Source organism: Cellulophaga baltica (assembly GCF_018861125.1).
Taxonomy (GTDB): Bacteria; Bacteroidota; Bacteroidia; order Flavobacteriales; family Flavobacteriaceae; genus Cellulophaga; species Cellulophaga baltica_A.
Genome location: NZ_JAHKQN010000015.1, coordinates 317,023 through 374,693, shown reverse-complemented (window position 1 = coordinate 374,693; position 57,671 = coordinate 317,023). Strand labels below are relative to the sequence as shown.

At 30.6% G+C, this 57,671-nt stretch carries 43 protein-coding genes and 1 riboswitch (1 of these 44 running past the window's edge); of the genes, 17 read left to right on the top strand and 26 right to left on the bottom strand.

The genetic code is table 11. From position 1 onward, the window contains the following. The 3 genes from KO500_RS07835 to KO500_RS07825 all read left to right on the top strand — a co-directional run. On the top strand, positions 1-791 hold the 3' portion of the coding sequence (locus KO500_RS07835) for a FecR family protein (RefSeq protein WP_215955967.1). The gene continues 133 nt to the left of window position 1, outside the view; the window shows 791 of its 924 coding nt (coding positions 134-924); its start codon lies off the left edge, out of view; it ends in the stop codon at positions 789-791. A gap of 3 nt (positions 792-794) precedes the next feature. Continuing rightward, positions 795-3,254, top strand: coding sequence for a TonB-dependent receptor plug domain-containing protein (locus KO500_RS07830; protein ID WP_215955966.1), 2,460 nt, complete (start codon positions 795-797; stop codon positions 3,252-3,254). A 221-nt stretch (positions 3,255-3,475) separates the two neighbouring features. Then, positions 3,476-4,909 (top strand): vanadium-dependent haloperoxidase, encoded by a 1,434-nt coding sequence (locus KO500_RS07825; RefSeq protein WP_215955965.1) that lies wholly within the window; start codon positions 3,476-3,478, stop codon positions 4,907-4,909. Between the two features lie 31 nt (positions 4,910-4,940). On the opposite strand, the gene KO500_RS07820 is transcribed toward KO500_RS07825, so the two are convergent. The 7 genes from KO500_RS07820 to nfsB all read right to left on the bottom strand — a co-directional run bounded on the left by KO500_RS07820 (position 4,941) and on the right by nfsB (position 11,469). Further along, positions 4,941-5,747 carry an SDR family NAD(P)-dependent oxidoreductase gene (locus KO500_RS07820; RefSeq protein WP_215955964.1) on the bottom strand — a complete coding sequence of 269 codons (807 nt, stop codon included), beginning with the start codon at positions 5,745-5,747 and terminating at the stop codon, positions 4,941-4,943. Positions 5,748-5,815: 68 nt separating this feature from the next. Beyond that, positions 5,816-6,775: a 2OG-Fe(II) oxygenase gene (locus KO500_RS07815; RefSeq protein ID WP_215955963.1), complete on the bottom strand. Its 960-nt coding sequence runs from the start codon at positions 6,773-6,775 to the stop codon at positions 5,816-5,818. A 205-nt stretch (positions 6,776-6,980) separates the two neighbouring features. Beyond that, positions 6,981-7,964, bottom strand: coding sequence for a zinc-dependent alcohol dehydrogenase family protein (locus tag KO500_RS07810; protein ID WP_215955962.1), 984 nt, complete (start codon positions 7,962-7,964; stop codon positions 6,981-6,983). A gap of 39 nt (positions 7,965-8,003) precedes the next feature. Further along, positions 8,004-8,849, bottom strand: coding sequence for an enoyl-CoA hydratase/isomerase family protein (locus KO500_RS07805; RefSeq protein ID WP_215955961.1), 846 nt, complete (start codon positions 8,847-8,849; stop codon positions 8,004-8,006). Positions 8,850-8,975: 126 nt separating this feature from the next. After that, on the bottom strand, positions 8,976-9,839 hold the full coding sequence (locus KO500_RS07800) for an AraC family transcriptional regulator (RefSeq protein ID WP_215955960.1): 864 nt from the start codon (positions 9,837-9,839) through the stop codon (positions 8,976-8,978). A gap of 104 nt (positions 9,840-9,943) precedes the next feature. Then, positions 9,944-10,783 (bottom strand): DUF4437 domain-containing protein, encoded by an 840-nt coding sequence (locus KO500_RS07795; protein ID WP_215955959.1) that lies wholly within the window; start codon positions 10,781-10,783, stop codon positions 9,944-9,946. 26 nt (positions 10,784-10,809) lie between these two features. Beyond that, positions 10,810-11,469, bottom strand: coding sequence for an oxygen-insensitive NAD(P)H nitroreductase (nfsB, locus tag KO500_RS07790; RefSeq protein ID WP_215955958.1), 660 nt, complete (start codon positions 11,467-11,469; stop codon positions 10,810-10,812). Between the two features lie 236 nt (positions 11,470-11,705). Here nfsB and KO500_RS07785 point away from each other — a divergent pair, with 236 nt between their 5' ends. From KO500_RS07785 to KO500_RS07760, 6 genes are all read left to right on the top strand, one after another. After that, on the top strand, positions 11,706-12,053 hold the full coding sequence (locus tag KO500_RS07785; RefSeq protein ID WP_215955957.1) for a winged helix-turn-helix transcriptional regulator: 348 nt from the start codon (positions 11,706-11,708) through the stop codon (positions 12,051-12,053). A gap of 377 nt (positions 12,054-12,430) precedes the next feature. Beyond that, on the top strand, positions 12,431-12,697 hold the full coding sequence (locus tag KO500_RS07780; RefSeq protein WP_215955956.1) for a hypothetical protein: 267 nt from the start codon (positions 12,431-12,433) through the stop codon (positions 12,695-12,697). Between the two features lie 210 nt (positions 12,698-12,907). Further along, positions 12,908-13,597 (top strand): ABC transporter ATP-binding protein, encoded by a 690-nt coding sequence (locus tag KO500_RS07775; protein ID WP_215955955.1) that lies wholly within the window; start codon positions 12,908-12,910, stop codon positions 13,595-13,597. 2 nt (positions 13,598-13,599) lie between these two features. Further along, the gene (locus tag KO500_RS07770; protein ID WP_215955954.1) at positions 13,600-16,086 is read left to right on the top strand and encodes a TonB-dependent receptor domain-containing protein; all 2,487 of its coding nucleotides are present in this window, start codon (positions 13,600-13,602) and stop codon (positions 16,084-16,086) included. 2 nt (positions 16,087-16,088) lie between these two features. Then, complete coding sequence (locus KO500_RS07765) at positions 16,089-17,528, top strand: ABC transporter permease (protein WP_215955953.1); 1,440 nt, start codon at positions 16,089-16,091, stop codon at positions 17,526-17,528. Further along, entirely contained in the window at positions 17,529-18,869 is a 1,341-nt protein-coding gene (locus tag KO500_RS07760; RefSeq protein WP_215955952.1) for a DUF3526 domain-containing protein, read from the top strand. A gap of 53 nt (positions 18,870-18,922) precedes the next feature. Here the strand turns inward: KO500_RS07760 and KO500_RS07755 are convergent, their stop codons facing one another. The 6 genes from KO500_RS07755 to KO500_RS07730 form a co-directional block, all read right to left on the bottom strand. Next, positions 18,923-19,894: a DUF4625 domain-containing protein gene (locus KO500_RS07755; RefSeq protein ID WP_215955951.1), complete on the bottom strand. Its 972-nt coding sequence runs from the start codon at positions 19,892-19,894 to the stop codon at positions 18,923-18,925. A gap of 44 nt (positions 19,895-19,938) precedes the next feature. Then, the gene (locus KO500_RS07750) at positions 19,939-20,412 is read right to left on the bottom strand and encodes a DUF4625 domain-containing protein (RefSeq protein ID WP_215955950.1); all 474 of its coding nucleotides are present in this window, start codon (positions 20,410-20,412) and stop codon (positions 19,939-19,941) included. Positions 20,413-20,470: 58 nt separating this feature from the next. Further along, positions 20,471-21,262, bottom strand: coding sequence for a DUF4625 domain-containing protein (locus KO500_RS07745; RefSeq protein WP_215955949.1), 792 nt, complete (start codon positions 21,260-21,262; stop codon positions 20,471-20,473). Positions 21,263-21,288: 26 nt separating this feature from the next. Beyond that, a complete protein-coding gene (locus KO500_RS07740) occupies positions 21,289-23,664 on the bottom strand; it encodes a TonB-dependent receptor (protein WP_215955948.1) in 2,376 nt (791 codons plus the stop codon). A gap of 154 nt (positions 23,665-23,818) precedes the next feature. Continuing rightward, positions 23,819-24,064, bottom strand: coding sequence for a hypothetical protein (locus tag KO500_RS07735; RefSeq protein ID WP_215955947.1), 246 nt, complete (start codon positions 24,062-24,064; stop codon positions 23,819-23,821). Between the two features lie 214 nt (positions 24,065-24,278). Next, the gene (locus tag KO500_RS07730) at positions 24,279-26,048 is read right to left on the bottom strand and encodes a leucine-rich repeat domain-containing protein (RefSeq protein ID WP_215955946.1); all 1,770 of its coding nucleotides are present in this window, start codon (positions 26,046-26,048) and stop codon (positions 24,279-24,281) included. A 271-nt stretch (positions 26,049-26,319) separates the two neighbouring features. Between KO500_RS07730 and KO500_RS07725 the strand changes: the two genes are divergently transcribed. Further along, positions 26,320-28,065, top strand: coding sequence for a thiamine pyrophosphate-dependent enzyme (locus KO500_RS07725; protein ID WP_215955945.1), 1,746 nt, complete (start codon positions 26,320-26,322; stop codon positions 28,063-28,065). A gap of 65 nt (positions 28,066-28,130) precedes the next feature. Here KO500_RS07725 and KO500_RS07720 read toward each other — a convergent pair whose 3' ends face one another. Next, a complete protein-coding gene (locus KO500_RS07720) occupies positions 28,131-30,179 on the bottom strand; it encodes a tetratricopeptide repeat-containing sensor histidine kinase (RefSeq protein WP_215955944.1) in 2,049 nt (682 codons plus the stop codon). Between the two features lie 257 nt (positions 30,180-30,436). Then, positions 30,437-30,535, top strand: a riboswitch (SAM-I-IV-variant riboswitch). Positions 30,536-30,587: 52 nt separating this feature from the next. Between KO500_RS07720 and KO500_RS07715 the strand changes: the two genes are divergently transcribed. Then, entirely contained in the window at positions 30,588-31,889 is a 1,302-nt protein-coding gene (locus tag KO500_RS07715; RefSeq protein WP_215955943.1) for a Na+/H+ antiporter NhaC family protein, read from the top strand. Between the two features lie 7 nt (positions 31,890-31,896). On the opposite strand, the gene KO500_RS07710 is transcribed toward KO500_RS07715, so the two are convergent. Then, positions 31,897-33,183 (bottom strand): GAF domain-containing sensor histidine kinase, encoded by a 1,287-nt coding sequence (locus tag KO500_RS07710; protein WP_215955942.1) that lies wholly within the window; start codon positions 33,181-33,183, stop codon positions 31,897-31,899. A 420-nt stretch (positions 33,184-33,603) separates the two neighbouring features. Here KO500_RS07710 and KO500_RS07705 point away from each other — a divergent pair, with 420 nt between their 5' ends. The 3 genes from KO500_RS07705 (at position 33,604) to KO500_RS07695 (ending at position 38,856) form a co-directional block, all read left to right on the top strand. Continuing rightward, positions 33,604-34,476, top strand: a complete 873-nt coding sequence (locus KO500_RS07705; protein ID WP_215955941.1) for a hypothetical protein — start codon at positions 33,604-33,606, stop codon at positions 34,474-34,476. Between the two features lie 230 nt (positions 34,477-34,706). Then, the gene (locus KO500_RS07700) at positions 34,707-36,749 is read left to right on the top strand and encodes a tetratricopeptide repeat-containing sensor histidine kinase (RefSeq protein WP_215955940.1); all 2,043 of its coding nucleotides are present in this window, start codon (positions 34,707-34,709) and stop codon (positions 36,747-36,749) included. Between the two features lie 166 nt (positions 36,750-36,915). Beyond that, positions 36,916-38,856 carry a cellulase family glycosylhydrolase gene (locus KO500_RS07695; RefSeq protein WP_215955939.1) on the top strand — a complete coding sequence of 647 codons (1,941 nt, stop codon included), beginning with the start codon at positions 36,916-36,918 and terminating at the stop codon, positions 38,854-38,856. Between the two features lie 83 nt (positions 38,857-38,939). Here KO500_RS07695 and KO500_RS07690 read toward each other — a convergent pair whose 3' ends face one another. From KO500_RS07690 to KO500_RS07675, 4 genes are all read right to left on the bottom strand, one after another. Further along, on the bottom strand, positions 38,940-40,313 hold the full coding sequence (locus KO500_RS07690; RefSeq protein ID WP_252732447.1) for a RagB/SusD family nutrient uptake outer membrane protein: 1,374 nt from the start codon (positions 40,311-40,313) through the stop codon (positions 38,940-38,942). A 10-nt stretch (positions 40,314-40,323) separates the two neighbouring features. Beyond that, positions 40,324-43,356 (bottom strand): SusC/RagA family TonB-linked outer membrane protein, encoded by a 3,033-nt coding sequence (locus KO500_RS07685; protein WP_252732446.1) that lies wholly within the window; start codon positions 43,354-43,356, stop codon positions 40,324-40,326. A gap of 315 nt (positions 43,357-43,671) precedes the next feature. Beyond that, on the bottom strand, positions 43,672-44,469 hold the full coding sequence (locus tag KO500_RS07680; protein WP_215955938.1) for a 5'-methylthioadenosine/adenosylhomocysteine nucleosidase: 798 nt from the start codon (positions 44,467-44,469) through the stop codon (positions 43,672-43,674). After that, positions 44,466-45,794 carry an NCS2 family permease gene (locus tag KO500_RS07675; protein ID WP_215955937.1) on the bottom strand — a complete coding sequence of 443 codons (1,329 nt, stop codon included), beginning with the start codon at positions 45,792-45,794 and terminating at the stop codon, positions 44,466-44,468. The genes KO500_RS07680 and KO500_RS07675 overlap by 4 nt, the downstream gene beginning before the upstream one ends. A 267-nt stretch (positions 45,795-46,061) precedes the next feature. On the opposite strand from KO500_RS07675, the gene KO500_RS07670 reads away from it, so the two are divergent. Then, positions 46,062-47,300 carry a mechanosensitive ion channel family protein gene (locus KO500_RS07670; protein WP_215955936.1) on the top strand — a complete coding sequence of 413 codons (1,239 nt, stop codon included), beginning with the start codon at positions 46,062-46,064 and terminating at the stop codon, positions 47,298-47,300. A gap of 11 nt (positions 47,301-47,311) precedes the next feature. On the opposite strand, the gene KO500_RS07665 is transcribed toward KO500_RS07670, so the two are convergent. From KO500_RS07665 to KO500_RS07645, 5 genes are all read right to left on the bottom strand, one after another. After that, entirely contained in the window at positions 47,312-48,115 is an 804-nt protein-coding gene (locus tag KO500_RS07665) for a hypothetical protein (protein ID WP_215955935.1), read from the bottom strand. Positions 48,116-48,296: 181 nt separating this feature from the next. Further along, a complete protein-coding gene (locus KO500_RS07660) occupies positions 48,297-49,511 on the bottom strand; it encodes a sensor histidine kinase (protein WP_215955934.1) in 1,215 nt (404 codons plus the stop codon). 128 nt (positions 49,512-49,639) lie between these two features. Next, complete coding sequence (locus KO500_RS07655; RefSeq protein WP_215955933.1) at positions 49,640-50,404, bottom strand: phosphoribosyltransferase family protein; 765 nt, start codon at positions 50,402-50,404, stop codon at positions 49,640-49,642. A 10-nt stretch (positions 50,405-50,414) separates the two neighbouring features. Next, positions 50,415-51,869, bottom strand: coding sequence for a nicotinate phosphoribosyltransferase (locus KO500_RS07650; protein WP_215955932.1), 1,455 nt, complete (start codon positions 51,867-51,869; stop codon positions 50,415-50,417). A gap of 225 nt (positions 51,870-52,094) precedes the next feature. Beyond that, positions 52,095-52,769, bottom strand: a complete 675-nt coding sequence (locus tag KO500_RS07645) for an NUDIX hydrolase (protein WP_215955931.1) — start codon at positions 52,767-52,769, stop codon at positions 52,095-52,097. A gap of 131 nt (positions 52,770-52,900) precedes the next feature. On the opposite strand from KO500_RS07645, the gene KO500_RS07640 reads away from it, so the two are divergent. After that, positions 52,901-53,791 carry a carboxylesterase family protein gene (locus KO500_RS07640; RefSeq protein WP_215955930.1) on the top strand — a complete coding sequence of 297 codons (891 nt, stop codon included), beginning with the start codon at positions 52,901-52,903 and terminating at the stop codon, positions 53,789-53,791. Between the two features lie 19 nt (positions 53,792-53,810). On the opposite strand, the gene KO500_RS07635 is transcribed toward KO500_RS07640, so the two are convergent. After that, positions 53,811-55,124 (bottom strand): DEAD/DEAH box helicase, encoded by a 1,314-nt coding sequence (locus KO500_RS07635; RefSeq protein WP_215955929.1) that lies wholly within the window; start codon positions 55,122-55,124, stop codon positions 53,811-53,813. 3 nt (positions 55,125-55,127) lie between these two features. After that, positions 55,128-56,459 carry a DEAD/DEAH box helicase gene (locus KO500_RS07630; RefSeq protein WP_215955928.1) on the bottom strand — a complete coding sequence of 444 codons (1,332 nt, stop codon included), beginning with the start codon at positions 56,457-56,459 and terminating at the stop codon, positions 55,128-55,130. 246 nt (positions 56,460-56,705) lie between these two features. On the opposite strand from KO500_RS07630, the gene KO500_RS07625 reads away from it, so the two are divergent. Next, the gene (locus tag KO500_RS07625) at positions 56,706-57,500 is read left to right on the top strand and encodes a polysaccharide lyase family 7 protein (RefSeq protein WP_215955927.1); all 795 of its coding nucleotides are present in this window, start codon (positions 56,706-56,708) and stop codon (positions 57,498-57,500) included. Positions 57,501-57,671 lie beyond the last annotated feature (171 nt).

Sequence of the window (57,671 nt, the reverse complement as noted above, 5' to 3'; positions counted from 1 at the left end):
CTTGGCAAGTTGAACAGTTTGATGTAGAAAAAGGTTTAGAGAATCTTAAAGAACGAAAAAAAAGGGTAATCTCCCCTACTACACCCAAACCCAAGTTGGTAACCAATTGGCTAAGTATTGCTGCTGGTATTGTTATTTTTATTTCCGTTGCATTTTTTGCAGTAAATTACTTTTTAAATACTGATACAGTTATTGAAACTACGATTGCTGAAAATAAAAATGTAACACTGCCTGATGGATCAATAATTAAGTTAGATGCCTTATCTAGTATATCATATCAAGAAAAAGATTGGAATGCTAATAGAAATATAGCTTTAACCGGGCAAGCTTTTTTTGTGGTTACTAAAGGTAATACGTTTAAAGTGACTACTGCTACAGGTTCTATTGAAGTTTTAGGTACACAGTTTAATGTAAATGCGACCAATAATACATTTGAAGTTAAATGTTTTGAAGGCAAAGTTAAAGTAAGTTATAGTAAAGATTCTGAAATTCTATCAAAAGGACAAGCGGCTGTTGCTACACAAAATACACTACTTAAAAGTATTATTAATACCAATAAACCAAATTGGATGAATGGTTTTAGTAAATACAACAAGAGTAAACTTATGGTTGTAATTAATGATTTACAAAAATATTACAACACCACTATTACATTACCTAAAAAGTACCATAATTTAGAGTTTACAGGTACTATAACACATAAAAATTTAAATAAAGCATTACAAACACTATCAACTTCTATGGAAATTGAATATATAGTAGATGATACTAGTAATGTAACTTTTCAGTAAAATATGAAGTTAAAGTTGTATTTGTTCAAATTTATAGTGTTTAGTATTTATTGTACTAGCCTAAACTTTGCTATTGCTCAAAATAAAACGACGATTAAGCTTTCTGATAAGTTAGATGAATTAGAACAAAAATTTAGCATAAGCTTTTCATATAACCACACTTTTTTTGATGACATTTATCTAGAAAACGATTTTAATTGTGACGAGATTTCAGATTGCTTAGCAAAAATAAAACAAATGCTACCTGTTAATTTTAATGCAGATGGTCCAGATTATTACATGCTTACTCCACAACGAGAAACTCTCAAGTTTTCAGTTATTAATCATGATAATAATGAGCTTATAACAGCCCTAGAATTTCAAATAAATAAAGGCAATAAACAAAATATTCAAGCGCAAAATGGCGTGTTTACTTTACAAAAAATATTTCCATTAGATTCTATTTACTTTTTTTCAGAGGTTTATAATGATGTTCAAATAAGTGCGTATGACTTACTAAATACCAAACATTTAGACTTTTTTAAAAAGCAGGTTCACTTAGATGAAATTGTATTAAATGGCTATTTAACCCAAGGTGTAGATGCCAAAGTAAGCGATTTTAGTTTACAGATTAATACACAAACGCTTGGCTTGTTGGCTGGTGAAACTGCTGGCGATGTTTTTAATGTTCTAAACAATATACCTGGTATACACTCCCCTAGCGGAAAATCTGGAAATTTAAATTTTAGAGGGAACACATACGACCAAAACTTGGTGCAAATAGACGATATTCCTATTTATCATTCAGGTCATTTTTTAGGAGCTATTTCTCCATACAATGCTTCTGTTATTTCAAATATTGAAGTGCAAAGAACTATGCTTCCTGCAAAATGGGGCGGTCGCGTTGGTGGTTTAATTGATATGACTACTAGTGATAAAATTCCGGATAGTACCAATTATGAAGTTGCTGTAAATACATTATTTGCGGGAGCAACTGTAAAAGCTAAGCTTATTGAAAATAAACTATCATTTTTAGCCGCATTTAGGTCTAGCTATCCAGGTTTTAATTTACCCAAATTAGTAGCTATTTCTGAGCTTATTTTTCAAGGTAGTAAACTAGAGTCTGTTGCTGATGATATTAATACATCCGATGATTTTGATTTTGGTTTTACTGATATGAATGCGAAACTTAATTATAAAATTAACGATAAGCACTTAGCTACATTAAGCTTTATTAATATTCAAAACAACTTATCAGCTGAAGTAAATGATAACGAGAATAGTGATGAAACAGATTTTAGAGACCTTGAGCTTAACAATTGGGGAATTACCGCAAAGTGGGAAGCTAAATTTTCTAAAAAATGGGAAACAGAGTTTAGAATTAGCCGTTCTAGAATGAACCTTAAAAGTGTTAGTCAGGGGTTTACTCTAGAAGAACAATCTAGCCTACAAAAGTACGATAACACTATTTTAGACACACGGTTAATAACGGAAGTTGTTTACACGTATAATACAGAATTAACTTTTGAAACTGGTTACACATTAACCGAACACGCTATAATTAGTAATGAGCTAGAAGAAGAAAACGATCTTGACCAAAAAAGGGACGAACGTGCCGTGGTACATTCATCATACCTCGTATTACAAAAAAATTGGAATGACAAATTGTTGCTTAACCTTGGCGTTCATAATAACTACTATGCACCTTCAAAAACATTTTATGTAAACCCAAGGATTACTGCAAGTTTTACACTAAATAATAATTGGTATTTAAAGTCGTCTTACGGAACTTCCAATCAATTTATTCAAAAAAAATTCACGAACGATTTTGACGATTTTAATATTACAAATCAGCTTTGGTATTTACCAAATGATCAAATTTCAGCATTAAAAGGGTCTCAATTTATGGTTGGTTCTGTAACTGAGTTTAAGAATTGGTTAATTGATCTTGAGTTTTATCGTAAAACTACAAACGACATTACCAATAAAACAGATAATGTACCTGGGAGTATTTATAGTAAAGGTGCTAACCTTTTTGTAAAGAAAAAATGGCATGCTTTTGAGGCTTGGTTAAGCTATGCTTTAAGTGAAACTACTACAGATTTTAACGGTACAACTGCAACCGCTTTTTTTGATCAAACACACTTATTAGATATTACCACTTTAATTAATTTAAATAGGTGGAAATTTGCTTTAACATGGAGCCATTTTACTGGAATGCCTATTATTTTTTCTGATGAAACTGATAGCGACACTAGTAACCTTAATTTATCTGACCGTTTTGATGCTTTGCATCAGCTCGATTTTTCAGCTAGCTATACTTTTTTCAATTCTTCAAAAAGCTTTAAATCTATAATTGGCTTATCTATCCTCAATGTATATAATGCCGACAATACCATAAATATTTTTCAAAATACTTCTGATAGTACTTTTAGAAACGCTACTAAGTTTTCACCAAATCTTCAGGTTAACTTATTTTTCTAGTAAAAAAACAAGTTTATAAAAACCTAGTAATAAGCTAATTAAAATTTATTTTAACTAATTACTGTTTTTTTTCATAATTAAGGGTTGGGTAAAACAATCTCCTCTTCGTAATACATTAAAAAAAGAATACTACATCGAGTTTTTTTACTCAAGTAGGACTTACTTAATGGTTTAACTCCAAGATTATTTAAAACAATCTTATCTCTTAACAAAACAGAATTATGAAAAACACAACATTAAAAAGTATATTTTATTTAGCAATTATTTCTCTACTATTAAACGCTTGTAGCGTTGATGATTTAATTGAAGAATTAGATAATGATACTACAACTATAGCTGATAGTATTGCTGAAGATGAAGTTTCAGATGAAACTACAAGTCTAATTTTGGCTTGGAGTAGTTTATGGGTTTACTTAGACCAATACACTGTAAATATGAGGCCAAATACCATTACTAGATCTTTAGCTTATATACACTTAACAGGTTACGAAACAGCTATACCTTTTATGGATAATTATACATCAAACACAAACAGATTTAATAATTTTAATATTAATGACAATGTTTATGAAAACAATGTAAATTTAGAATTAGCATTAAATACGGCTTATGCATTAGTTGTAGACCATTTTATGATTAATTTAGAAGCTGGTTACCGACAAACTATTTCTGAACTACAAGATGAACTTGAAGAAGAATTATCAGAAGGACTATCTGATGATGTTATAGAAAACTCTGAGCGTTGGGGGCGCCATGTAGCACAACGTGTTATTGATTATAGTGAAACAGATAATGATGGTGAAGAACAAATTGTAAACCAAACACCTAACGATTATGATGCTCCAGTAGGAACAGGACTTTGGGCAGCTGGTGATAACGAAAATGCATGGTTTCCTTACTGGAGAGAAGTTAGGACTTTTGCTATTTCTCCAGAACAATCTAGTAGTATAGATTTTGAATCTGTTTTAGAATACAGTACGAATCAAAATAGTGATTATTACAGTCAAATGAATGATGTGTACGAAGCAACTGTAAACGCAGCGAATACTAATGATGAAGATTTATGGATTGCGGAATTTTGGGCTGATGATGTTGAAGGCTTAATGATTAGTCCTCCAGGGAGACATTTTTCTATAGCTAACCAATTAATTGCACAAAACGATTTGGAATATGAAGGAGCCCTAGAACTGTTATTAAAATTAGGTTTTGCCGTTAACGATGCAGCAGTATCCGCTTGGGATGATAAGTATACGTACAACATACAACGACCAAGTACTTATATTCGACAAGTGATTGATGCTGATTTTACCACCAACTTATCTAGATTTATTGATGGTGTAAACCCTGCTTTTCCAAGTTACCCATCTGGACATGCAACTTTTGCAGGAGCAGCCGCTGGAGTATTTATAGATTTTTTTGAAACTGACAACATATCTTTTACTGATGATACGTATACTAATGCTACAGGTTTAACCTTTAACGGAACTGCAAGAAGTTTTAATTCTTTTTCTGAAATGGCTACAGAAAATGCCTATTCTCGTGTTCCACTTGGTGTACATATTGAGCAAGATGCTATTGAAGGTTTACGTTTGGGGTACGAAGTTGCAGATGCTATAAATAGCTTAAACTTACAAGGCAATAATAATTTTAATTAAAAAAAAGCCCCATTAATATGGGGCCTTTAAATTATTGAATAGTTAAGCATATCTCTTTTGTTATGCTTGCTAAAAAATCTATTTTACTGGTATTATATGCATCAGGGTGTGCATTGGTATAACCACCTTTATCATTATCAAAATAAGAACCAGACTCATTATCATGCGCTGTATCTAATGCTAAAGAATATAGAATATCAACACCCTTTTCAGCTGGTGACCAATGTTGCCCATAAGCCTCTTTTGCCATTTTAGTATTTAATAAAGAACCAGGATTAACAGCAATAGTTGTAATATTTGGATGTTGCTTTGCAAAATTGAAACTCCACATGGTTAACGCTAATTTACTTTGTGCATAACTTTCACTCTCACTCACAGTAACTTTACCTTTTAAAACCTCTTTTTGAACTGTAGATTGTGCAGCCGAACTTAAATTTATAATTCGCGGATTAAAACCTTTTTCTAAAACAGATACAATGCTTTCAGTTAAAATATAAGATGAAAAATAGTTAACAGCCATCCTAACATCTAAACCAGATATAGTCTTGCTATTAGGCGATTTAAATATTCCTGCATTATTAATAAGAATATCTAATTTTGGTACTTTATTTTTAATTTGCTCTGAAAGATGTTTTACAGCATTTAATTCTGAAAAATCTGCAACAAATCCATGTATATTTTTATTTTGTGAAGCATCTTTAATTTCGGCAATACAACTTTTCACCTTAGCTTCACTTCTACCATGTATGTAAATGATATGCCCTTTTTTTGCAAGTTGTAAGGCTGTTAATTTTCCAATACCATCTGTACTACCTGTTATTAATATTGCTTTTTGCATTTCCTTTTAATTTTTATGTAAATTTAATATTACAATTTTTAGTATTTTGATTTAAACTTTCGTCTGTATTAAAACGGAGCAAAAGTATCTTTTGGCTCATTAGGAACACTCCAACGCTGACGAGCAGTTATTTCTAATGTTACAACATTAGATGCAGAGTTACTAACACTACCATAACTACTTGTACTACCTCGAGGAATTTGCATGCGATCTCCATATAACCAAACTACTAAATTACTACGTTGACCACTGGTAATTGGATGTGTAGCATGTGGCACATTTCCTCTGTGAATTATTGCCTTACCTGGCTCAAAAATAGTCTGTACAACTTTTCCTGTAGTTCTATCATGAAAATCAACTTCTGAACCTGTAAATTCTTCATTTGGTAAATTAATATTTATATTCAAAGTAGCCGCGGAAGCATCTGTATGAGCATGCAAATCTTTATCTTTATCTGGATTATACTGAATAGAAAAACCAAAGGTTTGGTTATCATAGCCATAAGTACCAAGTAATAAACGTGCAATCGGACGCATATAGCGATCCATCATGTCGTTATAAAAGGCTTGGAAACTTGGTGTAGCTAAATGACCTTCAGAGCGTTCATCTAACATCAGTCCATAACGATTTAATTGTATGCCATAAGGTGCACGTTTTGGTATTTCGGAATTTACAACATCTTCTAAATACTTACGGAATTCTGCTAAGCGTTCCACATCAAAAAACTGTGCAACATAAACGCCAGGAATAATTTCTTCCCATAAATCGGCAACAGCATTTTCTTTTTCTGGGTTTTCCCATGCCTCGTTTATAGCTTTTCGTAATTTTGGATCAAGAAGTGTTTCATCAGGAATTAGTAAATTATCTTTGTTTTCCATTTCCCATGTTGCCCACGCTTCTTCAAGTAATTTTCTGTTGCTATTCCAAAACTGTGATACAGAAGGTTCTCTATTTAATGAAGCTTCGCGAGTTGGTTGCGTAAGTGCACGTGCTTGCTCTAGTGCATTTGTATTTGTTATTGTTTTCATGATTTATATATTTTAATTAATAACTACTGTTATTGTAATTGTTTTAAGCAAAATTAAGGGTAAACGATAGGTGGTGTTTGGTAGTAAAAATGGTAGTTTTAGTAAAAAACAAGGTTTGCTGTATTTAAATGAAAAATACCCCTAAAAGAAGAGGCATTTTAACTACTAATCAACTTAAAAGGATTTATAAAAAATCCTTTTATTTTTAATGCTCTACCACTATTTTCCCAATAGCTTTTCCGCTTGCTAAATGTGCATATGCATCACCAACTTGCTCCAGAGAGAATTTATTTTCATCTACAATTGGTGTTAAATGTCCTTCATTTGAAATTTTAGCTAATGTTTCCAAAATGTTTCCGTGTTTATTTCTATTAAAATTATGCAACATTGGGATTAACATAAATACTACGTGTAATGATGCCCCTTTAAAATGTAATGGCGTTAAGTCTAACTCACATAATGAAACCGTAGTAGAAATATGTCCATTTAAAGCAACTGCTTCAATAGAATTGGTAAGGTTTGCCCCACCAACCGTATCAAAAACTACATCAAAACCACCATTGGTATATTTTGCGGTATAATCTGCTACTTTTTCCGTTTTAAAATCGATAAAGGTTGCTCCTAATTTTTCCACAATAGCTTTCTGGTTATCGCCCGTTCCTGTAGCAAAAACTTCAGCACCAAAATATTTAGCCAATTGTACAGCTAAGTGTCCAACACCTCCAGAACCGCCATGTACCAATATTTTTTGTCCTGCTTTTACGCCTGCTCTAGTTAAACCTTCGTAAGCAGTAATTGCTACTAATGGTAAAGCTGCAGTTTCTCGCATGGTTAAATCTTTTGGCTTATGCGCAATTAAATTACTATCTGCAACAATATATTCGGTTAAAGTTCCTGGTAAATCTGCAAGTCCGCCAGCACAACCATAAACTTCATCTCCAACAGCATAACCTGTTACACCTTCTCCAACTGCTTCAACAGTTCCTGAAAAATCCATACCCAATAATGCTGGAGTAGCTGGTGATAATGGTAAATCTGATCCCATATTTTTAATCATGGTATCAATAGTATTAACGCTTGATGCTGCTATTTTTATTAATACGTGATTAGCTTTTAATTCTGGTTTTGCTATTTCTGAAACTTCGAAATTTCCGTTTTCTCCGTATTCTTTAATTAACATTGCTTTCATTTCTATCTTCTTTTTTTAATTTATAATTATTGTTTTTTATTAATTTACAGCTTGAATATCCATTACCATTTGCTCCCAATTCTTTTGATTGTTATGGTCAAATTGAGCACCATTATCATCTGCATATTGAAAACGTTTTACTGCTGGTGTTTTACTGGTTGCTTGAAACAATTGATATGCCTCTTCTTTTAGAGCTTCTTTTATTGGTAAGTCTATAGACGCATATACAGCGCGCTTTGATGCTGTAATAGAGTCTGCAGGAAATTTTGAAATACGTTCTGCCAAAGCATCTACATAAGGACCAATTTCATCTGCATTTAAAGCTTTGTTTATGGTTCCGAATTTTTCAGCTTCGTCTGCATTCCAATCTCTAGCGCCTAAAATAATTTCTAATGCTTTTCCTAAACCTGTTTGTCTAGCCATACGTGATGCGCTACCACCACAAGGTAAAATGCCCATACCTACTTCCATTTGCATGAATTTGACTTTTCCTCTGGCTGCAAAACGCATATCTAAAGCCAATGCCATTTCGTGCCCGCCACCACGAGCAAAACCTTCAATTTTTGCTATGGTTGCTTGTGGTACATTGCTTAATCTTTCTAAAACAGCTTGTAAGTCTAATAGCTGAATTTCATTTCTTGGAACAGCTTCTGTAGATAAATCTTTTAATAAATCGGTATCATAATGGCAAACCCAATATCCTGGATTAGACGATTCAAAAACTACAACTTTTACACTTCTATCGCGTTCCAATCGTAAGCAAAGACTGCTTAAATCTGCTAGCATTTCTTGTCCCTGTACGTTTACTGGTCCGAAGTTAATGTCAACGGTTAATATTGCTCCTTTTTGAGTTGCGGTAAATGTTTGAAAGTTCTTGTAGTTCATGGTGTCATGTTTTAAATTATTGTGTGTTTATTAATTACACTGCAAATTTAAAATAGACACCAAGCCTTTATTTGGTAGAAAACAAAGTGGTATTAGTAAAAAAAGAGGTTTCTTTCTTATAAAAAACTAAGCTAAACTCGCTTTAAAAGCACTTAAACTAGTGCCTTTATATGCTTGAAAGGTTTTGTTTAAATGACTAGAATCTGTAAAACCGAGTTCTGCAGCAATTTCAGAATATTGTAAATCGGTATACTTCAACCTTGTTTCTACTAATTTTAATTTATAATGGATGATGTATTTTTTTAACGACACATCGGTATGTTTTTTAAAATATTCACTGATGTAATTATCTGCCATATGAAATTCTTCAGCTAAACTTTTAGTAGATAATACGTCTGAATTATAAATATTAGAATGAATATAATTGATGATTTGTTGAATTTTTGAAGACTTTACTTCCTTTACCGAATCGGAAGTATTTATAAACTGAATATTTCTAGCTATTAAATGAAGGATTACCGATAATGAATTTTCAATAATAAAAATATCGAAAGATTGTTTGTTTAAATATTCGGTAGCCACCATATTAATTAAGGATACTAAATGCGATTTGTCTGCTTCGGTTTCAAATTGCATTTCACGTAGTTCGTGACTTTCACTATTTAGAATTTCCTCAATTTTACGAAACCAATCGTTTACTGGAAGATTCGAATTTTGCGAATTTGTTTTTCTAAAAAAACTCTTTAAAAACTTTATAGCTACTGTAGTTGTAGCCGATTCTGCATTAACGATATAAATATCATCTGGAATAAAAACAAACACACTATTTGGTGTGTAATTTACCGTTTTGCCATTAATTTTTATGGTTCCTGTACCCTTTTCAAAATAAAGAATTTCGAAAAAACGAATAGTAGTATATTTACAGAACTCAAAAAATGTTTGGTCTTTATATTGTTTAATTACAATATTTTCTATGATAGTTCTTGGCATTCAAAGCTTTTTTAAAGTTAGTAAATATTAAAAACTAAAAAAGCCACAATAATCAGTGGCTTCTTTTTTACTATTAATCAATAATTAGAGATTAAAACATTAACCTATTTAAAAGTCACTTTATATTTTCCGTTACTTCTAATATAAATCACTGTTTGCTTTTCTGCTGAAATGATTGAAGTAGCATTTTCTTCTGCTCCAAAATAAGACGGTGCGTTTAATTCCTTTTTAGCTTCTTTTTTAGAAAACTGATGTGAAATACCACCAGAAATAACTACAGCTCTAAAATTTGGACTTAAATTTTTAATTTTTCCTTTAAAACCAGCTGGTAATTTTATTAAAGAAGCACGTAATTGATTTTTCTCATGGCTTCCCCATAAAAAAGCAGTTTCTACATTACTTTTTTCTGAAATCCATTCAATATCATTAGCGTTTAACCATACTAAATTGCTTTTATCTACATTAATTGGTCGTTCACCATTATCAAAAGCTTCGTCTGTTGGTTGTACTAAATATGGTCCTTCTTGTATATCTAAAAAAGCCATATTTTCTTCATCATCTGCTGCAGTAATATGTGCTTCTCCTGCTGGTTGTTGCCAATAAGATCCTGCTGGTAGCCATTGTTTCTCAGCATTTTCATCATCATTATGCAACAAACCTTTAATCACCACACCACGATACGTAATATTGTGAATATGTGGTGGCGAAGAAAACCCTTTATTAAATTTCACTAAAAAACCTGCTGGTTCGTTTTTGGTTCTGTCTCCCCAAAGTTTTCCTGCAGCTGGACTTTTGTCGCCTCGTAACGGATTTAACCAACCCCATTCTACATTAGTTGCCGTTACTACTTCGTTTACAGACTTAATATTGTCTGTTGTTGGTGTTTGCGCCTTTGCAAAAATACCTGCAACTAGTGCAAATGCTAATAAAATATTTTTTTTCATGACTTTAATTAGAATAGAAATACTAATTATATTTCAGTGAATAATTCACTTTCTGGCAATCTAGATTTTGGTGTTTTATCTGTTGAATTAAAGTCAGATTCTGCTCTGTAACCTATAGAAACAGCAACTAAAGTTGTGAAACCTTTTTCTCTTAAACCAAATTCTTCATCTAATGCTTTTACATCTATACCTTCCATTGGAGTAGCATCAATACCTAAACTAGCAACGCCTAATAAAAAGTTTCCTATATTTAAGTATACTTGTTTTTCCATCCAGTGTTGCTGGTCTTTTAAATCGTATTTATGAATACCTGCAAACGCTTTAACAGCTCCTAAAAACCCGTTTTTTATGTCTTCATTAGGAAATCTTCCATTTTTATCTTCAGTATCTGCTATATGTTGGTAATAGGTATCATCCGCATCAATTTTTGAGCAGAATAATACGACTGCTGAAGCATTGATAACTTTAGGCTCATTAAAATGAAAGAAACCTTGAGTTCCTTTTGCCATACGTGCTTTACCTTCGGTAGTTTCTGCAATTATAAAATGCCAAGGTTGAAGATTTACACTTGAAGGGCTCATTCTTAATAAGTTTTTGACTTCTGCCATATCTGCTTTAGATATTTTTTTTGTTGGATCAAATTCTTTAGTTGTGTATCTCCAGTTTAATATTTCTTTTAAGTCCATTTTACATGTTTTAATAAGTTGATTAATATAATACTATAAAAAGTATAGTCACAAAAGTACTTATAGTAAATAAATCTTACAATAACGGTCAAAAAGGATAGTATAAATTTTAAGTGGATAAAATTCAAAAAAGTCAATAAAATCAGTATTTAAGCTCAAATGTTAAATTAACTATAAAAAGTATAGTTGTGTAATTTAGTATAGTTATTTAATTTTGCAATAAAACTATATTAGTTATGTATACCTATAACGGAAAAGAATATCCTTGTTGTGCTAGTTTAACTATGGGACTTATTGGAGGAAAATGGAAAACAGTTATATTATTTCATTTGATTGAAAAAAAATTGAGGTATAATGAATTACGTAAGGAAATGCCAACAGTTACAGAACGCACCTTAAGTTTACAACTTAAAAGTTTGGAGGAAGATGGATTAATTAAAAGAAAAGTATACACTACTAAACCTCCGTTAAAAGTAGAATACTCATTAACAGAATTTGGTAATACATTAATTCCTGTAATACAATCTATTGCTAATTGGGGCATATTTGTAACTAAAGAAAAAAATTCTTTGATTAAAAATTAATGCTTTTTTTAATTGTATTTAGTTACTCAACCTCTATTTACTATTTTATAAATTGGGTAGTTTTCTTTGTTCTTTAAGACTTACTAACCGCTTAAAAAAACCAGTTAATAAAGCTATTGTTCTTAATATTAGCCAACTTAAATCAATAAAAAATGTATAAATATGGTTTGTATATAGTGATTTCCAGAACCATAATCCAGATAAGTAAATAGCAATTTTGGGGATTTGGTCAAAATAATGTAGGTAATAAAATTAAAAGTAGTTTTGGAAAACACTTTTAAAAAAAATATAAATACCTTTTAAAAAATAAATGTTATTATATATTTACGCTCGTGTTTAAAAACTTTAAGCAAAATATAGCTTTATTTTATGTAATCTTGATTTTAATATTCAAGGTTGCTGGCTTACATGCATTTATACACTTAAATGATAATGATGATACAGATCTACAACACTGTGAAATTTGTCATCTTACGACTGCAGTTAGTTTTACTCCTATATTAAAAACAGAAACACCTGCAATACCTCAAAGAGATTTTTGTAAAACGGACTCTGAAAAAAATACTTTAGAGTACTTTATTGTTTTTAATCCAAAACATTTATCTAGTTACCTCTATACTAGACCTCCACCTCTATTTTCATAACCCATTTTGTATAAAGATACTACCTGCTCTATTTTTAAGGGATAGGTATATTACGCTGTTTACAAGGTTTTAAAATGATTTTGTAAGTAACTACAAACCAATAGATTGATTCTATACGGGTTATATCTTCATAAAATTTAACTGCTAATTATTGGTACACAATAGTTAGCAGCATAAGTACATAAAAATAAAATTTAATATACTAATCTTATGCTAAAAGCAATAAACATAAGTAAATCTTACCAGGGAAAAACAGCCTTGAAGAGTGTTTCTTTTGATGTTTCAAAAGGAGAAATTTTTTGCCTATTAGGACAAAATGGAGCAGGAAAAACAACAACTATAAATATCTTTTTAGGTTTCATAAAAATGGATAGCGGTCAAGCTTTTGTTGGTGATAAAGAAATTGACAAACACAATATCAATAAACTAACCGCTTATATACCTGAAACTGTTCAGTTATATGGTAACCTTAGTGGTGTAGAAAATTTAGATTTTTTTAGTCGTCTTGCTGGCTTTAAATGCACTACAGCTGAGTTAGAAACTATATTAACAAAAACAGGACTACAAACAGATGCACAGCACAAAAGACTATCATCATATTCCAAAGGAATGCGACAAAAAGTAGGTATTGCAATAGCATTGGCTAAAAATGCGGAAGTAATTTTTATGGATGAACCTACTTCAGGTTTAGACCCTAAAGCAACAGCTGAATTCACTACTATCTGTAAAGAACTAGCTGCTATGGGGAAAATAATTTTTATGGCTACGCATGATATTTTTAACGCAGTAGAATTAGCAACTACTATAGGAATTATGAATGACGGTGTTTTAGTACAACAACTAAAAGCCAGTGATATTGATGCAGGACAATTAAATCAACTTTACCTAGAAACAATTTAAAAATGAAAAATTATATTATTATCATAGTATTAGTATTATCGGTTCATACTTCACTTGCCCAAATTTCGGTTACAGGTAAAGTAGTTGACATAGATAAACAGCCTATTTTAGGCGCTACTGTAACCTATACAAATAACAGTGTAAAAAGTAATAAGGGTACTGTTGCCGATGAAAATGGGAATTTTACAATAGACCTACCTGAAACAGGTAATTATTTAATTAGCGTAAAACACGTAGGAATGAAGGTCATAAATTTTAAAAAAACTTTTGATCAAGTTCAAGCATATAATTTAGGCGAATTAATTTTGGAAGAAAATGTTGAATACCTACAATCTGTAGAAGTAATTGGAAGAGCCCGAACAGATTATAATAGTGATTATTCATTTTCTGCAACTAAAATAGCTATAAAAAACAAAGAGCTACCACAGGCAATTACTACAGTTACGAAAGAACTTATTGCTGATCGTCAAGCTTTTCAATTGGCTGACGCAGTTAAAACAGTAAGTAATGTTACCGTAACAGGCTTATACAATCATTACAATATTCGTGGGATAACGCAAGCCGATGATGGGCAAATATTAAATGGAATGCGTACTCGTCAATATTATTTTTTACAACCAATTACTTCACATATAGAGCGTGTAGAGGTAATAAAAGGGCCTTCATCAGTAACTTTTTCTAGTGCCGACCCGGGAGGAACTGTAAATATGGTGACCAAAAAGCCTTTAACAGAAAAAAGAAGTGAAGTTTCTGCTTCAACAGGTAGTTTTGGTACATTACGAGCTACTGCAGATTTTACAGGTCCATTAAACGAATCTAAAACATTATTATACCGTTTTAATGCCGCTTTTCAAGAAGCAAATTCTTTTCGTGATTTAGTAAAAAATAATGCCTTTTTGATAACACCATCATTCACTTATGTACCCAACGAAACTACTGCTCTTAATGTAGAAATGATATACAGTAACGGGGTTGGAAACTTAGATAGAGGACAACCTATTTTTGGTAGTATTAATGGTGAATTTGATTTAAATAGCACTCCAATTTCATTAAACGTTGGTGCTTCTAATGATTATTTTGAATCAAAAGAATTAGTGATGATGACCAACTTCACAAAAAAATTCACTGATAATTTTGGTTTTAATGCTACATACATGAAGCAAACTTGGCAAGAAGATTTAGCTGAACATAGAACCGAAAATACTGCTGCAGTTGATATTGATGGAAATGAAATACCAACTTTAGCGGCTATGCGATATGTAGAGCGTGAGCAATTTTGGGATACAGATAACTTTAGTGCTTTTTTCAACTTTGATATAGAAGGAGAAGAAATTACAAATAAAATTTTAGTTGGTTATGATGCTACGCGTTGGGAACGTACCATTGGTGGCGGACAAAATTCTGCAAGACGTTATTTAAAATTAGATGGTAGTGTTTCAAGCTTTAGTGTTGATGAAGCAGATGAGTTCCAAACTATGGAAATTGATGGTGTTACGATGCCAGTACCTAACGTTGCCCATTTTGATTTAGAAGATCCAAGTAATGGAATTCGAGTTACTAAAGATTATACCATTTCAGAATTTGAAATACCTGCAAACCTATCTACTTCAGGCGGTATTTATATCCAAGATCAAGTTAAAATTGGAAAGTTTTCAGCGTTACTTAATTTAAGATATGAGTGGTTTTCTGATATTTTTGATTACACCGGTGACGAGGAAGAATTTAAGAATACAGCCTTTATACCTAGGTTAGGTTTAACTTATGAGGTTACCGATAATATTAGTGCTTATGCCACGTATTTAGAAGGTTTTCAACCGCAAACAAATACGGTATCATTATCGCCCGCTACAGAAGGATTCTTCTGGGCTGCATCACCAGGTTCTTTTGACCCTTTAGAAAGTAGCTTAAAAGAAATAGGTGCGAAAGGTGAATTTTTAAACGGTAAAGTAGTTATGAATTTAGCCATTTTTGATATCACTCAAAAGAATTTATTAATTGGTGACACTTATGACTTAGAAAATTTAACAACCAGAGGAGAGCAACGTAGTAGAGGTTTTGAAACTGATTTTTCAGGATATGTAACACCAAATTTTCAAATAGTAGCTTCATACGGCTTTACCGATGCTGAAATTATTGAAGATGAAGATGAAACCTTAATTGGCGAACGTATTGGAGGTACTCCTAAGCATAGTGCTAATCTTTGGGGTAAATATGACTTTACAAGCACAACACTAAAAGGTATAGGTGTTGGTTTAGGTGTTCAATATAGCGGAGATAAATATTCTTGGTATGCTGATCGTTTGTTACTACCAGAATATACTGTTTTTGATGGTGCTATTTATTACAAACCTGCAAGTGCTAATATTCAATTGACTTTAAAAGTGAATAACTTATTTGATAAAACCTATTGGTTAGGTGCTTTAAATGCATATAGATTGGCTCCTGGAACACCAAGAAATGTATTATTAAATGCAACCTATAAATTTTAATTATGAGAAAAAACGTAATTAATTTATTAGCAAGGCAGTTATGGCAAGATGCTTTTAGATCTAAAGTGATGTTAATTGCATCAATATTAATTCTTTTTTTATTGATTTTTTCTGCTTATAGTGGTTGGGAAAATTACCATGACCAGAATTTAACCCGAGATGAAATTCAAGATGAAGTGCAAGACAGTTGGGAGAATAACCCCGATAAGCACCCACACCGAATGGCACATTATGGATCTTTTGCTTTGCGATTAAAACACGTATTAAGTGTTTTTGATTTAGGAATGGAAAACTTTGTTGGTAATGCTGTTTTTTTAGAAGCACACAAACAAAATACCGTTAATTTTTCTGAAGCAAGTATGTCTACAGGTTTATTACGATTTGGAGAAGTGAGTTTGGCTATGTTATTAAAAGTAATTGTACCACTACTCCTATTCTATTTAGGATTTGCAACCATAGCGCAAGAAAGGGAGAATGGCACTTTAAAACTTTTAATAGGACAAGGAGTTAGTCGAAAAGAAATTGTTTTTGGAAAATGGTTAGGATTATGGGGTCTGTCTTTAATTTTTTTAGTGGCTATTTTTCTAGTTCTATTATTTTTTGTATTTCTAGAATCTCACAATAGCATGTATTTTGATAGCTTATTTAGATATCTTGTTTTACTAATTTCATACCTATTATTTTTTGGAGTTTTGAGTGCAATTACCATTTTAGTTTCTGCCTTTAGCATAACTGCTAAAAGTGCTTTGATAAAACTATTAGGTATTTGGTTGTTATTTGTGATAATTGTACCAAAATCATTGCAAGCAATGGGATTTTACTTATATCCTACACCTTCAAAAATAGAAATGGAAACAGCGGTAGAGCATGATTTAATGCAATTAGGTGATAGCCACAACCCCGATGATCCACATTTTAAAGCATTGCAAGATTCTGTATTACTTAGTAATAACGTCAAAGATGTTGCTGATTTACCTTTTAATTATGGAGGTTTCGTAATGTCTAAAGGAGAAGCTTTAAGTGCTGCTGTGTATTTAAAGCATCAAACCAAGCTTTATAATGTATATGAAAAGCAGAATAATTTAGAACGTTATTCTGCCTTTGTTAATCCGTATAGTGCTATAAAGAATTTATCTATGGCATTCTCAGGTACAGATTTTCAGTCTTTCCTTCATTTTAAAGATAAAGCAGAAGCCTATCGATTCAACTTAGCGCAAGAAATGAATAGATTACAGATGGAGTTAATCCCAAATAAAGGCAAAGCTGGTCCTGACAAAATTTCAAATGATTACTGGAAACAATTTCCGCCCTTTGAATACCATTTTTTAAGTATTTCTGATGTGTTTAAAAATGAGCTGATCTCATTAATTGCATTGCTATTATGGAGCATATTAGCTGTTTTCGGGCTCTTACGATTATCAACTAACCTAAAAGCCATATAGATGTATAGTTTATTATTTAAATCATTTTTTAGAACAAAAATTTTTATGGTTAGTCTTATTTTATTGCTAACTGTTGGAATTATAAGCATATTTATTGGCAAGCAGTATTTGATAAAGCAAGAAAAAACAATTGCAGCTGCTCAGGTATTTCAAGAAGAAAGCATCAACAAGAACCTAGAGTATCATAGTGAAGATTTAGGCCTACTTTTGTATTATTTACGATTTACATTAATTAAAAAACCTGAAAATATTAGTGCAATATCTATAGGTCAGAGTGATATAAATCCGTTATTACAGTCAGTAACCATTCGTGCGTTAGAAGCACAAAAATACGACAATGATTTTGAGAATCCATCACTGTTAATGTCTGGTAATTTAGATTTAGGGTTTGTAATTATTTACCTATTTCCACTAGTATTAATTGCCATGACTTTTAATTTATATTCTGAAGAAAAGGAATTAGGAACATGGCGCATACTCGCTGCGCAAACCTCATCTAAAGCACAATTTTTATTTAAAAAATTAGTGGTTAGATTTTTCTTTGTATTTGGAGTATTGTTGTTCTTGCTATTTTTTGCAAGTGCAATTTTACAAATACCACTGAATCAAAATTTTGGGGGAATATTCATACAAAGTGTACTGTATCTTTTGTTTTGGAGTGCCCTTAGTTTTTGGATGGTCTCTTTACAAAAAAACTCTAGTTTCAATGCATTAGCATTAATCTCTATTTGGGTTGTATTGACTATTTTATTACCTGCTTTGGTAAATAATTATGTAATTAATACCTACCAAATACCTGAAGCTTTAGATGCAATGGTAGAGCAAAGAGATGGATATCATGAAAAATGGGATTTAGAAAAAGATGCAACCATGACCGATTTTTTTAAAACTTATCCGCAATATAAAAATTATGAAGTTGCTGAAGATCAGTTCAGTTGGATTTGGTATTACGGAATGCAATTTATGGGAGATTTTGAAGCAAAAGATACCAGTGCAGAAATGACTGAGAAAATTATGTTGAGAAATACCGTTAGTGAAAAAATAGCACTATTTGTACCGACCATGCATGTACAATTAAGCTTTAATACACTTGCAAGTACGGATATGGTAAGTCATTTAGGTTTTTTAAAAGCCCTAACTGAATTTCATAAAAATTTACGTGAAGGTTTTTATAATTCAATATTTGATAACAAATCCTCTGATAGTGTAGGTTTAGAAAATTATGAAGCTAAGTTTTACGAATCAGAACTGCATATTGATTGGTTACGTTTAATACTACCAATATTACTTTTTACAGTATTGATTGCTATTTTCTCATTAGTTAATTTGAGAAAGTTATAGATAAAAAACAAGGGCTAGATGATTATCTAGCCCTTATTTTAAATATTAGTAAGCTATTCCATTATAATATCAAATTCTATATAGTAAAATACGCTTCTACTATATGAGATATTAGTGTAAACAACTCCGTAATAATATGTACCACTTTCCCAAGCTTTTGCATCAGTTATTGGATTTGGAGTTGTTAAATTATCTTCTTCAGCACCAATAGTTAAAGCAACACCATAATTCCAATGACCTGTATCTCTATTATTTTTTAAAGTTATAAGTTCTTCTTCGTCATAATGAGAAACAACTTCAGTTACAATAGCTTTAGAAAAATCAATTTCCTCAATACTTTCAGGTTTATGATTGAAACTCTTTTTAATTAATAAGCCATACATAATACCATCACCTTTAATACTCCCTATTTGTATTGCAGACCAAATAGACTCATTTACAGCAAAATATGATCCCTCTGGATTTTGATATTCACCATTATTGTAAAAATTATTAAATCCACCTACACCTTCATCGTTTATTTTATCTACACCAAAAACACTTAGATGTGGATTTACTTCAGGGTAATCTTCAGCATCAATTAACTCAATGTTTCTTACTTCTTCTAGAAATGTTCCGTTTTGGTCTGTAACAGTTATTACAAAATCATAAACCCCTTTTGGAGCTTCTGCTGGTATATCAAAATGCTGATGCATAGTAGCATTTTTTAAACCTTGATATTTATCCCAAACCATTTCAAAAGACCAATCTGATGAATACGTTTCTCCAGCTCTTTGCTCAATGTTTATCGTAACCATATCTAATAAATCACCCGCTAAAAATTCTGCATTAAAGTGAAAATCTTCTCCAACAACACCTAGTTCATTATCATAAAGACCAACTTCAACTTCAGAAATGGTGGGTGCCATTAAAATGGTTTCATCACCTTCTTCATCACTAGAACATGATGTAAATAATAGCATTAATAAAAATGTAGGCATTACTATAAAATGCAACCTATTATAAAAGTTTATTTTAAAATTCATTTTAAATAATTAGTGTGTTTTTTTAAAAGAAATTAGCTGTTTTTTTACTCAATAATTTTTATATCTATTGATGTTCTAGATTGCCAACCTGTAGCATCTGTAACAGAATATGCACAGTGATAATCACCTGTATCAACATCATCTGGAATTGTAATGCTTACATTTATTTCATAAGTAGTTCCACCCTCATCAATAGTGTAGTTTTCTATAAATATTAATGGATTTACAGCGGTTTTTATATCCTCTAGAGAGCAATCACCAACCTGATCATCGTGTGTGTGGTGATCAAAATTATGATGAATATCAATACTGTAAGAAGCTAGCGATAAATTGTCTGTTGTCTGTGCTCTAAAACTATACGTTTCGCCTCTTGTTAATTCAGAGCAACCTTGCGGAAATCCGTCTGCATAATCAATACTAATGGTTGGTTTTTCTTCATCTATACCTACATCATCACTAGAACACGCAACTATTAGTGTTAATAACAAAAAATAGAAATATCTTAGTTTAATTTTCATACAATCTTGTTTTAAAACCGCACAATACTTAAAAAATACTGTGCGGTGTTATAATAATTTAAGCAGTAACATCAATATACGTCTCATATTCTTCAGTATTACCATCTTCATCTTCAACAGTAAAAACTATATGATACTCGCCAGCAGGTGTAGTAGTAGGAACATCAATATGTTCGTGGAATTCTACTTCAGTTTCTTCATGGTAACCATCTAAAAACTCTTCTTCATAATCCCACTCTTCTTCTCCTTCTGCAACAGTAAGGTCGTGAGCATGAATATCAACAGTAATACTATGAATACCATTAACAGCAGTTATCATAAATTCAGTATGAAAATCATTACCTCTAATTACGGTTTCATCAATAGAAATATCACTTAATGTAATTACATCTAAAATTTGAAGGTATCCTTCAAATTCTGTACTATTCCCTAATTCGTCAGTAACCAATAACTCTATGTGGTATTCCCCTGAAGGAATATCAGTTGGCACGTCAATATGCTCATGAAAAGTTGGATTAATTACTAAGTAATCAGCATCTGTAAATACTTGTTCAAATTCCCATTCTACTTCATCATCTGCAGGTGTTAAATCATGTGAATGAATAGAAAGCGTAATGCTACTTACGGTAGCTTCAGCAGTAATTTCTGCTTCTAAATGAATATCTGAGCCTTTATAAGCTACTTGTTCTGTTGAATGTGTACTTCCTTCTCCATATTCAAAGCTAGAAATAACAGGTGCAATTAGGCTGTCAGAATCATCATCATCACTACTACACGATTGTAAAAAGAGTGATGCAGATGCAATGATTGCAAAAAAATTAAAAGTTGATTTCATAATTGTTGTTTTCATTTGATTAAAATTTAATTAATTATTAGTTATTTTTTAAAAGGAATTGTTATTGATAATGATATATTTCTACCAGCTTCTGGTACATCTATTAGCCTATAAAAACTAGTATGATTAAAATATTTAGTGTCAAATACGTTATTAAGTTTTATACGCATTTCTAGCGGTAAATTATTTGTGAACACATCTATTTCTGTTAAAAAAGACATATTTAATACCTGATAGCCATCTGTTTTTTCTTCTGGTGGCACAATCTCTTCTTGAGCTGCCGTAATTCTATAATCTGCAATAAATTGAGGATTATTAAAAAATAGCAGTTTATTAAATTGATATTTTGCAGATAGCAAACTAGATAAGGGTGGAGAAAACGGTAGCGTAAATCCTTCTTTTGCTCCACTAGTTTGTCTTGAATACACATATTCAACTGAAGCATCTATCTGAAATTTTTTTAAAATTGTGGTACTTGTATTAAACTCACCACCTATCCTAAAAACCTTAGCTTGTGTATATTCATAAATTTGTATGGTTTCGTAATAATTTGATGTCGGATTTAAGTAAATATAATTTTGAAAAATATTTATAAACGGACTCACACCTATACTAAATGATTTTTTAGTGTGGTCTACAGCTAAATCAAGCTGATACGATATTTCTGGATCTAAATCGATATTTCCTTGTTCGTACCGATACATATGATAATTGACACCATCTGATGCCAGTTCGTTTGCTAAAGGCATTCTAAAACTTCTACCTATATTAACTTTGTAACTTGTTTTATTTTTAATGTAACTAAGCCCTAAAGAAGTACTAAGGCTTCCGAAATTAAGAGTTTTGTCTTGAGACCTTTGCAGGTATATGTATGATGTTGAACCATCATCGTTATTTACTGTGGACTGATACCAGTCAAAATATGCCTTGGTAGCTACGCTACCTACATCATATCGAAAACCCGCCAATACATGGAAGTTAGAATTAACTTCAAACTGATCATACGCAAAAACACCAACGGTAAAACGGTTGTATTCCGGAATTAAAAACCCCCATCCGCCAATATTGTTATTCTGGTATTCCGTATTTAAACCAACCACAATATCATGCTGATCTGTGGGTTTAAAAGCGTCACGAAAGTTTAACGAATAAGTGTTTTTTATAAATGATCTTTCTTTGGTATTTGAAGGTGTCGGCATATACCCATGAGGAACAGGCTCTGAATGTTCTTCTCTATTATTATTCTGGTAACCTAGGTCAATTTGCAGGTTATGATCTCCAATTTTTATTGCCGTATTGTTCGTAATTTTAAAATGGTTTACCTTGTGATAAGGAAGATCTATATCTCTATTAGAACTATCATAATCTATACTAGATGATCTTACCTCTAAACCATGAGCATTTGCAAAGAATCCGTTTTTGGCATTTACATTACTAAATACTGTTTCAGTTTTTATACCATCAGAAATAAAACCAATACCCAAACTTGCATCTGCTTCGTTTCCTGCTGTATTTCTCAAGTTATTTTCATGTAATTCAAATACATAATTTTCATAATTGATTTGATCTGTTGGTACTTTATAATCCCCGTAATCTCTGTACGTTAATCGTCCACGATAAAACCATTTATCTTTTCTTGTGGTCACACCTGCGGAAACACCCAATAAATCATTGTTACTTTCTCCTATAATATTTACTTCTCCTGCAAAAGAATTAGGTTGTGGAATTTTATTTGGTTGTATATCTACCACACCTGCAATGGCATCAGACCCGTATAATAAAGAAGCTGGACCTTTAATAATTTGTATGTTTTCAATACCGTGCTGGTCAATTTCTAGTCCGTGGTCATTACCCCACTGTTGTGCTTCATGCTTTATTCCATTTTGTACTACGGCAACCCTGTTAAAACCTAAGCCGCGAATTACAGGTTTAGATTGCCCTGAACCAATATTTATTGTACTTACTCCCGCAACCTTACTTAATGTTTGCATTAGCGTATTTTCCCTATTTTGGTCTAGAAATTCTTTAGAGACGGTTTGTGTGACTATTGGAGTTTCCATTACCTCCCTTTCGCTTGTTTTTGCATTAACTTTTACTTCTTCAAGAACAGTAGCGTCTTCACTCAAGTAAACATTCAATTCTTTCATATTTGGTCCTACAGCAACCGAAATAGTTTTAGGTTCACAACCAATATGAGATATGGTAAAAGTGTATTTGGCTTTAGATAGATTGTTTATGGTAAAAGCACCAGTATCTGATGAAAAGGTATACAGGTTTTCACCAACAATTGTTGCACCTACTGCAGGTGTTAAATCATTTGCATGTTTTACAACGCCTTTTATTTGAAAAGAATTTTGAGCAAGCACTGTTGAGCATAGGCCAAAAATTAGCCATATACTCAGTATTTTATGAGACATGAATTGTACTATGAATGAGTTAGTAATCTTTGAAAAGATTTTTTAGAATACCTACACATTAATTGTTACAACAGTTTTACTACAAGTACATTTAGTTTTATGTAATTGACGTTTATAACAACCTATTTTTTTACAAGTTAAATGTATAAGGATTTTATACTATTGAAGGAGGAGGTCTAGAGAGCAGTTCTCTGTCAAAAATTGTTTTAGAAACAATAAAATTGTAGTTATTGGTTACCTCAGTTTGAATAACAAATTCAATATTTTCTATTTGAAAATCACCTGAATGCGTAGAAACTGCTGGAATTGAGTTTAAAACCAACGCATAATCACAAATACCACAAGCATCACGTTCCTCTCCTTCAATATGGGAAAGCGCATGTAGACTTGTCAATTTCATGATTAGAAAAAGAACAAGAAATAAATAACTACTATTTCTTCTTAAATGACTACTATTCATTTTAACGAAAACGATGTTAGGTAAATTCCTTCAAAAATATTTTGCGAATATATTACCTTTTTACCCATAATGCAACTAAGTTGCATTAGAATATTTGCCATTCTTATTCAGTTGATCAAACTAAATAACTATCAGTAAAACCACCAAAGAAATATTATTCTCTATTATTTTGAAATTCCAATTTAATTATTTTGCCCAAATCTTTGTTTCTATGATTTTTTAAGTACATTAATTTAAAATGTTCAATTGCTTTTTCAAATTCTTTTTTAGAGTAATTATTATCATACGGAGAAAAATAATAATGATAATCTATATTATCTAAATCAATATTTGGAGAAAAAATAACATTAAGCCCCGAATCTAACTCTTTATTAGCTAGTTCCTCTGCAGTTAAAACTATTTTTTGTGTATTGTATACTGTATCCTTTGTAATACCTTCAAAGTATGGATTCTTTTTTATATTCTCTTTTTTATATTCCTTCTCTTTTTCATTCATTTTATAATCAACTAAAAGACTATATTTTTTTATAGTTGCTCTTGGAAATATGGAGTCAAATAATTTTCCTTGAAGTAGTTCTACTCTTCCATTATCAATTACAGTATGATAACCAATACTTTTATCATTTAAAAAGTTAGAAAGTTCGTTAGTTTCAGACGCCAAATTAGAAGAAGGAGGTACCCAAGGATTTTTATAATCATCTACGTTAATAGCTGCTGAAACACTAGCTTTTAAAAGTGTAGTATCATTTGTATAAACATATATAAAGCTATTATTATCTAGCACTTTATTTTTGTTCTCATTATACAGTTTAACTACTTTGTTATATTCTTCTACGTTTAAATTATATGCTTTAGTTTCAGGGTCTCTTCTAGAGGGTAAAACCAAAATAAGAAAAACAATTATCCCAATACAAATAATAAACAATGTAAGTAATGGGTTTGCTGATACCCATCCTTTATAAATTTTATTTTCGGTGGTTGAATCTTCATTTTCTATTGCAGGCTTTAACTCTGTGTTTGGCATATGATTAATAAAATTTTCACACTCTAAATCAGCTTCAGTAATTTTTGGAAATTCTTTTTTAATCAAAACCTTTGTCTCATCAGTAAAAGGATTATCTAATAATTTTACTTTAGATATTGAACTTGCTATTTTATAAAATGAATCTGGAAGAACTGTAAGTTCATTATCATCTATTTTAAGTACACTAAGCTTATTTAATTGCTCAATAGAATCGGGTAAAGTATTTATGTAATTTGAACTAATATCAAGGTGAATGAGGTTTTCAAATTTGGCTAAACATTCTGGAAATTGCGTTAAATCATTATAACTAAGATTGATTTCTTCTAATTTATTGAGCTTGCAAATATTTCCAAAATTATCTTTTAGTTCATTGGCCTCAATGTTTAATTTTCTTAAATATTTTAATTTCTCAATGTTTTCTGGTAGTTGTGTTAAATAATTAGAGTCTAAGGAAAGTGCTTCTAAATACGGTATACGCAATACAACTTCTGGAAAATGTTTTAAATCTAAATTATTAATATTAAGGGTTTTCAAAGCAGGTAATTTGTCTAACCATTGTGGCAATTCTATTAAAGGATTACTACTAATTTTTAGTGTCTCTATATTGGTTAAGTTGCTATATGATTTTGGTAGAAGTTCAATCTCATTTTTAGAAACAATTAAAGTTTTCAAATACCTAAATTCCGCAATTAATTCTGGAGCAATCTTAAAGCTATTATTCTTTAAGTTTAGAACCTGTAAAAACTTTAATTCTGTAATAAAGCTTGGCAGTTCTGTTAATTCGTTTTTACTTAAATCAAGTTCTCGTAAATGTAAATTGTTTAATATACTTCTTGGAACTTCTCTTAATGATTGATTAGAGAGATTTAAAACGTATGAATCATCAGATTGAAAAGCCATTGTTAGTTAAGTTAAATTATGTTTAGATATAATCGAGTAAATAAATCAATACTAAGATAATTTTATCTGAAATATTACATCTAAGATAATATTCAATTTAAATGAGGTAATTGTCATTATTAAATAGTGATAGCTTGCAATGCAATAAGTATATATTAATAATATACAGCCCCTTTTATAGCATAACGCAACCTATACCAAGTAAGTATTAAGCTAATATCAAATTTTTAAAATTTGGTAATGCATATATAAATCATTTAAAATAAATATTATGTCTCAAAATGTATCTGAACAGCTATTAGATATTCTAGTGAATGTTGGTGTAGAACGTGTGTATGGTGTTACTGGTGATGCTTTAAACTTTTTTGTTAAAGCAATTGAAGAACGTGATGATGTTAGTTGGATAGGAATGAAACACGAGGGAAATGCATCTTTTGCTGCCTTTGGTCAAAGTCAAACTTCAGGTAAATTAGGTGTTTGTGCAGGTACCGTTGGTCCGGGTGCATTGCATTTAATCAATGGCTTATACAATTCTAAAAAAGAACGAACACCACTTATTGCTATTACAGGGCAAATAAATCAAAAACAACAAGGTACTTCCTATTTTCAAGAAGTAGATTTAAAAAAAGTATTTGATGATGTTTGTGACTATCAAGCAGTAATTGAAACTCCTGAGCAGGCACCTATGGTAATACAACGTGCTATTAAAATTGCTTTAGCCAATAACGCGGTATGTAGAATTGAATTACCTGCAAACGTTGCTGAAATGAAAGCGGACAGCCAAGAATTTATTCATCCTATTAAGAAATATAATTCACTCTTAGTTCCTGACGAAACTACAGTGCAAGAAGCTTCTTCTCTATTGAACAATGCAAAAACAGTAGGTATTCTAGCTGGAGATGGGTGTCGTGAAAGTAGAGAAGCTGTACTAACATTGGCTAAAAAACTAAATGCCCCAATTACGCACAGCTTACGCGCAAGTGATATATTTGATCATGATACGGACAATGTAGTTGGGCTTACTGGATTAATCGGGAATCCGTCAGGTTATAATGCGGTTATGAAATGTGATTTATTATTAATGCTAGGAACTGATTTTCCATACATTCAATTTTTACCACACGATACCAAAACAATACAAGTTGATATAAGACAAGAAAATATTGGGAATAGAACCTCTGTAGATTTAGGAGTTTGGAGTGACATTTCATCATTTTTAGCAATGCTAAATCCTAAAATAGAACAAAAAGAGGATACTCAATTTTTAGATAAGCTTAGAGGTAACTTTAAAGGTTGGAGAAAAAATATGAAAGAGCAGGCCTCTCCTACTCGCGAAAATGAACCTTTACACCCACAAATATTTACAGATTTTGTGGATCAATATGCTGCAGATGATGCAATTTTTACTGTTGAAACAGGAACTTCTGCTATTTGGGCAGCGCATCATATTTCATTTAACAAACAAAGACGTTTGATTGGTTCTTTTAATCACGGATCAATGGCTGTTGGCTTGCCTTCTGCCATTGGTGCTCAATTTGCGAACCCTGATAAAGAAATTTGGTGTTTAAGTGGTGATGGTGCTTTTAATATGGCAATGCAAGATTTTATAACGGCAGTTAGGTATGAGCTTCCTGTTAAAATTCTAATCTTTAATAACAGCGAGCTAAGTTTTGTAAAATTAGAAATGGAAGAAGCTGGTTTGGCTGCTAGCCTTGATGCTTTACATGAAACAAATGTTGATTTTGCTGCATATGCAAAACTTTGCGGTGGTGATGGCATTAGAGTTGAGCATGCAAAAGATATTGGAGCGGCAATAAAACAAGCTAAAAACAGCACAAAACCATTTATAATTGATGCCGTTGTAAATAGTGGCGAATTATCATTACCACCACATATAGGTATTAAAGAAGCTTTCAGTTTTGGGAGCTCTAAATTAAAAGAGGTTGGTCAAGTGATTACTGGTGATAAATCGCAGTGGGAAAACATGAAAAAAGAACTTCAGTCTTACTTTGATTAATTGAAGTATCACATAAAATATACAAAAAAAGCTTTAATCCCAATTAAGATTAAAGCTTTTACTTTTTAGGCTGGTTTAGGTAGCATAAAATAAAATGTTGTTCCTTCTCCTACTACACTTTTGACTCCTATTGTACCTGAGTTTTTTTCAATCATCTCTTTACACAAGGTTAAGCCTAAGCCAGTACCTTTTTCATTATTGGTGCCGTATGTGGTAATATTTGAAGTCATTAAAAATATTTTTTCTTGTATTTCTTTCGTCATACCTACACCTGAATCTTTTATTTCAATTTTATAAAAATTACCATCATCAATTGCATTAAATGATATTTCACCCTTTTCGGGGGTAAATTTTGTAGCATTGCTTAGTAAGTTTCTTATAACGACTTCAGTTTGATCATTATCTGCCCAAACAACAACATCTTCAGAAATATTATTATTAACCTTAATTACTTTTTTTTCTATAGCCGGGGTTAACAATTTTATTGAACTTTCTACTAGGTTGGTTACCGTTACATTTGTAGGCTCTATATAAGAACCATTCATTTGAGAATTACCCCAATCGAGTAAGTTATTTAAGGTAAAATAAATAGAATCTACATTATTTTCTATTTTTGGAATAAAATCATCTAACTCACTCTTGCTTAACATTTTTTCAGAATACAGATTGAGCAAACTTTTCAATGACCCTATAGGCCCTCTTAGGTCATGCCCTACAATTGAAAAAAGTTTATTCTTCGTATTATTTATCTCGGTCAGCTCTTCCCTATTTTGTTTTAATACTTTATTTAAACGTTTGTACTTATTTTTATTTCTTTTGATAACAAAAAGTATACAACCAAGTATTATAAGTAGGGTTAATATTATATATATAACTAAACTCTTTTTTGCCAGTGCTTTTTCATTTTCTCGCAAAAATAAAGCCTTTTCATTTTTGTAATCTAGATTAACTTTTAAAAGCTCTAATCCATTTTTATTTGCATTTCTATATAGAGAATCTGAAAGTTTAATATTTAAGTCTCGGTACCAAAGGGCTTGCTCAAAATTATTATTTAACTGAAAAAGTTTATATAGTATATTTGTACTAGTTATTTCTCCTTTAATATAATTTATATTTTTAGAAGTTGAATAAGCATTTAAAGCATTTTCAATTGCTAAACTATCCTTTTTTAATAATAAATAAGCTTGTGCTATTCCGTTAATAACATCAATTTTAGCCGTTCCATCATCAATTTTATTATGAAGCAACATACTTTTAAAAAACCATTCTAAAGCTGTATTAAATTTTTCTTGTTTTAAATAAATTTTTCCTTTAACATCATACGAATAAGCTAACCATTTTAAACTTTGATATTTTCGAAAAACAGGAATACTTCTCTCCACATTAATCATAGCTTCTTCTAACCTATCCATTTTAAAATAGATATCTGCCACACAACTAAAAGTTTCCGCTTTAAAAAGTTCATCTCCGAGGTTTTCGTTTATAAGAATTGAATTTTCATAATACTCTAAACCTTGTTCATAATATTTTTGAGAAATATATAAGTATGCAATATTTTGGTTTAATAATGTAAGGTCATAATTGTAATTATGTTTGGTTGCTAAATCAATACCTTGCAGTAAACTATTTAATGATTCTGCATATTCGCCCAAGTATTCATATTCTTGAGCTTTAGCGTTTAGTATATATAATTTTTGTTTCGGAACTTTATTTGAAGTCTGCTCGTAAACTTCTAAAGCTTTGTCATAATAGAAAATGCCTTTACTGTCTTTATCTTGTTGCGAATAAAAATGACCCTGAAGTTCGTATGAACTAATAACTCCAAAATCATAATTACTTTTTTCACTCAGTTCTAAAACTTTTTTTGCAACAGACATAAGAGTGTCTTTATTAATATGACGATGTTTAGACCCATATTTTATTAAGGTGTTAATATACACCGTATCAGTTTCAAAGAAATTAGCAGTATTTCTTAAACTAGATAATTTGTTTGACAAACTATCAATAACAGTTTGTTGAGCTTGAACTGATTGTAAAGAACACACACATAAAATACTAATTAAAAGTATTTTACACATTATTTTTACTACTACATTAATAAAATTTATGCTCATTTATTTAAAATGAAAAAGTTCTGAATATTATATAACTACTATAAAACAGAATAAATTTTGTTTTATTTTCCTACAAAAAATAAATATTATAAAATTTAGAAAAAGTAAAAAGAGTTTACTTAGCTATTAAGTTATTCATTTTAATCTAAAAAATAGCTTTATTGAAAACCAAATGAGCTATTTAAATAAACTTTATATCGAAATTAACGTCTGTAAAGGTAGTCCAAGCAGTTTTATATAGTACTTTTGCCGCCTTAAATAATTATCAAGAATCTCACAAAAAAGAGATAGCAACCTACATTAACGAGTAAGGTGCTAAATAGATAAGCCAAGTATTTGGAACAAATGTTAACGCATACTTCTACATATTTACTTTACTATGCTCTTTTTAAAACTGAATAAATTAAAATGGCTAGTACACTTAAAATCACCCCTAAATTTTCTGCATTAATTCCCTTTTTTGTTTTTGTATTTACTTTTTTGGGTGTCGGAATCTATCAAAATGATTTTTATGCTTTACCTGCACCAATTGCTGTAATTATAGGTATTACCGTAGCATTTTTAATGTTTAAACAATCTATAAATTCTAAAATAGCAACATTATTAAAAGGGTGTGGTGATGATAAAATATTAACCATGTGTCTCATCTATTTACTGGCTGGGGCATTTGCCGCTATAACCAAAGAAACTGGTAGTGTCGATGCTATTGTAAATTTGGGCTTAGATTACATTGCTATTCAATACATATATGTAGGTATTTTTATTATTGCAGGTTTTTTATCATTATCAACAGGTACATCTGTTGGAGCTATTGTAGCTCTTGCTCCTATCGTTGTTAGTTTTGCTGATAAAAGTAGTGCCGATTTAGCCATTTTATGTGGTGCTTTATTGGGTGGTAGCATGTTTGGTGATAACTTATCGGTAATTTCAGATACAACAATAGCCGCAACGCAAACGTTAGGCTGTAAAATGAGTGATAAGTTTAAGCAGAATATAAAAATTGCAGTTCCTGCCGCATTACTAACTATTGCAATACTAATTTTTCAAGGTTTTGGTTTAAAATCTTCAGACGCAACCACTGTTGAATACACCTATTCTATTGTAAAAATTGTACCTTATGTATTAGTAATTGTACTTTCAATTGTAGGTATAAATGTATTTGTAACATTACTTTTAGGTGCTATAGCAGCTGTAGGTTTAGGACTTGCTTACGGTGATTTTACCTTAATTGAATCTAGCAGAATAGCCTACACTGGTTTCACAAATATGACCGAAATATTTTTACTATCATTATTAACTGGTGGTTTAGCTGCTTTGGTTGAGAAAAATGGTGGTATTGATTTTATATTGATCAATATTAAAAAGCTTATTAAGAATAAAAAAACTGCTCAATATGGTATTGCCACATTAGTAAGTACTATAAATATGGCGATTGCCAATAATACAGTTTCAATTATTATTGCAGGTCCGATTGCTAAAAGCATTAATGATGAATATGAGCTTGACAACAAAAAAACAGCTTCTATATTAGATATTTTTGCCTGTGTTTTTCAAGGCTTATTACCTTACGGAGCTCAAGTATTAATGATTTTAAGTTTCTCTAAAGAACAAATCAATTATACTGACTTAGTATTCAATACTTGGTATTTACTTCTATTACTTATTTGTACATTACTATTTATTGGTTTTAAACCATTTAAAAATAAGTAACAAAAATTTAACTATTTTTAAAAAATGTAAAATAAAATGTACTACCTACACCTACTTCACTAGTCACCCAAATAGAACCCTTATAGTAGTCAATTATTCTCTTCACAATTGAGAGTCCTATGCCTGAAGAAGACGTTTTACTATCAAGTTTGGTGAATTTTTGAAAAATACTATCAAAATGGCTGGCATTTATACCTTTACCATTATCTTTTACAAAAAACTCATAGTGGTCTTCTTTTTCTGTAAAACCAACTTCTATCAGCCCTTTTTCTTTATCGGAAAACTTAATAGCATTCTGAATTAAATTCTGAAAAACTTGTTTAAACCGTAATTCATTACCAAATATACTTGGTAAATTACCTTGAATAGAAAAAACAATATTTTCTGGTATTAGAACTGTTTGTGCTATTTCCCCCAACATTACATTAAAATCAATAAGTGATTCGTCTGATTCTATTTTATCTACTTTAGAGTAATCTAGAATTCCTTTTATTAAAGAATCCATTTTTTTGACAGTGAAAACAATATGATTTAATGGTATTAAATCTGTTTCACTTAAAACACCTTTATTCCCTTTTATAAACAATTCAATTAAAGCATTTATATTTATTAGCGGTGCTCTTAAATCGTGAGAAACAATATGTGCATAGTCATTTAATTCTTGGTTTTGCAATGATAAACTCTGTAATAGTTCTTCTTTATTTTTCTCTTGTTCTATTATAATTTCTTCTTGTTCTTTACGTTGCAAAATATTTACTATCATATTAGAGTAAACAAAAAGAATATTTTTCTCATTATCTGAATATTTTTTAAGTTTTTTTACTGAATCAAAACCAATAAAACCTATCAGTTTATCATTTTTAATTTTAGGAATGGCAATTAAACTTTTAATACCTTGAGGTTCTAAAAGACCACGTAAACAACGTTCACCTTCATCAGGTAACAAACTAACATCATCAATGTATAAAGGTTCTCCTTTTTCATGAGCTTCAACCCACTGCATCAAATATTCTAAGGGTACTTCTTGTAAATTATCTATTTCAGCATCAATACCTGCTGCACACCATTCGTATGTATTAGTAGAAGTTTTGTTCTCAAAATCATATGAAAAAATATAACTTCTATCTGCTTCTACAAACTCCCCAATCTGTTTTAATGATGATTGAATTATTGCATCAATATCTGATAAATCTGAATTAATATATTTAGTTGAAATACTTATTAATAAATCTTGAAAGCGTAAATGTTTTTCAATGATTTTATTTTTTTCAATTTGTTTTAAATTCCGACTCATTTTTAACCAATTGATATATAATACAATAAATATCAACAAAAAAAACTAGAAAGTAAGAAAAACCTTTAGTAAATTACCAACTATCATTATAAATAGCTAATAAAAGTGAAGTCTTAAAGGTAGATCAATTAGCTAAAGATAATAAATAGCTTTTGATCTACATATTCGTATAGATTGTACTGAAAGTATACGTTTGAAGTATGAAACTTCAAATGATATAAATAGTATTGGTTTAACAAATAACTAATGACTTTATGTTAAATTTAATAGCATATAAATACTTAAAAAAACTAAAATAATTTGCATAATAAGTTTTAAAACTTAACTATTTAATTATTCTATAAATTTTAGAAGTTAATTTTAATAAAAAAGTATATTTGTTACGTAATATTTCAAAATTATCAATTTAACATTTCAATTATGAAAAATTTAATTATAGTTAGCGCTGCTTTATTTATCAGTGCAATATCTTACGGACAGTTTCAAGTGTCTGTTAGTTCTGGTTATGCTGTTGGAAGTGCAGGAATGAAATTAGGAGAAAGAGTAACTGAAACTGAAACTGAAAATTCTTATGGTAGTTACGGTGAAGGTGTTAATTTTCAAATAAGAGGAACATACTTTTTTAAAGACTCATCATTTGGTGCTGATATAGGTTTAGGATATTTGAATGGTGCCGATCAAGATGTATCAATAATAGATACTGAAGATGAAGAAGTTAATGCTATTGCTAGAGCTCGTGCATTTGGTGGTTCTGCATCATTAGTTTATAAATTTACAAATAATGTTTTTGGTCGTTTGGGTGCTTTAGTAAAAATAGGTGGTAAAACAGAAGCCGTAGTATTTAGTAAATCTGTTTTTTCTGATGCTGAAGCTACTGCATTAGGTTTACCTTCTGGTTCTTATTCTGAAACAAATTATAAAGAAAATTTTCATGGTCACTTTCCTCTGGGCTTAGTAGCTGCTATTGGTTATAAGTATGACATTAATCCTAAATTAAAACTATTTGTTGAGGCTGAATATTACGGAATAAGTTTAAAACGTAAAAACTCAAAACTATCAGAATTTAATACTGATATATTTTTACCTGATGGAACTGTTGCAGTAGAAAGTTTCTATACACTTGATAATCTACCTGATGGTTTTAATAAAGAAACAACCTATGTAGACACTTTATCAAATTCTGAAACAGATTCATCAAAAGAATTATCTCAAAAAGTTCCTTACTCTTCGTTTGGTCTTAATTTTGGTATAACATATGTATTCAAAAAATCAGAGAAAAAACAAAAATCTTAAGTTACCTAAACTTTAAAAAATTAAGCGCCATAAAACAAATTGTTTTATGGCGTTTTTTTGTGCTCTAAAATTTATTCACAAACTGTAAATCAAAAAAATGTAAAATATTTTTTTGCAACTACAAACTCATAAAAGCATTGCAGTAAGAAAATACATACGTTTTAACTGTTTTCACAACAAAAATTATTTACCTTTAAAAGGTGTTTATATATTCCGCAAAAATTAAATTAATGAAAAGTGTTTATTTTATAAATAAGGGATTACTTGTTTCTTTTATTATCCTATTTGTAAACTTTTCAAATGTATATTCCCAAACAGAAAACAGCAATGGAGAATTAAAATTAAACTCTAATTTTAATTCTCAAAGTCCTGAATATATTGATTCTCTTTTAACACATGCTAAAAATCTAATTCGTACTAATCCTGATAGCACCTCTATTCTATTAAAGAAAGCTTATGATCTAAGTATTAAAACGAAATACAATGCTGGAGAAAGTAGAGCTTTATCAACCTACGGTTATTATTATTTTGAAAATGGAGAAGTAGAAAAAGCATATGAACATAATATGAATGCTTTAAAGATTGCTACACAATATAATTTGGGTAAAGAAAAACTTACTGCTTTAAATAATATGGCTCTTGATTATACTTTACAAGGTGAAGAAGCAAAAGCTTTAACAAAGTTCTTAGAAGCGCTAACTGTTGCAAAAGAAATTGAAGATATTGATATGATGGTTGGCCTTAATGTTAATATAGCAAACTTATACAGCACTAATGGAGATTTTGAAACATCATTAACTTTTTTAGAAATTGCCAAAAAGTTAAATAAGGAGCATAACAAAGATGAAATTTTCGCATATGCAGTTTTAAATATGGCTTCGGTTTACTCACAAATTGGTAACAATGAAGAGGCGTTGAGTTTGGTAGATAAAAGTATTGATTTTTTTGAAAAAGAAAAAAGTATTGATTGGTTGTCACATGCCTATGAATTTAAAAGCTCCGTGCTTATTAAACAAGAAAAATATAAAGAAGCATTAGTATTACTAAAAAAATCAGAAAAATTGTGCGACGAAATCGACTTTAAATTTGGTTACACATCTGTATATAATAATTTATCCTTATGCTATTTAGAACTTGATAATTTGAAATTAGCTGAAGAATATGCTTTAAAATGTTTAGCTATTTCTACTGAATTAAATATTTCCTCAGTTATTAAAGAAGCTAACTTAATTCTTTCTAAAACATACCACGAAAAAGGTAACGATAAATTAGCATATGAATACCAAGCCAAATATCAGAAGCTTTATGAAGAAGCATCTAAGGAGAAATTTAAAAAAGGCTTAGGTATTTTACGTAGTAAAATGAAATATGAAAATGAAAAGGCGCAACTAATTAAAGACCAAAATAAAGCAATTGCAAAGCAAAAAAATTACGTGTATTTGGCTATAGTAGCTTTTTTAATCGTTTGCCTAATATTAGCTTTGTTATACAGAACCAGTAAACTACAAGCAAAACATACCAAAGAACTTCAACAAAAACAAAAAGTTTTATTACAGCATGAAGCTGAACTAAGTGAATCAAACAATACGAAAAATAAGTTGTTTTCTATTATTGCACATGATTTAAAAGGACCTATAAACTCTTTTCTTTTATTAATGAAAATGTCTTTGGATGAAACGATTAGTATTGATGAATTTAAAGCACTTTTCCCCAAAGCAATTCATGATATACAAGGTATTTCAGATATGCTAAATAACCTATTAGTTTGGGCAAACTCTCAAATGGAAGGAATAACACTTAAACAGGTTAATATTGATATCTATAAAAATGCTACTAAAACAATTTCATTACTAGAGCCTATTGCCAAAAAGAAAGAAATTAATATTATAAACAAAATACAAAAAAACACAATCAGTTTTAGTGACAGAAATCATTTAAATATTATAATTAGAAACCTAATTAGTAATGCTATAAAGTTTACGAATATAGAAGGTGAAATTAAAATTAATTCCATAGAAAATGAGGATTCTATTCAAATACAAATTTCAGATAATGGTATTGGAATGGATGAAGAAACACTTGTAAACCTCTTTGAAAGAAAACACATGAAATCTACATATGGTACTAATAATGAAAAAGGTACAGGATTAGGCCTATCAATATGTAAAGAAATGGTAGAAAGTAATGGCGGTAAAATATGGGCAAAAAGTATTGTGACAGAAGGTACTAGCATCTACTTTACAGTGCCTAAAAAAATGAATAGTGTTGCTTAGACTAAGCTTTACAAAACCGACAAAATTATAGTATTTATTTTTTTTATAAAAAGCCAATTTCGTAAAAATAAGTATTGTTTTTTATTCACATTACAATTATTTTCCGTTCATCGAATTTCTCTAATAAAATTTTAATAGCCACGTTGTAGGAGAAAAACCTACACATATGAGAACTCAATTAAAATTTAGTATTTCCGTTTTATTTTTAATAATGATGAAAATTCATTATGTACAATCACAATCGTATTGTGATTCAAATCCAGTTGATATTCATGGCAACTTAAGTGTCTCTGGAAATAGAATTGTAGATCAAAATAATACTGCAGTTAGTTTTGCTGGTAATAGTTTATTTTGGTCAAACACCACTTGGGGTGGTGAAAAGTTTTATAATTCAGATGTTGTCTCCACTTTAAAAAATGACTGGAACACCACTATTGTAAGGGCTGCAATGGGGGTTGAAGATTATGGTGGTTACTTATCTGATACTACAAATAAGGATAGAGTAACAACTGTTGTTGATGCTGCAATTAGCGAAGGCTTATATGTAATTATAGACTGGCATTCACACAATGCAGAAAGCTACCAACAAGATGCTATTGACTTTTTTAAAGAAATGGCTATAAAATATGGAGACTACCCCAATGTAATTTATGAAATTTACAATGAACCTATTTATTCTTCTTGGTCTAATGATATTAAACCTTATGCAGAAGCTGTAATTTCTGAAATTAGAGCAATTGACTCAGATAATTTAATTATAGTAGGTACACCTACATGGTCACAAGATGTAGACGTAGCTTCTGCAGACCCTATTACAACTAGTACAAACATTGCCTATACGTTACACTTTTATGCTGGCACACATGGGGCTAGTTATAGAGCTAAAGCACAAACAGCATTAGATAATGGTGTTGCATTAATGGTTACGGAATGGGGTACTGTTGATGCAAGTGGTGATGGTAGTGTTAATAGTACAGCTACTGATGAATGGATGGATTTTTTATCAGAAAACCACATTAGCCATTTAAATTGGTCTGTTAATGATAAAAGCGAAGGAGCTTCAATCTTAAATTCTGGTGCTTCGCAATATGGTGGTTGGTCAGATTCTGATTTGACAGCATCAGGACTAAAAGTAAAAAGTATTATAGCGTCTTGGGCGCAGTACTGTGATGGAGAACCTATTGAAGAAACTCCAATTGAATACGTAACAATACCCGCAAAAATTGAAGCTGAAGATTATGTAAGTGCCTCAGGTATTCAAACGGAAATTTCTAGTGATACTGATGGTGGTGAAAATGTTGGATATATTGATACAGATGATTTTTTAACTTATAACGTAAACGTAACTACTGCCGGCGAATATGCTATTAATTTTAGATTAGCATCTAGTACAAATGGTAGTAGTTTTGATATTTATTCTGAAAACACATTAATTAGTAGTATTAGTAGTAATGCAACCGGAGGTTGGCAAACATGGGAAACTGTTTCTACAACAGTATCATTACCTGAAGGAGAACAATCTATAAAAATATTGGCTACTGGAACAGGTTGGAATATCAATTGGTTAGAATTTTCGGACGATATTGACTCTGAAGAAGAAATTGAAGAGGAAGAGGAAGAAGAAGAAAATAACGAGACATTGAACTGTAACGATATAGCTACATGGTCTTCTACTGCTGTATATTCTGAAGCAGGTACTCGCGTTGTTTATGATAATAATATTTATGAAAATAAATGGTACACAGTAAATCAAGACCCTGTTGAAAACTCAGTTAATTCTTGGGATTTGTGGACATTATTGGGTAGTTGTGATACTACTACTTTAACTAGTATTACAAGCAAAGCTAGTATTGCAGAAGATTCTATTGAATTAGTAGACACTATAGAAGTATACCAAGAATCTACCACGGTTTTGACTATAAACGTGGAAAATGTAAGTGACTACTCTAAATTATTGATATTTAATATTCAAGGAAGGCTTGTACATTCTCAAAACTTATTAAATAACACGTCTAATATTTCAATAGGTAATTTTAAAAGTGGTGTTTTCTTTTTAAAATTTTCTGGTCTAAAATCTAAAACAAAAAGTTTTTATATTAAGAAATAGAATATAAAACTCCTCAATTATTTTATAAAAAAAACCGCGATGCTAAACATCGCGGTTTTACTTTTAACAATTATGAAGTTATACTAATACCCATCATTTTGAACCATATTAGAGTTGGCATCAATCTCATCATCAGTTATTGGGTATGCAAATAAATTATTTGGATACGTTAATGTACCTGACAACGTTTCGGTAGAATTATAATAATCAACATCTGATTCTGTTCTCATCATATCATCAAATCTGAACCCTTCAAATATTAACTCTTTTCTTCTTTCTAATAAAATATCATCTTTAGTCACAGAAGTATAAGCCTCTTCGCCTCTATTTAATGCGATCATATTTAAAGTACTTACAGCATCAGCACCTGTTTCTAATAATGCTTCCGCATAATTCAAAATAACTTCCTCATATCTAAATAAAGGAATATTATCTGTACCTGTAGATGTGTCTGGAAATTTGTTCATGTTTCTTAATACAGTACCATCTAGTTGATATCCTAAAATTCCTAAACGAACATCATCTTCATCATACAAATCAAATACGTCTGACATAGCTTGAACATCACCATAACCATCATCGTCATCATCTGAAGCATAACGATAAATATATGCTAATGAACTTGATGAAAGGTTATCTGTAGCACTAAAGGCTAACTCAAACAGTACATTACTCCCTCCATCACTAGACCAACTAGAGACATAACTATCAGCATCAATTACAGAATATAAACCTGAATTTATAACTTCTTCTGCTGCGGCCAATGCTCTGTCCCAGTCTTCAAAATATATGGCAACTCTTGATTCTAATGCTTTAGCTACATATTTACCTACAAATACATTAGAATCGTCATATGAAGAATCCATCATATCAAAAGCTGTTTCTACATCAGAATAAATTTGTGCTTTTGTTTCCTCAATCGTATTTCTTGAAGGATCTAAATTATCACCATCATATTCAGTCATTATTGGCACTCCTAAATCACCATCTGCATGTTGCTGTCCATAAGTTTTTAGTAAATCGTAGTGTGCAAGTGCTCTAATTATCAAGGCTTGCCCTTGTAAATAACTTCCATAATCTGAATCACCTTCTAAAGTTGATAAATCTTGATTTATTACAATATTACAATTAGCTATTAAATTGTATGCATTATCCCAAATAAAATCATTTGAAGAACTATAAAGAAAAGAAGATTGCGTAGTAAACCTTCCTGAATTACCATTAGAAAAGCAATTATCAGAACGAACTTCGTTTACAGCAATTAAATCACGACCATAATATTCTGATTCGGTTAAAATATCATATAATCCACTTGCTAAACTATATAAGTTATCTACCGAAGTAATTGCTTCATCAGTCTCTTTATTTTCAGATAAGGTTGGATCTAAATCTTCTGTTGTACAGGCTGTAATAAACAATATCACTGCGCCAATTATATATTTTATATTTTTCATCATTTAATTTATATTAAAAATTTAAGTTAACACCTAATGATATTGTTCTTGTAGGCGGAGTTTCCAAACCTAATACGCCATCTAAATCAACCTCAGGATCTTGTTCTAAATAATCATCTTTTACCCAAGTATATAAGTTGTTACCTCTAACAAATATGTCTATTTTTTTCATTCCAATTTTCTCTACAGCTACTAATGGTAAATCATACCCAAAGGTTAATGATCTTAACCTAAAGAAATCGCCTTCATGTAAATATTTAGAATGAGATTGCCATGAGCTATAAGAAGATGTTACTTTACCATTTCTTGCTTCATCACCAACTTCTTGCCATCTATCCATTAATGATGCGTAACCATTATATGCAAATGTTGAGTAAGCATTTGTCTCATTTAAATACAAATGCCATCCTTCATAAACCTTATTACCACCAGAATAATAACCGCTTGCATTTAAGTAAACACCTTTATAGCGAAAATTTAAGTTAAGGCCAGCAGTAATTGTTGGCACTCCATTTTCTCCTTGAAACACTGAAGCCGCTGAATTATAATCTGTAGTAGTTTCACCATCAACACCATTAATGTACCACTCTTCATTACCTGTATCAGAATTAACTCCAGCCCAAGTTGGCATATACCACTCTGTGACTGTATGACCAGTTTCTATTCTTGTTCTAGTTGTAGTAAGTGTTCTTTCAGCTCCATTTGTATCTGTAGGTAGTTCAGTTACCCTATTTTTTACAGTAGATAAATTACCTCCCATACTAAATTGAACGTCTTCAGTATTGATAATATTGAAATTCAAATCAACCTCGAAGCCCTTATTGGTTAAAGCTCCTAAGTTTTGTGTCTGACTGCTAAAACCTGTTGTAAATGATAATGGCACATCATATAATAAATCACTTGACTTACGATTAAAATAACCAAAACTACCAGATACTATATTTTGAAACAACCCAAATTCAACAGCTATATCTAATGTTTTAGATATCTCCCATGAAAGTTCGTCATTACCATAATTAGACCATTGTGCAACTCCTGATCCACTATAATTTGAAGTATAACCAATAAGCGATTGGTATTGATTTTCATCAATATCAGAATTACCTGTAACACCATAAGAAGCTCGCAACTTAAGATTATTGACCACTGTAACATTATCCATAAAATCTTCTTTTGAAATATTCCATGCACTACCAACAGACCAAAAATCACCCCATCTGTTATCTTCTTGAAAAAGAGAACTACCCTCTCTTCTATACGATAAATCTAAAATGTATTTGCCACCAAAAGCACTATATTTAGCCATAGCTAAATATGCACCAACGTACCAATCAGATGTACTAGAAGTAATTGAAGTGGGTGTACCAACACTTATTAAATTATACAATCCAGAATCTGCAAAACTTTCACCAGAACCACCTAAAAAATAATATCTATTCGCTTGGTATTCTTGTAATATTTTAAAATCAAAAACATGATCTTCTGAAAGCTCTAAATTATAATCAATGTAATTTTGAATTACATAATATGCATTAGTTCTATCATACTGTGTAGCATCACCTGAAGTGGCAGCACCATAGCCATATTCTGTATTTGAATAATTTCTGAAATTATACAATTGAAAATCTACATTTAAAACAGTTCCATAAGAAAGATGATCTGTAATTTTATAGTTCAAAGAGTTATTAGTAACAATTCTTGTAAATCTATTTTCAGTAATATCGTTTTCAACCAAATAAAGAGGGTTTGGTAATGAACCTGAAAATTCATTTATTGAACCGTCATCGTTATATGGCAATTCCAAAGGAGACATAAAAAAACGAGCTGTTCTTGGGCTAGAAAAATAAGCACTACCTTCTAAAAAGGCTTCTTGTGTAGAATAAGTTCCTGAGTTATTAGAACTAAATTTTAACCGTGGTGTTAAATCTTTAGTAAAATTAAGTGAAGCTGACAATCTTTCGTAACCAGTACCAATAGTTGTTCCTTCTTGGTTTAAGTATCCTAAAGAACCAAAAAATGTATGCCCTTCACTTCCACCAGATGCAGAAATACTATGCTGTTGAATTGGAGCATCTTTATTGTAAGTAACATCTCCCCAATTACCTTCTGGTCTACCATTTGCATCCCATTCAGCCCAATCGTCAGTACTTAAAAGGTAATCTTGAGCTTCTTGTTCTGAACTAAAATAACCGTCATTATAGTATGCTTCCGCTTGTAATTCAAACCTATTAGCTGCAGTTAACATTTCAACATCTTTTACCGCATTATTTTGAAAACCGTAAATAGAATTTATTTGAAATTTTGTTTCCCCTGCTTTACCACTTTTTGTTGTTATCAAAACAACACCGTTAGATCCTCTGGCTCCATATTGTGCAGTAGAAGCCGCATCTTTTAGTACAGTAATAGATTCAATATTATTATTATCTAAACCTGATAATGCTGATAATGAACCATAAGCATCATCACTAGTAACACTACCGCTATTTACAGGAACACCATCAACTACATATAAAGGAGAACTACCTGCTGTAATTGAGCTAATACCTCTAATTCGAATATCGCTTATTGACCCTGGAGTACCAGAAGTTGTTGAAATTGCTAAACCAGAAACATTACCTTGTAATGCTTGATCTACTGAAGCGGAAGTAATTTGACCTAGTTTTTTTGAATCAACTTTAACAACAGAACCTGTAATATCTGATCTTTTTTGAGAGGTATACCCTGTTACAATAACCTCTTCTAAGGATTCAGCATCTTCTAATAATACTACATTAATTACTGTAGACTCACTAACTGTTTTTTCAACAGTTTTTTGTCCTACATAACTAAACCTTAATACTTGACCTGTGTTTACACTTATTGTGTAATTACCATCAAAATCTGTTTGTGTTCCGTTAGTAGTGCCTACAACTACTACAGAAACTCCTGGTAAAGGTAGACCTGACTGATCTACTACATTACCCGTAATCGTTTTTTCTTGTCCAAAAGAAAAACTCATTAGTAACACCAATATAGGTGTTAACATCGCCTTCAATTTTAAATTCATTTAAATAGTTTTTAATTAATTAGTCAACAACAAATCTTAGTATTTTATTAATGTTATCTTAATACAATAAGTGAATGAAGCTTTCCTATCTATTAAAAAGTAGTTTTAATCAATGAAATTTATCATTGAAATGTTAACACCTACAAGCTTATATTTACAAATATATTTAAGTGTTTAATTTTCAAAAAAGTACGTAAGAAAATACCTTTAAATTAAACTTTGATGACATTCGAAGTATTACAACTTAAAATATAAGGCATAAAAAAAAGCTTATAGTATAATTTATAAGCTTCATTTTTCTTAAATACATTACTACTATTTCAGTTCATAATTCTCTAATATCCCTAAAACCATTTTAGCAGAATTAACAGCAGCTATTTTTACAAATTTGAAATAATCGGTATGGGCATTTGTATTAGCATTATCACTACAACTTCGTATAATAACATAAGGTATTTGTTGCATGCTACATAATTGTGCAACTGCGGCACCTTCCATTTCTGTTGCAAGGGCATTAAAATTTGTGTACAGTTCTTTCGCTTTTATTGCATCACTTACAAAAGTGTCACCTGTAGCAATAGTTCCTATATAAAATTTTGGAGAATTACCATTTACTGGTTTTAAGTTTATTGAGTTTGACAACATTTTACTTGCTTCTAATAGGTCAGCATCCACATTTAAGTATAATGTATTTTTTTCATTGTTTTTAACTAAATTTCGTGTGGGCCATGTATTAAAGGTACCGTCTTGTAACTGTCCAAAATCATATTGCACCATTTTATCTGCAATAACAATATCACCTGGTAAAATATCAGGATGTAAACCACCAGCAACTCCTGTAAAAACAAGTGCTTCAATTTTAAAATTAGCCATTAGTATTGCTGTACTATACGCTGCGTTTACTTTACCAATTCCAGATTTTAATAGTACTACTTTTTTCTTCTTAAGCTTTCCTATATAAAAAGTAACTCCGTTTTTATTTACTTCTTTCTTATTTTTTAGTGCTTCTTTTAATAATTCAATTTCTTCATCCATAGCACCCATTATTGCTATTCGTTGTGCTTGTAATGAGCAAACTATAAAAAATACAATTAGAAATAGTGATTTTTTCAAAGCCATATGAATATTAGTGATAAAAGATTTATTATAAGTAATACTAAGTTAATTTCATCTTTTTTACCAGTGAAAAATTTAAGTAGTGTCCAACTTAAAAAACCAAATATAATACCTGTAGTAATACTATACGTTAATGGCATAAGAACCATGGTGAAAAATACAGGAATGGCTTCGTCGGGTAAGCTCCAATTAATTTTTGTTAGCGGTTTCATCATAAAAGACCCCACCAAAACTAAGGCAATAGAACTAGCTATAGTTGGTACTATTGATAATAATGGAGAAAAGAACAGAAAGGGCAAAAATAAAAGTCCTGCTGTAATTGCTGTTAATCCTGTTTTTCCTCCCTCGCGTATACCAACTGCAGATTCAATATAAACGGTTCCTGAACTTGTGCCTACAAGCCCAGAAAAGAGTGTGGTTATTGCATCAACTAATAGAGATTTTTTTAAATTTCTCGGGTTTCCTTCTTTGTCTTTATAACCTGAGGCTTCTGCTAAACCCACAAATGTTGAAATACTATCAAACAAATCAGTAAAAGCAAATACAAAAATAATGGGTAAAAATGCATATTGAATTGAATCAATCAAATTCGCTTTTAAAAACAAACTAAAATCGGGCATAGCAAAAACACCTTTGTAATTTACAATTGTTGATGTTCCAAAGTTAACTGAAGAAGCATCACCCCACCAACGACCAATTGGCCACGCTATAAGTGTTGTAAATAAAATACCAATAACCATTGCTCCAGTCACTTTTCTAGCAATTAAAATAGCTGTAGTGATTAAGCCAAGTAAAAAAGTAAGTATTATTGGGTCTTTTAAAGAACCTATATGAACCAGTGTAACAGGATCACTAATTACAAAACCTGCATTTTGAAAACCAATAAAACAAATAAAAAGTCCTATTCCTGAGGCTATTGCATAACGCAATGCATTAGGTATTGCACACACAATTTTATCTCTAACTTTTAAAACACTAAGTATTAAAAAAAATACTCCTGACCAAAAAACAGCACCAAGCGCAGCTTCATAACTAAGTCCTAAACCCAAAACTGCCGTATATGTAAAAAAAGCATTTATTCCCATTCCCGGAGCTATTACAAAAGGATTTTTTGCATACAACCCCATAGCTATGCTACCAAATGAACATACTAAAACTGTTGAGGTAACTACTGCCGAAAATGGCATACCTGCTTTTGAAAGTATTGCAGGGTTAACTATTATGATGTAAAAAGTAGCCAGAAATGAACTTATTCCTGCTAAAATTTCTGTCCGGATAAATTTATGAGATGTTTTCAAGAAAATTAAAATAACAAGAATCATTTGCTTTTACACACTTTTAGCTTCTAAATCTTGTTTAATTATTAAATAGACAATGAAAAGAATGTATTTTAGTAAATAGATATAAAATACAAGTATTTTATTTAAAAAATAAATTTTGAAAAACTCATAGTACTTAAAAAACACTTATAGTTTATATAGATATTAAGCGAATTAAAACTTATAAATTTTATTAGGATACTTACTTTTGTAACCCTTATTTAACAATCAACTTATTTTGAATCAAAACTTGTAATTAATAACAGAATTATGACTTACGAACATTACTTATATGATTATTTAGTTGAAAGTGGTATAACAGAAACCATGGCTAAGTATATTAATATGATTGCTTTACTGGTTATGTTAATTATGATAGTTTTTTTAATCGACTTTTTAGTTCGTAAAATTCTTGTTCGCTTTTTTATACAATTTGCGGTTAAAACAAAAAACAATTTTGATAATTTACTTATTAAAAATAAAGCTCCTGATTATATTGCACATATAATTCCACTTATAATTGCTTTAGAGCTTATCCCCTATGTTTTTACTGATTTTCCATATTTTGAAAATATGGTTGAAAAAGGGTTTCAAGTTTTTGCTATTATACTAACCCTATGGATTGTTAGAAGCATTTTACATACTTTAAAAAACTACTTTAAAACCTTACCAAGTTTAAAAGATAAACCTATAGATAGCTATATTCAAGTATTTATGATTTTTGCTTGGACTATTGGTATACTCTCTGCAATTGCGATTATCACCGGTATAGAGTTTATAAAATTTATTACAACTCTAGGTGCCGCTTCAGCTGTTGTAATTCTAATATTTAAAGATACCATTTTGGGGTTCGTTGCAAGTATTCAAGTAGCCATAAACGATATGGTGCGAATTAGTGATTGGATAACTTTTGAAAAATATGGTGCTGATGGTGCTGTTATTGAAATCAATTTATCAACAGTAAAAGTCCAGAATTTTGACAAAACAATTACTACAATACCAACATACGCTTTAATTTCAGATTCGTTTAAAAACTGGCGAGGAATGGAAAGTTCTGACGGAAGACGAATTAAAAGAGCTTTAAATATTAGATTAAATAGCGTTCATTACTTGGAGGCTATAGAGTTAGAAAAACTAAAAAAAATAGCATTAATATCGTCTTATTTAACTACTAAAGAGTCTGATATTGAAACGTATAATTCTAAAAATAATATAGATAAAGAATTACTTTTAAACGGTAGAAATTTGACTAATATTGGAGTTTTTAGAAAGTATGTTGAAACATATATTGAACACCACTCAGGAATTAACAAAGATATGACCATTATGGTGCGACAATTAGCACCAACTACACAAGGTATTCCTATAGAAATTTATGCTTTTAGTAGTGATAAACGCTGGAAAAATTACGAGTATATTATGGCCGATATTTTTGACCATGTAATTGCTGCTGTTCCGTATTTTAATTTAGAGATTTTTGAATTACCAACTAAGATTGAAACACACTAACATTTAAAACGTTATTCCATTAAATTTGCTTTAAACCAAAAATCAATTGATATATCTTCCGGTTTATCATCATGATCGGGTCTAACGCCACCTTGGCCTCCGCCACTTTGTCTTCCTAGTCCGCCTCCGCCTCCAGGTCCACCACCTTGGCCTCCACCAGAACCTCCGTCTTGACCGCCTCCGCCAATGCTAAAGTTAGAATTTGAATCTATTGAGTCATTATCATCGTCCATTTCAGTAGTTACAATACCAATTGAGAGTTTAGATAAAGTTTTAGTATTTAAGGATATATTTTTTAAAGGCATTATAAGTTTATACAACAATGTGTTTGTTTGCTCATCAAAACTGTAAGTAATCGTAATGCCCAAATTATTTAGGTCTAAATGAAATTCCTCTTCATAATTATCATGGTTGTAATTAGCCATTTTAGGCATACGCAAGATTAATTCAGCAATCTCTGGATCTTGCATTTCATTTTCAGCACCTTCACTTTTAACACTGTTAAAATTACTGTCTTCGTTACGTCTTTCAGGTCTTTGTGGTAGCGTTACTTCTGATGGATATTGTACAGAAATTTTCTTCTTTTTCTTCCCTTTAACATCAAAATAAACATTAAAACCTCGATGTAACATTGATAACATTGTAGGTTGATCAATAGTACTGAGCTGTACATATATATTATCAGAATCAGTAAATGAACTGTATGTAATATTATCTTGTATTGGTAGGTTTATTTCTTGTGCATTTATATTTATAAAACATAAAATTGAAGTAATAAAGACTGAAAATCGGATGTTTACCACAGGTATTTTCATTGTATATATTTAAACTATTAATTATAAACCTATACAATAAATAATATCAAATTTGAGACTTTCAGCGAATATGGTTTAGTTATTGGTAAATATAGAATTACACCTGTATTTAAAAACTCTGATTAAAATATAAAAAACCAAATTTGAGTTGTAAGTTGATGTATTTATCTTAGTTTACTAATTATAAGATTACATCTTTAGCTAATTTAAAACTATAAAAAACTCCTGAGGTATTATCTGGTTTTAAACCAATAGAAATTTCACCATCTAATTTTTCGATGATTGATTTCACTCTAGCTAAGCCAAGACCTATATTACTATTATTCTCAATGTCAATTGTCTCAAACATTACAAAGACTTTATTCCAGTACTTTTTTGAAATACCAGAACTATTATCTTCAAAAGTAAAATTATAGTAACGATTACTATCTTCAAAGGTTAACTTTACTTCAACTTCTTTTTTAATAGAAAACTTAACTGAATTAGTTAAAAACTCTTGGATTATTTGAATAAAACTATTTAATGAATGTTCAATAAAAACATCACAATTTTCAGAGTCAAATTTAATATTTTTGAACTGTGAAGTGTCTTCAATTATTTTAGAAATCTCATCATTTATATTAAAAGATTTCATGTGAACTTCAGTATTAATTACATTGTTATAATTAATGAGTCCGTTTATAGATGACTCCATATAGCTAGCTCGTTCTTGGATAATATCTAAATATTCAGTCACATCAGTATCTTTAAAAAGATTTGTGTAATCTTCTTTTATAAACCCCACAACAGAACTTATGCCTAATAAAGGTGTTTTTAAATCATGAGCTAAACGATAAGTTAATTGCTTTAGTTGATCATTTTTATTTTCTAACCTTTTATTAATTACCTCGTAATTAATATTTTGCTTTCTAATTTCTAATTGTGCAACTACTTGGCTTGCTAAATCTCTTAAACTAGTTTTCTGTTGCTCGGTAAATTCTTTTCGGGGTTTGGTATCGATTACACATAACGTACCTAACGTATGCCCATCATTTGTATTTAAAGGTGCTCCCGCATAAAATTGAACTTTAGGTCCACCAGTAACTAAAGGGTTATCAAAAAACCTAGTATCTTTTTTAGAATCTTTTACAATAAATAAATCTTCAGGATAATTAATTGCGTGTGCGCAAAAAGCTACTTCCCGAGGTGTTTCAGTAGCATCAATTCCGTAATGAGATTTAAACCATTGCCTTTCATCATCAACTAATGAAACCAATGCCATAGGAGCATCACATATAACAGCTGCTATACGGGTAATAGCATCATACTCTTTTTCCTCTAACGTATCTAGAATATTGTAACTACGCAACGCTTTTATACGCTCAACTTCATTTTCTGGAATTTCAGGACTAACCATTTATTCAAATATTTAAAACAAAAGTAAGAAAAAACCTACTTAACTAAATTAAATAACGTTCTATTTTAGAGATTATTACTTTTAAGGTAACAGCTTCAAAACAATCTGAATTAATGAGATTGAATAAGTCATAATTTATGAACTTCAAATTGTGTCACAAAATTATCATCTATAACTTTATAACTATTTGTACAATATACATGATCAATAGTCTCCTTTAACTCATCAAAGCCGTAATTAAATTGTGCGTGTGTAACATACAAATATACTTTTGATGCTCCTTGGTTTTTTAAGGCTTCTGCTAAAAACTTGAATGTTCTTCCTCCATCAGCTAAATCATCAACTATTAAGCATTCTTTACCTTTTACATCACCTTGAATACTAATGATAGGTGCTCCGTTTACTCTTACTTTGTTTGATGGTATTAAATCTGCATTTAACTTTTCTGCAATTTCATGTGTTGATTTATAAGCACCAGCATCAGGACTTACCAATACTGGATTTCCTATTGCATTAAATGCTTTTTCTACAAATGAGAAATGAGATGATTTTTCTGATTTATCTATTAATGCTAATGAAATTGGGCTATGAGGGTGTAAAATAGAAACTTTATCAAATTGCATTGAATTAATAAAATTAGCTATAATCTTTAAATCAAATGATTCGCCTTTGTTAAAACGTCTATCAGATCGCTGACCAATTAAACAAAAAATGGTAAGTTTTGCTATTGCTGTTTTATTTTCAGAATTCTCTGCATCCCAAGCTTCTTTTATGGTAGCAACTCTAAATAAATCTTCGTAACTATTTCCACGGATTTTAATATCTAAATTTCCATTTTCTATAACTTTAGCAGTTACTTGTCCATCTTTAAATTTCTTTATTTCGTATTTCATAACTAAATATTTAAAGATTTTTATTAATTGACTCTCTAATTTCTTGAATGGTAACCTGATTTAAAAACTTTCCGTTTTCATAAATTACTTGTAACTCACCCTTGTTTTCTTCTTCAGGACTAACTTGATCAACTAACACATATTCATCATCAATCAAATTAACTTTTATTAGGCCTTTAGCAGACTTTTTAACACCATCATCTGTAATTGGATCTTTAAAAATCTCTCTACGTTCTCCATTTACAACCACAGAAGTAGCTTTCATGGCAAAACCAAAAGTATCTCTAGTATTAAATTGATAAGTGAAAGAGCCAATACCTAAAACTACGTTAGTTGTTGCAAAACCTTTATCATGTAATCGTTTACAAATATTTTCTGCTCTTTCCGTAGTAATACTATCTCCATAAATGGCACCAATATGGCCATCTAAAACTTTAAAACCTTGTTCGTTTACTGTACCTCCAAAAATATCCCAAAGTAATTCAACTACACCTTTATCTTTAGGTGTTTCCCCTCCTAATGATTGGTCTTCACCACAAATAATATCAACAGGATCTCCAGAATCTGGTCGAATTACTAGTTTACCATCACGAGATAAAACTTCTTCTTTTAATTCTGGTAAATAAACGGTTAATACCTTCCATAAATCCCAAGTATCACTAACAACAGATAAAATTCCAGTTGGGTAAGTTGTCATTAGAGCTCTAAAAGTTCCCAATTCATCATCTTTTGTACCTGCACACATTACAGAATGTTCTGTAGCATTTACTGAACCTACCACAAAACCTTTTGCGTTGTAATACTGGCGAAAACTGCTAATTATTGGTAAGGTGTCTGACCCTAAAAATACGGCTCCATGTCCCATACCTGATGATATTGCACTTTGCAAACCGCCCATACCTCTCATAGAAAAATCGTGACCTTGAAAATCAATAAACGCAAGATTATCTTTATCCGTTAGTAAAGTCCATTTTTTGAAAATTCTTTTATAACACAACGCTATTGAAGCCGATGTCATAGGTTGCCACAACATAGTTGACAAAATGGTTTCTAAAAAATTTGTAATCCAATAGAATTTTTTATCAGTATTAACAACAGTTACCATGGGCACTCTAATAGGTACTTCTACCCCTTCTGGTAATGATTTTACCTTAATTGGCAAATACTGTAAATCATGTAATTCCTCATAATGTGTAACATCATAATCTGTACCCAAATACATAGATAATTCTTCTTTTAACTCATTACAGATAGATACTTTTGGTTTAGAGAAAAAATTATCATCAAAAAAATCATGCAACCACTTAAAAACATATTGTTGACCAAATGAAACTACTTTATCACAGCCCTTAGGTGCATATTTATTGCTTCTCGGTGTCCAGTTAGAATAAACTTCTTCTGTTCCTTTTGGGTATTGTTGGTGATGTCCTGTTTTGTAACCGTCTGTTAATAATAATCCGTTCATAATTATTTTATTTGATGTTTTATTTAAAAACCTTATTCGGTTTTGGTTGATAATTACTTCTCTTTTAAACTTGAAAACTATAACGTTGATTACTTTTTTTTATTGGTAACCTAATTATACAAGTAAAAAAATTAATTTGCGTAATTATTACGCAAATGTAAAACAATTTTCTAGAATACAAAATGTAATTTGTGTTTATTTTACACAAAAATGGATTTTAAATAATTAAATATCGAATATGATACCTTCTTCTTTCAATTTAAAGTAACGTTTGTTATTGAATTTAAATAGGTTAGCTGGTCGGCCTGACCCTTTAGAGAATTTTTCATCTAACTCATCTAATACGTTAAGACTTAATATTTTTTTTCTAAAATTGCGTCTATCAATAGGCCTACCTAATAAAGTTGTATATAGTTTTTCTAAATCAGAGAAAGGAAACTTAACGTCTAAAAGCTCGAAACCTATAGGTTCATAAGTAATCTTTGCTTGTAACCGAGCAATAGCTATTCTTAAAATTTCAGAATGATCAAAAGAAAGTTCTGGAAGTGTCTCTATATTAAACCATTGCACTTCTTCGGCATCTGTAGAAGCAAAAATTTTGAAAGCACTTGGTTTAATTAATCCGAAATATGCAACTGACACTACCCTACTCCTAGGGTCCCTTTTGGGTTCTCCAAAAGTGTAAAGCTGTTCTAAATAATTAATTTCAATACCTGTTTCTTCTCGTAGTTCTCTTGCTACAGCCTCTTCTAATGACTCATTATTTAAAACAAAACCGCCAGGAATAGCCCATTTCCCTTTAAAAGGATCATATTTTCTTTTAATGAGTAGTACGGAGATAACCCCTGATTCGTAGCCAAAAACTACAGCATCTACAGAAAGTTGAATTGATTGTTGCATACTATGCGTGTATTTTACGCTAAAATATAAAATATAAATATGTAGCTTTATTAATTTACTGTTTATAAATTAAGATTAATCACTAATTGAAGATTAAAAAATTACTTTTGCTTAATACTTAATCTTTTACAATGCACTACAAAGCGCTATTAATCTTTTTCTTATTTACAATTTTATCTGTTAACGCTCAAAAAAGATATATTGATTATTATTTTGAAAATACTGAAAGTAAAACATACACATATGCCATTAGAAAAACAGATAGTTTAAAACTAGATATATACCAACCTGTGAATGATACTTTAAGTAAAAGACCTTTATTTATAATTGTACATGCTGGTGGTTTTAATAGTGGAGCAAGAAATGACAAATCATTGGTTTCATTAGCTTCTAAAATAACTAAAAAAGGCTTTGTAGTCGCATCAATTGATTATAGACTTTTAGGTAATAAAGAAAGTATTAATTGTGATTTCTCTTCTAAAAAAGCTTTAAAAGTATATTCAAATGCTAAACATGATGTACTTGATGCTCTTTTATTTTTAACCAATTATAAAAGTGATTTTAAAATTGATACTTCTAAAATTATTCTATTTGGTTCTAGTGCCGGTGCTGAGACCGTATTAAATATTGCTTATAATTTTCCTACTTCGGCTAAGTATAAAAATATTAATATAACTGCTTTAATTTCAATTTCTGGTGCATTATTAGATAGTAATATTATCAATAAAAATAATGCTATACCTAGTGTATTTTATCATGGTGTTAACGATAAAATTGTCCCTTATTATACTGGTTCTCATTACTATTGCTCAAAAGAAGAACCTGGCTATATCAAAATGGATGGTTCTAAAATGATATCTGACAAACTTGAAAATCTTGATATGAGTTTTATGATGTATAGCTATAAAAACGAAGGCCATGACATGAGCAATTTACTCCATCAAGATTTTGAAGATGCATTTATATTTTTAAACAAAACTGTTTTTAATAATGAAAATTATCAAGTTAAATTGATTAAGTAAGTATTTAATAATCAAGTTTTTACAAGACCGTAATTCTAACTTTCTTCTTTTTTAAACGACTGTTATTTAGCCTGTTTACTAATGAGCTTGCACTACTCAATGGTACTGCCACAAAAGCACAATCTTGTTTTAGCTCAATTGTACCCAATTGTTCTTTAGTTAAACCACCTTGTTTAAAAAATAAACCTGCAATATCACCTTTTGAAATCTTATCTTTTCTACCTCCAGATATAAATAAAGTTTCCCAATACTGAGGCTTGTGAGCTGCTTTTTTAGAAACCCCTACTCCTTTTACGTCTTTAATAAATGGCGGTAATTTTTCATCTTGCCATTTTAAAATATAAGCAGTTCCTTTAGAGTTTACCCTTGCAGTACGGCCGTTTCTATGAATAAATTCTTCCTCAAACCTTGGCAATTCATAATGAATAATATAATTCATTTCGGGAATATCAATACCTCTAGCAGCTAAATCCGTAGCTATTAAAACTTGACTAGTTCCATTTCTAAATTTAATTAACGCTCGCTCTCTTTCTTTCTGCTCCATTCCACCAGAAAAACAAGTATGGCTAATCTTATTTCGTTGTAAAAATGAACTAACTTGATCTATACTTTCTCTTAAATTACAGAAAACTATTCCTTGTTTGTTACCAATATGTAAAAGTAGCTCTAATAAAGTTTTCGATTTATTTTTATCAGGAGAAACTACAGTTTTTATAGCTAATTGTGAGGTTCTTTTTTCTTTTAGATAATTAACAATTTCTGGTTTATCTAACCGAACAAAGCCAGGAACCTTAACGCCTTGTGTTGCTGAAGTTAAAATTCGCTTATTGATGCTAGGTAGATATTCTAATATAGCTTTCATTTCATCTTCAAAACCATTTTCTAATGACTTGTCAAACTCGTCTAAAACAAGCGTTTTTATGTATTTAGTTGCAAAACGATCATTACTAAAATGGTCTAAAATACGCCCCGGAGTACCAATTAAAATTGTTGGATTATGTTTTAATTCTATTTTATCTTTAGACATTGGTCTGCCACCATATACTGCGTTTACTTTATAACCAGAGCCCATAGACCTAATAACCTGTTCAATTTGAATAGCCAACTCTCTTGATGGTACAATTACTAATGCTTGAACTTCTTCTAATTCCGGGTTAAGAAAGTTTAATAATGGTAAAGAAAAAGCTAAGGTTTTTCCTGTTCCTGTAGGTGATAGAATAATTGAATTTGTAGCTGTTTCAATAACTGAAACAGCTTCTTTTTGCATTGGATTTAGCTGTGTGATATTAAGTTTTGCTAAAATAGTTGCTTGATCTTTAATTGTATTTGCCATGACTTATTTCTTTTTAGAAGCCTGAGGCTTTGTTGTAGCAGTACTATTTTGAGCTAAGTAATTGGCCAATACTTTCTCAACCAATTCTTCTTTTGTTAAATGATGAAATACAGTGTTTATTTTTTCTTTAAACTCAGCAGATACTTCGCGGTTTGGTTTCGTTTTAAATATCTTTTTAGCCCATAACAAAGCATTATTTTCTTCAATACTCTGAGCATTTGCCTTTTTAAATTTATGAAACTTAAGTCCTAATTCTTGTTCAAATTCAGGAATTTCTTCTTCTTCTTCTTTTTGAATAATAGTTATTGAAAGTCCTTTCGCTCCTGCCCTAGCCGTTCGTCCACTTCTATGCACGTAAGCATCATACGTATCAGGTAAATGATAATTAACTACATAAGCAATATCTTTCACATCAATACCACGAGCTGCTAAATCTGTTGCAACAAGAATATCAATATGACCTTCTCTAAATTGCCCCATAATACGGTCACGTATGGCTTGCGTTAAGCTACCGTGTATGGCTCCTGAAGAGAATTTATTAATGGCTAAGTTTTTTGCCAATTTATTAACGGCAGCTTTTGTTTTACAAAATATAATACCGCGTTGTCCTTCTTTAGAATTTAAAAAATGAAGCAATACTTCTAGCTTTTCAATTGGCTCAACAACAATATATTGGTGGTCAATACCTTTATGCCCCATTGTTGCCATATCAGCCTCAATATGTACTACGTGCTTAGACATGTAGTTCTGAACCAACTGTTTTATAGTTCCTGGCATTGTAGCTGTAAACAAAAAAGTCCTTCTAGTTTTAGGAATATCTTTAATGATAAGATCTAAATCTTTTTTTAAAGCACTAACCATTTCATCAGCTTCATCTAAAACTAAATATTTTAAATTTTTAAGACTGATGGCTTCGCGTTTCATTAAATCAACCAAACGGCCCGGGGTTGCTACTGCTATATGGGTTGTACTTTTTAAACGTTCAATTTGTGGTTTTATCGGTATGCCACCACAAAGTGATACTATTTCAATTTCAGGACAAAAAGATGCATAAGAAACTAAGTTTGCATAAATCTGTTGCCCTAGTTCTCTTGTTGGTGCTAATATTAAAGTTTGTATTTTAGTAGTATCAACCTTTACCATTTGTAATAAAGGCAAACCAAAAGCAGCAGTTTTTCCTGTTCCTGTTTTTGCTAAAACCACAAGATCTTCTTTCTGATTTAAAACAATAGGAACACTCTTTTTTTGAATATCCGTTGGTTCAGAAATTTGCAAAGCTGCTAAACCTTGTTGTAATTGTTTGTGAATACCTAAATCTGAAAAGGGTTTTGACATTGTTTATTTTTTGTGCAAAGATAAACACTCTTTCATCAGGGGAACTTATATGAAAAATTATGTTGGTTAAATTTTAATATACAGTGATTTACTTAAAAAAATAGAGAAAATGTATTTTATAACACTTAATTATAAATATTCACCTAATTACCTGCTGTTATATTAGGAATACTTATATATAATAAATAAGTTTGAGTGTCTACACAAAAATTTACGTAGTAGACTTTTACATAAAACGAATACTTAATGTCTATTAAATCTACTCTAAAAACTTTACTTCTTTTATTATCTATTATTTTAGTTGGTTGTTCTGCTGATCAATCAATTGCTGACATTAATGAAGAATTAGACAGTACAGCATTAACTTCAAGCTCTTTAAGTAATTTCTATTTTGGTAATTTAGAAATTGAAGAAAGCTGGAATGCTGCGGTAAATAGTAATGGTACATACAGTACAACTTCACACACCATAGACCTTTCTAATACCGTTGATGAAGCATATTTTTATGAAAATTCAGATGGTGACCAACTAAATTTAAAATGTAAAGCCGAAGATGGCCGTAGAGCAGAGTTTAAAGAACCAAGTGGAGAAGAAGGTCCATTAACTCAGTATAGAAAAATTGATTTTACAGCTGTATATTTTAGTATTCCTGAAAATGGCGTTACCATTGCACAAGTGCATAACAGAGGTGATGGAGGAGGAAAACCTTTATTTAGATTAGAATTAGAAGCTGACGGAACTTTAAAAACCGTATTACGAGACTTACCTAACGGAACCTCTACAACTGATACAAATTCAATACCTGATTTTATTTATGATGAAGGTGATAGCATACGAATTATTTTAAAGAAAGATAACGGCTTAGTTTATTTAAAAATTAGACAAAATAGTGAATGGGTTATCAATACCACTTTTGAAGCCCCGGAAGCTTGGAACGTAAGTAATGTCAAAGATTTTTATTATTTAAAAGCAGGTGTTTATACTGAGGGTAATGATGAAGAAGCTAGAGTAAAATATAAGAAATTTAAAATATCTTACTAAATACAACTACTTTTAACGCAAAAAGGCAACTTTATAAAGTTACCTTTTTTATTATTGATCTATTTAATATACAATATCAGAATCTTGATTTCCATCATCATCTGACTATTATTTTAAAAGTGTATAACCATACTATCGTCGCAAAGTCTAACAGTAGTAGTAGTAGTAGTA

Coding starts and splice junctions, on each gene's coding strand:
- KO500_RS07830 (WP_215955966.1), top strand. CDS start 795: ATGAAGTTAAAGTTGTATTTGTTCAAATTTATAGTGTTTAGTATTTAT.
- KO500_RS07825 (WP_215955965.1), top strand. CDS start 3,476: ATGAAAAACACAACATTAAAAAGTATATTTTATTTAGCAATTATTTCT.
- KO500_RS07820 (WP_215955964.1), bottom strand. CDS start 5,747: ATGCAAAAAGCAATATTAATAACAGGTAGTACAGATGGTATTGGAAAA.
- KO500_RS07815 (WP_215955963.1), bottom strand. CDS start 6,775: ATGAAAACAATAACAAATACAAATGCACTAGAGCAAGCACGTGCACTT.
- KO500_RS07810 (WP_215955962.1), bottom strand. CDS start 7,964: ATGAAAGCAATGTTAATTAAAGAATACGGAGAAAACGGAAATTTCGAA.
- KO500_RS07805 (WP_215955961.1), bottom strand. CDS start 8,849: ATGAACTACAAGAACTTTCAAACATTTACCGCAACTCAAAAAGGAGCA.
- KO500_RS07800 (WP_215955960.1), bottom strand. CDS start 9,839: ATGCCAAGAACTATCATAGAAAATATTGTAATTAAACAATATAAAGAC.
- KO500_RS07795 (WP_215955959.1), bottom strand. CDS start 10,783: ATGAAAAAAAATATTTTATTAGCATTTGCACTAGTTGCAGGTATTTTT.
- nfsB (WP_215955958.1), bottom strand. CDS start 11,469: ATGGACTTAAAAGAAATATTAAACTGGAGATACACAACTAAAGAATTT.
- KO500_RS07785 (WP_215955957.1), top strand. CDS start 11,706: ATGTATACCTATAACGGAAAAGAATATCCTTGTTGTGCTAGTTTAACT.
- KO500_RS07775 (WP_215955955.1), top strand. CDS start 12,908: ATGCTAAAAGCAATAAACATAAGTAAATCTTACCAGGGAAAAACAGCC.
- KO500_RS07770 (WP_215955954.1), top strand. CDS start 13,600: ATGAAAAATTATATTATTATCATAGTATTAGTATTATCGGTTCATACT.
- KO500_RS07765 (WP_215955953.1), top strand. CDS start 16,089: ATGAGAAAAAACGTAATTAATTTATTAGCAAGGCAGTTATGGCAAGAT.
- KO500_RS07760 (WP_215955952.1), top strand. CDS start 17,529: ATGTATAGTTTATTATTTAAATCATTTTTTAGAACAAAAATTTTTATG.
- KO500_RS07755 (WP_215955951.1), bottom strand. CDS start 19,894: ATGAATTTTAAAATAAACTTTTATAATAGGTTGCATTTTATAGTAATG.
- KO500_RS07750 (WP_215955950.1), bottom strand. CDS start 20,412: ATGAAAATTAAACTAAGATATTTCTATTTTTTGTTATTAACACTAATA.
- KO500_RS07745 (WP_215955949.1), bottom strand. CDS start 21,262: ATGAAAACAACAATTATGAAATCAACTTTTAATTTTTTTGCAATCATT.
- KO500_RS07740 (WP_215955948.1), bottom strand. CDS start 23,664: ATGTCTCATAAAATACTGAGTATATGGCTAATTTTTGGCCTATGCTCA.
- KO500_RS07735 (WP_215955947.1), bottom strand. CDS start 24,064: ATGAAATTGACAAGTCTACATGCGCTTTCCCATATTGAAGGAGAGGAA.
- KO500_RS07730 (WP_215955946.1), bottom strand. CDS start 26,048: ATGGCTTTTCAATCTGATGATTCATACGTTTTAAATCTCTCTAATCAA.
- KO500_RS07725 (WP_215955945.1), top strand. CDS start 26,320: ATGTCTCAAAATGTATCTGAACAGCTATTAGATATTCTAGTGAATGTT.
- KO500_RS07720 (WP_215955944.1), bottom strand. CDS start 30,179: ATGAGCATAAATTTTATTAATGTAGTAGTAAAAATAATGTGTAAAATA.
- KO500_RS07715 (WP_215955943.1), top strand. CDS start 30,588: ATGGCTAGTACACTTAAAATCACCCCTAAATTTTCTGCATTAATTCCC.
- KO500_RS07710 (WP_215955942.1), bottom strand. CDS start 33,183: ATGAGTCGGAATTTAAAACAAATTGAAAAAAATAAAATCATTGAAAAA.
- KO500_RS07705 (WP_215955941.1), top strand. CDS start 33,604: ATGAAAAATTTAATTATAGTTAGCGCTGCTTTATTTATCAGTGCAATA.
- KO500_RS07700 (WP_215955940.1), top strand. CDS start 34,707: ATGAAAAGTGTTTATTTTATAAATAAGGGATTACTTGTTTCTTTTATT.
- KO500_RS07695 (WP_215955939.1), top strand. CDS start 36,916: ATGAGAACTCAATTAAAATTTAGTATTTCCGTTTTATTTTTAATAATG.
- KO500_RS07690 (WP_252732447.1), bottom strand. CDS start 40,313: ATGATGAAAAATATAAAATATATAATTGGCGCAGTGATATTGTTTATT.
- KO500_RS07685 (WP_252732446.1), bottom strand. CDS start 43,356: ATGAATTTAAAATTGAAGGCGATGTTAACACCTATATTGGTGTTACTA.
- KO500_RS07675 (WP_215955937.1), bottom strand. CDS start 45,794: ATGATTCTTGTTATTTTAATTTTCTTGAAAACATCTCATAAATTTATC.
- KO500_RS07670 (WP_215955936.1), top strand. CDS start 46,062: ATGACTTACGAACATTACTTATATGATTATTTAGTTGAAAGTGGTATA.
- KO500_RS07665 (WP_215955935.1), bottom strand. CDS start 48,115: ATGAAAATACCTGTGGTAAACATCCGATTTTCAGTCTTTATTACTTCA.
- KO500_RS07660 (WP_215955934.1), bottom strand. CDS start 49,511: ATGGTTAGTCCTGAAATTCCAGAAAATGAAGTTGAGCGTATAAAAGCG.
- KO500_RS07655 (WP_215955933.1), bottom strand. CDS start 50,404: ATGAAATACGAAATAAAGAAATTTAAAGATGGACAAGTAACTGCTAAA.
- KO500_RS07650 (WP_215955932.1), bottom strand. CDS start 51,869: ATGAACGGATTATTATTAACAGACGGTTACAAAACAGGACATCACCAA.
- KO500_RS07645 (WP_215955931.1), bottom strand. CDS start 52,769: ATGCAACAATCAATTCAACTTTCTGTAGATGCTGTAGTTTTTGGCTAC.
- KO500_RS07640 (WP_215955930.1), top strand. CDS start 52,901: ATGCACTACAAAGCGCTATTAATCTTTTTCTTATTTACAATTTTATCT.
- KO500_RS07635 (WP_215955929.1), bottom strand. CDS start 55,124: ATGGCAAATACAATTAAAGATCAAGCAACTATTTTAGCAAAACTTAAT.
- KO500_RS07630 (WP_215955928.1), bottom strand. CDS start 56,459: ATGTCAAAACCCTTTTCAGATTTAGGTATTCACAAACAATTACAACAA.
- KO500_RS07625 (WP_215955927.1), top strand. CDS start 56,706: ATGTCTATTAAATCTACTCTAAAAACTTTACTTCTTTTATTATCTATT.